General features: G+C 34.3%; 45 protein-coding genes and 2 tRNA genes (2 of these 47 only partly in view). 32 read left to right on the top strand and 15 right to left on the bottom strand.

Annotation, left to right across the window (positions count from 1 at the left end):
* On the bottom strand, positions 1-304 hold the 5' end (the start) of the coding sequence (locus tag ACFELV_RS01535; RefSeq protein WP_375326457.1) for a phosphatase PAP2 family protein. The gene continues 353 nt to the left of window position 1, outside the view; the window shows 304 of its 657 coding nt (coding positions 1-304); it begins with the start codon at positions 302-304; its stop codon lies beyond the left edge, outside the window.
* A gap of 29 nt (positions 305-333) precedes the next feature.
* Here ACFELV_RS01535 and ACFELV_RS01530 point away from each other — a divergent pair, with 29 nt between their 5' ends.
* The 4 genes from ACFELV_RS01530 to nuoF are packed head-to-tail and all read left to right on the top strand — an operon-like array spanning position 334 to position 3,672.
* On the top strand, positions 334-1,080 hold the full coding sequence (locus tag ACFELV_RS01530) for an MBL fold metallo-hydrolase (protein ID WP_375326456.1): 747 nt from the start codon (positions 334-336) through the stop codon (positions 1,078-1,080).
* Between the two features lies 1 nt (position 1,081).
* Positions 1,082-1,804 (top strand): amino acid ABC transporter ATP-binding protein, encoded by a 723-nt coding sequence (locus ACFELV_RS01525; RefSeq protein WP_375326455.1) that lies wholly within the window; start codon positions 1,082-1,084, stop codon positions 1,802-1,804.
* Positions 1,801-2,328: a TIGR02281 family clan AA aspartic protease gene (locus ACFELV_RS01520; RefSeq protein WP_375326454.1), complete on the top strand. Its 528-nt coding sequence runs from the start codon at positions 1,801-1,803 to the stop codon at positions 2,326-2,328. The genes ACFELV_RS01525 and ACFELV_RS01520 overlap by 4 nt, the downstream gene beginning before the upstream one ends.
* 54 nt (positions 2,329-2,382) lie before the next feature.
* Positions 2,383-3,672 carry an NADH-quinone oxidoreductase subunit NuoF gene (gene nuoF / locus ACFELV_RS01515; protein WP_375326453.1) on the top strand — a complete coding sequence of 430 codons (1,290 nt, stop codon included), beginning with the start codon at positions 2,383-2,385 and terminating at the stop codon, positions 3,670-3,672.
* A 5-nt stretch (positions 3,673-3,677) separates the two neighbouring features.
* Here nuoF and murA read toward each other — a convergent pair whose 3' ends face one another.
* The 3 genes from murA to cmk form a co-directional block, all read right to left on the bottom strand.
* Positions 3,678-4,952, bottom strand: a complete 1,275-nt coding sequence (murA, locus tag ACFELV_RS01510; RefSeq protein WP_375326452.1) for a UDP-N-acetylglucosamine 1-carboxyvinyltransferase — start codon at positions 4,950-4,952, stop codon at positions 3,678-3,680.
* A gap of 375 nt (positions 4,953-5,327) precedes the next feature.
* Positions 5,328-7,061 (bottom strand): 30S ribosomal protein S1, encoded by a 1,734-nt coding sequence (locus tag ACFELV_RS01505; RefSeq protein WP_375326451.1) that lies wholly within the window; start codon positions 7,059-7,061, stop codon positions 5,328-5,330.
* 84 nt (positions 7,062-7,145) lie between these two features.
* Positions 7,146-7,796: a (d)CMP kinase gene (gene cmk, locus ACFELV_RS01500; RefSeq protein WP_375327485.1), complete on the bottom strand. Its 651-nt coding sequence runs from the start codon at positions 7,794-7,796 to the stop codon at positions 7,146-7,148.
* 626 nt (positions 7,797-8,422) lie between these two features.
* Here cmk and ACFELV_RS01495 point away from each other — a divergent pair.
* Positions 8,423-8,499 (top strand) — tRNA-Val (locus ACFELV_RS01495).
* Positions 8,500-8,984: 485 nt separating this feature from the next.
* Positions 8,985-10,847 carry an AAA family ATPase gene (locus ACFELV_RS01490; RefSeq protein WP_375326450.1) on the top strand — a complete coding sequence of 621 codons (1,863 nt, stop codon included), beginning with the start codon at positions 8,985-8,987 and terminating at the stop codon, positions 10,845-10,847.
* Positions 10,848-11,023: 176 nt separating this feature from the next.
* Here the strand turns inward: ACFELV_RS01490 and ACFELV_RS01485 are convergent, their stop codons facing one another.
* Positions 11,024-11,449 carry an asparagine synthase-related protein gene (locus ACFELV_RS01485; RefSeq protein ID WP_375326449.1) on the bottom strand — a complete coding sequence of 142 codons (426 nt, stop codon included), beginning with the start codon at positions 11,447-11,449 and terminating at the stop codon, positions 11,024-11,026.
* A 455-nt stretch (positions 11,450-11,904) separates the two neighbouring features.
* Here ACFELV_RS01485 and parC point away from each other — a divergent pair, with 455 nt between their 5' ends.
* From parC to ACFELV_RS01460, 5 genes are all read left to right on the top strand, one after another.
* Positions 11,905-14,130 carry a DNA topoisomerase IV subunit A gene (gene parC, locus ACFELV_RS01480; protein ID WP_375326448.1) on the top strand — a complete coding sequence of 742 codons (2,226 nt, stop codon included), beginning with the start codon at positions 11,905-11,907 and terminating at the stop codon, positions 14,128-14,130.
* Positions 14,131-14,263: 133 nt separating this feature from the next.
* On the top strand, positions 14,264-15,190 hold the full coding sequence (cyoE, locus tag ACFELV_RS01475; protein ID WP_410521662.1) for a heme o synthase: 927 nt from the start codon (positions 14,264-14,266) through the stop codon (positions 15,188-15,190).
* Positions 15,191-15,418: 228 nt separating this feature from the next.
* On the top strand, positions 15,419-15,916 hold the full coding sequence (gene ybeY, locus ACFELV_RS01470) for an rRNA maturation RNase YbeY (RefSeq protein ID WP_375326446.1): 498 nt from the start codon (positions 15,419-15,421) through the stop codon (positions 15,914-15,916).
* 18 nt (positions 15,917-15,934) lie between these two features.
* Positions 15,935-16,852, top strand: a complete 918-nt coding sequence (locus tag ACFELV_RS01465; protein ID WP_375326445.1) for a transporter associated domain-containing protein — start codon at positions 15,935-15,937, stop codon at positions 16,850-16,852.
* A gap of 176 nt (positions 16,853-17,028) precedes the next feature.
* Positions 17,029-17,772 (top strand): outer membrane protein, encoded by a 744-nt coding sequence (locus ACFELV_RS01460; RefSeq protein WP_375326444.1) that lies wholly within the window; start codon positions 17,029-17,031, stop codon positions 17,770-17,772.
* A 182-nt stretch (positions 17,773-17,954) separates the two neighbouring features.
* Here the strand turns inward: ACFELV_RS01460 and ACFELV_RS01455 are convergent, their stop codons facing one another.
* Positions 17,955-19,787 (bottom strand): AAA family ATPase, encoded by a 1,833-nt coding sequence (locus ACFELV_RS01455; RefSeq protein WP_375326443.1) that lies wholly within the window; start codon positions 19,785-19,787, stop codon positions 17,955-17,957.
* Between the two features lie 1,084 nt (positions 19,788-20,871).
* Between ACFELV_RS01455 and ACFELV_RS01450 the strand changes: the two genes are divergently transcribed.
* Together ACFELV_RS01450 and ACFELV_RS01445 are read left to right on the top strand one after the other, a co-directional pair.
* Positions 20,872-23,064: an HD domain-containing protein gene (locus ACFELV_RS01450; RefSeq protein WP_375326442.1), complete on the top strand. Its 2,193-nt coding sequence runs from the start codon at positions 20,872-20,874 to the stop codon at positions 23,062-23,064.
* Positions 22,986-24,260 (top strand): ankyrin repeat domain-containing protein, encoded by a 1,275-nt coding sequence (locus ACFELV_RS01445; RefSeq protein WP_375326441.1) that lies wholly within the window; start codon positions 22,986-22,988, stop codon positions 24,258-24,260. Before ACFELV_RS01450 ends, ACFELV_RS01445 begins: the two co-directional genes overlap by 79 nt.
* Positions 24,261-24,306: 46 nt before the next feature.
* Here ACFELV_RS01445 and ACFELV_RS01440 read toward each other — a convergent pair whose 3' ends face one another.
* The 4 genes from ACFELV_RS01440 to ACFELV_RS01425 all read right to left on the bottom strand — a co-directional run bounded on the left by ACFELV_RS01440 (position 24,307) and on the right by ACFELV_RS01425 (position 25,743).
* Positions 24,307-24,867 (bottom strand): IS630 family transposase, encoded by a 561-nt coding sequence (locus tag ACFELV_RS01440; protein ID WP_375327484.1) that lies wholly within the window; start codon positions 24,865-24,867, stop codon positions 24,307-24,309.
* The gene (locus ACFELV_RS01435) at positions 24,809-24,973 is read right to left on the bottom strand and encodes a helix-turn-helix domain-containing protein (RefSeq protein WP_375326440.1); all 165 of its coding nucleotides are present in this window, start codon (positions 24,971-24,973) and stop codon (positions 24,809-24,811) included. Before ACFELV_RS01435 ends, ACFELV_RS01440 begins: the two co-directional genes overlap by 59 nt.
* A gap of 147 nt (positions 24,974-25,120) precedes the next feature.
* Positions 25,121-25,486: a helix-turn-helix transcriptional regulator gene (locus tag ACFELV_RS01430; protein ID WP_375326439.1), complete on the bottom strand. Its 366-nt coding sequence runs from the start codon at positions 25,484-25,486 to the stop codon at positions 25,121-25,123.
* Positions 25,483-25,743, bottom strand: a complete 261-nt coding sequence (locus ACFELV_RS01425) for a type II toxin-antitoxin system RelE family toxin (RefSeq protein ID WP_375326438.1) — start codon at positions 25,741-25,743, stop codon at positions 25,483-25,485. Before ACFELV_RS01425 ends, ACFELV_RS01430 begins: the two co-directional genes overlap by 4 nt.
* Before the next feature lie 347 nt (positions 25,744-26,090).
* Between ACFELV_RS01425 and ACFELV_RS01420 the strand changes: the two genes are divergently transcribed.
* On the top strand, positions 26,091-26,330 hold the full coding sequence (locus ACFELV_RS01420; protein WP_375326437.1) for a hypothetical protein: 240 nt from the start codon (positions 26,091-26,093) through the stop codon (positions 26,328-26,330).
* A gap of 68 nt (positions 26,331-26,398) precedes the next feature.
* On the top strand, positions 26,399-27,478 hold the full coding sequence (locus tag ACFELV_RS01415) for an IS4 family transposase (RefSeq protein ID WP_375326208.1): 1,080 nt from the start codon (positions 26,399-26,401) through the stop codon (positions 27,476-27,478).
* A gap of 10 nt (positions 27,479-27,488) precedes the next feature.
* Here ACFELV_RS01415 and ACFELV_RS01410 read toward each other — a convergent pair whose 3' ends face one another.
* The 3 genes from ACFELV_RS01410 to ACFELV_RS01400 all read right to left on the bottom strand — a co-directional run bounded on the left by ACFELV_RS01410 (position 27,489) and on the right by ACFELV_RS01400 (position 31,332).
* Positions 27,489-27,839, bottom strand: coding sequence for a hypothetical protein (locus ACFELV_RS01410; RefSeq protein WP_375326436.1), 351 nt, complete (start codon positions 27,837-27,839; stop codon positions 27,489-27,491).
* Positions 27,824-28,807 (bottom strand): hypothetical protein, encoded by a 984-nt coding sequence (locus tag ACFELV_RS01405; RefSeq protein ID WP_375326435.1) that lies wholly within the window; start codon positions 28,805-28,807, stop codon positions 27,824-27,826. The genes ACFELV_RS01410 and ACFELV_RS01405 overlap by 16 nt, the downstream gene beginning before the upstream one ends.
* Before the next feature lie 269 nt (positions 28,808-29,076).
* A complete protein-coding gene (locus tag ACFELV_RS01400; protein ID WP_375326434.1) occupies positions 29,077-31,332 on the bottom strand; it encodes an ankyrin repeat domain-containing protein in 2,256 nt (751 codons plus the stop codon).
* Positions 31,333-31,606: 274 nt separating this feature from the next.
* On the opposite strand from ACFELV_RS01400, the gene ACFELV_RS01395 reads away from it, so the two are divergent.
* The 13 genes from ACFELV_RS01395 (at position 31,607) to rpoC (ending at position 49,499) form a co-directional block, all read left to right on the top strand.
* Positions 31,607-32,263, top strand: a complete 657-nt coding sequence (locus tag ACFELV_RS01395; RefSeq protein WP_375326433.1) for an amino acid ABC transporter permease — start codon at positions 31,607-31,609, stop codon at positions 32,261-32,263.
* A 716-nt stretch (positions 32,264-32,979) separates the two neighbouring features.
* Complete coding sequence (gene rpsL / locus ACFELV_RS01390; RefSeq protein WP_375326432.1) at positions 32,980-33,366, top strand: 30S ribosomal protein S12; 387 nt, start codon at positions 32,980-32,982, stop codon at positions 33,364-33,366.
* Positions 33,367-33,386: 20 nt separating this feature from the next.
* Positions 33,387-33,875, top strand: coding sequence for a 30S ribosomal protein S7 (gene rpsG / locus ACFELV_RS01385; protein WP_375326431.1), 489 nt, complete (start codon positions 33,387-33,389; stop codon positions 33,873-33,875).
* Between the two features lie 7 nt (positions 33,876-33,882).
* The gene (gene fusA, locus ACFELV_RS01380; RefSeq protein ID WP_375326430.1) at positions 33,883-35,961 is read left to right on the top strand and encodes an elongation factor G; all 2,079 of its coding nucleotides are present in this window, start codon (positions 33,883-33,885) and stop codon (positions 35,959-35,961) included.
* Between the two features lie 177 nt (positions 35,962-36,138).
* Positions 36,139-36,214: transfer RNA gene (locus tag ACFELV_RS01375), tRNA-Trp, on the top strand.
* Positions 36,215-36,232: 18 nt separating this feature from the next.
* Complete coding sequence (secE, locus tag ACFELV_RS01370) at positions 36,233-36,433, top strand: preprotein translocase subunit SecE (protein WP_375326429.1); 201 nt, start codon at positions 36,233-36,235, stop codon at positions 36,431-36,433.
* Positions 36,434-36,439: 6 nt separating this feature from the next.
* Positions 36,440-36,988: a transcription termination/antitermination protein NusG gene (gene nusG / locus ACFELV_RS01365; protein WP_375326428.1), complete on the top strand. Its 549-nt coding sequence runs from the start codon at positions 36,440-36,442 to the stop codon at positions 36,986-36,988.
* 294 nt (positions 36,989-37,282) lie between these two features.
* A complete protein-coding gene (gene rplK, locus ACFELV_RS01360; protein ID WP_375326427.1) occupies positions 37,283-37,717 on the top strand; it encodes a 50S ribosomal protein L11 in 435 nt (144 codons plus the stop codon).
* Between the two features lie 2 nt (positions 37,718-37,719).
* Positions 37,720-38,457: a 50S ribosomal protein L1 gene (rplA, locus tag ACFELV_RS01355; protein ID WP_375326426.1), complete on the top strand. Its 738-nt coding sequence runs from the start codon at positions 37,720-37,722 to the stop codon at positions 38,455-38,457.
* Positions 38,458-38,468: 11 nt separating this feature from the next.
* The gene (rplJ, locus tag ACFELV_RS01350; RefSeq protein WP_375326425.1) at positions 38,469-38,978 is read left to right on the top strand and encodes a 50S ribosomal protein L10; all 510 of its coding nucleotides are present in this window, start codon (positions 38,469-38,471) and stop codon (positions 38,976-38,978) included.
* Between the two features lie 29 nt (positions 38,979-39,007).
* Positions 39,008-39,376 (top strand): 50S ribosomal protein L7/L12, encoded by a 369-nt coding sequence (rplL, locus tag ACFELV_RS01345; RefSeq protein WP_375326424.1) that lies wholly within the window; start codon positions 39,008-39,010, stop codon positions 39,374-39,376.
* A 1,566-nt stretch (positions 39,377-40,942) separates the two neighbouring features.
* Complete coding sequence (rpoB, locus tag ACFELV_RS01340; RefSeq protein WP_375326423.1) at positions 40,943-45,049, top strand: DNA-directed RNA polymerase subunit beta; 4,107 nt, start codon at positions 40,943-40,945, stop codon at positions 45,047-45,049.
* 325 nt (positions 45,050-45,374) lie between these two features.
* Positions 45,375-49,499 carry a DNA-directed RNA polymerase subunit beta' gene (gene rpoC / locus ACFELV_RS01335; RefSeq protein ID WP_375326422.1) on the top strand — a complete coding sequence of 1,375 codons (4,125 nt, stop codon included), beginning with the start codon at positions 45,375-45,377 and terminating at the stop codon, positions 49,497-49,499.
* A 395-nt stretch (positions 49,500-49,894) separates the two neighbouring features.
* On the opposite strand, the gene ACFELV_RS01330 is transcribed toward rpoC, so the two are convergent.
* Both ACFELV_RS01330 and ACFELV_RS01325 read right to left on the bottom strand, forming a co-directional pair.
* Complete coding sequence (locus ACFELV_RS01330; RefSeq protein ID WP_375326421.1) at positions 49,895-50,485, bottom strand: hypothetical protein; 591 nt, start codon at positions 50,483-50,485, stop codon at positions 49,895-49,897.
* A 115-nt stretch (positions 50,486-50,600) separates the two neighbouring features.
* The gene (locus ACFELV_RS01325; RefSeq protein WP_410521661.1) at positions 50,601-51,617 is read right to left on the bottom strand and encodes a polysaccharide deacetylase family protein; all 1,017 of its coding nucleotides are present in this window, start codon (positions 51,615-51,617) and stop codon (positions 50,601-50,603) included.
* Between the two features lie 226 nt (positions 51,618-51,843).
* Here ACFELV_RS01325 and ACFELV_RS01320 point away from each other — a divergent pair, with 226 nt between their 5' ends.
* The 4 genes from ACFELV_RS01320 to ACFELV_RS01305 all read left to right on the top strand — a co-directional run.
* Positions 51,844-52,788 (top strand): N-acetylmuramoyl-L-alanine amidase, encoded by a 945-nt coding sequence (locus ACFELV_RS01320; RefSeq protein ID WP_375326420.1) that lies wholly within the window; start codon positions 51,844-51,846, stop codon positions 52,786-52,788.
* A 205-nt stretch (positions 52,789-52,993) separates the two neighbouring features.
* Positions 52,994-54,382, top strand: coding sequence for a dihydrolipoyl dehydrogenase (gene lpdA / locus ACFELV_RS01315; protein WP_375326419.1), 1,389 nt, complete (start codon positions 52,994-52,996; stop codon positions 54,380-54,382).
* A gap of 675 nt (positions 54,383-55,057) precedes the next feature.
* On the top strand, positions 55,058-57,253 hold the full coding sequence (locus ACFELV_RS01310; RefSeq protein WP_375326418.1) for a hypothetical protein: 2,196 nt from the start codon (positions 55,058-55,060) through the stop codon (positions 57,251-57,253).
* Positions 57,254-57,423: 170 nt separating this feature from the next.
* On the top strand, positions 57,424-57,671 hold the beginning of the coding sequence (locus tag ACFELV_RS01305) for a phosphate acetyltransferase (protein ID WP_375326417.1). 781 nt of this gene lie beyond the right edge of the window; the window shows 248 of its 1,029 coding nt (coding positions 1-248); it begins with the start codon at positions 57,424-57,426; its stop codon lies off the right edge, out of view.

Genomic DNA, 57,671 nt, shown 5'->3' with positions numbered 1-57,671 from the left:
TAACTGAAAACTTTAATATAGCATAAGTTAAACCAAATATGGTATAAATTATTCCCAAAAGAAATAATTTATTATATATAGGCCAGAATTTTATATAGAATTGTTCAAAATCTTGAATCTTGTTTAAGGTAATACAGAAATATATACAACATATAAAATAGGCCACAGCAAAATTACTAATATTAAAACAATCAGAGATGATTTGAAGAATATAGGCTATTATGTTAAAATGATTTGTTACTTTATTAAGATATAAAAAAAGTTCTTGATTAAGACCTAGGAAGTGATATACAAATTCAAACATTTTTAACTTTGTTTAAGTAAAGAAATATCATGCTAAAAGTCACCGTTCTAGGGTGTGGTGCGTCACTTGGCGTTCCTGTAATTGGTTGTGAATGTAACATTTGTACTTCTCAATCAAACTATAATAAAAGAACTAGATCATCAATATATATTGATGATGATAATAGTCAAATTCTTATTGATTTTGGATTTGATATTAAAGACCAATTAATAAGAGAAAAAATAAAAAAAATAGATGCCGCTATCTTAACACATGATCATGCTGATCATGTGAGCGGCATTGATAATTTAAGGGTATTCCCTTTTATTCAAAACAAACCCTTAGCAGTATTCTCGGATCACGCGACTATCAGCAGAACTGAGGCACGTAATCAGTATTTATTCGCTCCTGAAAAATTAATAGCAAAACCTATAGATTTTTTTACAAAATGTACTATTAACACTATAGAAGTACAATTTTTTAGGCAAAATCACGGCTCTATAGATAGTTTAGGAATAAGGATAGGAGATTTTGTTTATTCTAGTGATGTCTCAGATTTTCCAGTAGAATCTAATGATTTTTTACAAGATATTAAAGTGTGGATACTAGATTGCATATCTTATAAGTCTAATGATCATCATGCAGGTTTAGATAAAATCTTACGATGGAATGAGCAATTTAAGCCGCAACAAATATTATTAACTAATATGAACCATTTCATTGATTATCATGAAATAATCAAAATATTACCCCCCAATATTAAGCCATTATATGATGGTTATAGATTAGTGGTGTAATATGATAAAAATTGATCAGGTTTCTAAGTGCTATAATAAAACTTATGCTCTTAAAGAAATAAATCTAGCCTTTAATACGAAAGAAACTATAGCGATCATAGGTTCCTCTGGTAGTGGTAAATCAACTTTGTTACGTATGATCAATGGTTTAGAAATACCAACAAGGGGACATATTTTTATTGATAATAAAAAATTAACTCAAAAAAATAAAAGAAAACTTTGCCTTAAAATCGGCATGGTGTTTCAATCTTTCAATCTTTTCCCTCATTTCAATGTCCAAGATAATTTAATATACGCGCCAGTAAATGTGTTAAAGGTAAAACCAAAGGCAGCACTGATAAAGGCTGAACAATTACTTGCACAATTTAACTTAAAGCACAAAATTACTGCCTTCCCTTCCAACTTATCAGGTGGGGAAAAACAAAGAGTAGCAATTTGCCGCGCCTTAATGATGGACCCAGAAGTAATGTTGTTTGATGAGCCTACTTCGGCGTTAGATCCTGAAAATATTAAAGATATTATCGAAATTATTACCTTATTGAAGCTGCAAGTAATTATGATTATAGTTACTCATCATATTAAATTTGCTAAAATGATAGCAGATAGGATAATTTTTATGGATCAAGGCCAAGTACTAGTAGACCAAGATAGTAGTAAATTTTTTGATAAGCCTGAAGCTCATAGAGCCAGATTATTCTTGGAAAACGTAGGGGACTTAATGTGAACAATAAAAATATAATTTTATTTTCTACTCAATTATTGGCTTGGTTAGGAGTGTTTTTAGTAATAATTACTGGTTATGCCTTTAGATTTGAGTTAAATTATATATCTCAAAGAGTAGTGGCAGTATTAGTCCCATCATATAGCTGGGTTAATAAACAAGGCGAAATAGTAATTAACCGTAGCGGTGATGGGCATTTTTATGTTGATGGCTTCGTTAACGGAGTAAAAATTAAATTTATGATTGATACCGGAGCCAGTGATTTAGCCCTGACAATACAGGATGCAAAAAAACTGAATTTTAACTTCTCAGAGCTGAAGTTTACCAAAACTTATTCTACCGCTAATGGATTAAGCAAAGCTGCTTATGTTGAATTAGATAATCTCCAATTAGGAGAGAGCAATTTTAGAAAGGTAGGAGCGCATGTTGGTACAGGAGGCCTGGATATCTCGTTATTAGGTATGTCTGTGTTAGACCGTTTTAAAAGTTTTAGGATAGAGAGAGATACGCTAATTTTAAGCTATTAGGCTCTGTGGATAACAATTTTAAATCAACCATCTTATTATTTACAGTGATAATTTATGTTAAAAAATAGTGATAAAGTTTTTGCTAATCTTAGTGGCCAAGAAAAATGTGATATAATTAGTAGTAAGCAACGTGGAGATTGGGAGAATACTAAGGAACTTATTAATAAAGGTAGAGAATGGATAATTGAAGAAGTAAAACAATCTGGCCTAAGAGGAAGAGGCGGGGCTGGATTTCCTACTGGTACTAAATGGTCATTCATGCCTAAAAATCATCCTAAACCTAGTTATTTAGTAGTTAATGCCGATGAATCAGAGCCTGGCACCTGTAAAGATCGCGATATTTTAAGATATGAACCGCATAAGCTGATAGAAGGGTGCGTACTTGCAAGTTTTGCTATTAATGCCCATACTTGCTATATATATATTCGTGGCGAATTTTATAATGAATCATCAAATGTACAAAGGGCGATAGATGAAGCGTATGCAGCTGGTTTTATTGGACCTAATGTCTGTGGTACGGGCTATCAGCTTGATATTTATTTGCACCGAGGAGCGGGTGCCTATATTTGTGGCGAAGAAACCGCATTACTTGAAAGTTTAGAAGGGAATAAAGGGTTTCCAAGGCTAAAACCCCCCTTTCCTGCTAGTTTTGGTTTATATGGCTGTCCTACTACGATTAATAATGTTGAATCAATTGCAGTGATTCCAACTATACTGCGACGTGGCAGTGGGTGGTTTGCCTCACTTGGCAAATCAAATAATACTGGCACTAAGATTTTTTGTATCTCAGGACATGTCAATAAACCATGTAATGTGGAAGAAGCCTTAGGCATACCTTTGAAGGAATTAATTGAGAAATATGCTGGCGGCGTACGTGGAGGATGGGATAACCTTAAAGCAATTATCCCAGGTGGGTCTTCCGTACCGTTACTTCCAAAATTATTGTGCGAAGAAGCAAGCATGGATTTTGATAGCTTGAAAGCTTTAGGATCAGGCTTGGGGACAGGCGGCATAATTGTTATGGATAATTCTACTGATATTATTTATGCGATTGCCCGCCTTAGCAAGTTTTATATGCATGAATCTTGTGGGCAATGTACTCCTTGCAGGGAAGGTACCGGCTGGATGTGGCGCATTATGATGAAACTAGTAAAAGGACAGGCAAAAATGGAAGAAATAGATCAATTATTAGACACTACCAAAATGATAGAAGGGCGTACTATTTGTGCTCTAGGGGATGCTGCAGCTTGGCCTATTCAAGGTTTAATTCGTCATTTTCGCCATGAGATTGAAGACAGGATTGGGAAGTATAATATGAGTATACTCACCGCAGGCTATAGCTGACCTGACTATAAGATATGTTTTCGGACGCGCTTTATCTCTGCTCCACAATTGATTAATTTTTGTTCTAAGGCATGATATCCCCGATCTAAGTGGTATATTTTATGGATTATAGTGTGATCTTGAGCTATGAGCCCGGCTAACACTAGAGACACTGAGGCTCTAAGATCGCTGGCCATCACTTCTGCTCCTACTAAAGTTTCTACCCCAGATATTTTTGCCTTATTTCCTTTAATAGTGATATGGGCTCCCATTCTACATAATTCAGGAACGTGCATAAAACGGTTTTCAAAAATATTTTCTGTAATTGTAGCGCAGCCGTCACATAAAGTCATTAAGCTCATGAATTGGGCTTGTAAATCAGTAGCAAAACCTGGATAAGGATTAGTTTGAATATTGACTGGGTTTATTTTCCCTACGTAAGTAATTTTGAGCCCATGATCAATAGGTAATACTTGTATACCTGCTTTCAGAAGTTTCACTACTAGATTTTTTACTATTTTGTATTCGATGCCATAAATATTTAAATCACCTTTAGTAATTGCTGCTGCTATCATATAGGTACCGGCTTCAATACGATCGGGCATAATTAAGTAACAAGCATTGTTTAAATGACTTTTACCAATAATTTTAATTTTACTACTACCGATTCCATAAATCTCAGATCCCATTTTTCTCAAACAGTAACATAAATCAACTATTTCTGGCTCCCGAGCACAATTAAATAAAGTAGTTTCTCCACTAGCTAAAGTAGCTGCCATTATAGCATTAATAGTCGCACCAACTGATATTTTATTAAAGGTAAAATTTATGCCTTTTAATCTACCTTTAACTTTAGCATTAATATAACCATGATCTACATGAATTTCTGCTCCCATAGCTTGCAGCACCTCTATATGTAGGTCAACTTGCCTAGCTCCTATAGCACATCCTCCTGGTAAGGACACCTTTGCTTCAGAAAACCTCGATAATAACGGACCCAGGACCCAAATCGAAGCTCGCATCTTACATACAATATCATAAGGAGCAGTAAAGTTATTCACTTTACTACTATCAATTTCCATACTTAAGTGGTGTTGGTGGTGCGTGATAGTGATAATACTACCCATTGCGTTAAGCAAAGTTTTCATAGTAGTAATATCTGTAAGATTTGGAATATTATTTAAGCTGAGTTTACTGGTCAGTAAAGAGGCGGCCATAATTGGCAATGCTGAATTTTTAGCACCACTAACATGAATATTCCCTTTTAGAGGAATGCCACCTTGAATTATTAGGCTGTCCATATAAAATTTCTAATTATTAACTGCCTTATTTATCATAAGGATAATTATTTCTTAACCTTCAAGGTTAATGATATATCCCGGCAGTTCTATTCGCCAAGAGATAGCCTGCGATATTTAGCTGGTGACGCTTAATTTTGCAGGATTTTTGTTGGGTTCACATATTTTTTATACTGCTTTCGCAACCTCACCTTTAAATTCAAGTAACACTAGCTAAAGAATGAAGACTATATATTACTCTAGAAACTTCAAGAATTGGATTTTATTTACCAGCGGTAGGCGCGGTGCGAAAGTAACATACTAATACGTGAGCGCCGCTAAATCATTGATAAAATGACAACACAATTCTTGAAAGCAAATCAGTATATCCCCAATAATTTATTTTTGGTGCTGATTCTTATCAAGAGCTGCCCCTAAAATATCTCCAAGGCTAGTTCCACTATCAGTAGAACCATATTCTTTAATAGCTTTTTTCCGTTCTTCTAGTTCAATAGCTTTTATCGATAAAGTAATTTTACGTAAGACCTTATCTATAGTAATAATTTTTGCTTCTACTTTATCACCAATGGTAAATTTTTCTACTGTTTGCTCATCTCTTTCGCTTGAAAGATCAGCTTTTCTAATAAAGCCTACTAATTGATTATCCAAAGCTACTTCAATCCCGTCATCTTTAAGAGCAATTACTGAACAGCTGATAATCATATTTTTTTTATAATTTTCAAATTCTTCGGATCCACTATCTTCAGTTAATTGCTTGATACCAAGTCCGATACGTTCTTTTTCAATATCTATTGATAATACTTTACAATCTATTAAATCATTCTTTTTATATGTTTTTAATAACTCAGCCCCGTTACCTTCCCAACTAATGTCACTTTCATGGATCATCCCATCAATATTATCATCAAGAGCGACAAATATTGCAAAATCAGTAATATTTCTGATCGGCGCCTCTTTAATTATACTACCAACCGGATGTTTACGAGCAAACTCAACTAACGGGTTTTCTTGACATTGTTTTATACTCAAAGAGATTCTATGTTTGTTAGTATCAACTTCTAGAATTTTAAATTGAACTTCTTGCCCTATAGTAAGCATTTTCTTAGGATGTTGATTGGTTTTCACCCAATTAATTTCGCTTGAATGCACCAGGCCTTCTATACCGTCTTTTAATTCGATAAATACTCCGTAATCAGCAATATTTGTCACTTTCCCAATCATAGTTTTTCCAACTGGAAACTCTTCTTTGATGCTTTGCCATGGATTATGATCCAGCTGCTTCATGCCAAGAGAAATCTTCTTAGTTTCTTCATGATAATCGATAACGATTACTTTCACTTTTTGACCTATCGATAATACTTCTGAGGGATGATTAATTCTACTCCACGAAATATCTGTCACATGCAGTAGCGCATCAACATTCCCTAAATCAATAAATGCCCCATAATTCGTAAGATTTTTAACTACCCCCTCTAATAGTACTCCTTTCTTAATTTTTGATAACATTTCTTCGCGTGCTTCAGATCTTGATTCTTCGAGAATAGCCCTCCTCGAGACTACTATGTTACCAAGTTTTTTATCCATTTTTAAAATTTGAAAGGGTTGTTTAATTCCCATTAGTGAAGAAATATCTTTTATAGGCCTGACATCTACTTGGCTACCTGGCAGAAACGCTACAACTCCAGATAAATCAACAGTAAAACCTCCTTTAACCCGACCAAATATTACCCCATCAACAAATTGACCTTGTGCACATGCAGTTTCTAAATGCCCCCATGCTTCTTCTCGGATCGCTTTTTCTCGGCTGAGGGTAGTTTTTCCGTTACGTCCTTCGAGTTTTTCGATATATACATCAACTATATCCCCCATCTCAGGTAAAGGTTGATTATGAGCTAAACCAAATTCTTCTATAGGCACTCTACCTTCATTTTTGAGCCCTACATCAATGATAATAATACTTTTAGTTACTCCTACTACTTGACCTTTAACTACAGTACCTTCTTTGACGTGACTGGTGCTTATGATATCCAACATTTCTTCAAACTGTTCATTAGGCTGAATATTTATTTCAGCAAGTTGGGAGACGAATTTTTTCTTAAATTTTATTTGCATATTGTTCTCTAATACTAGCCTGTGCAATCTAGTATAAAATTCTAAAGGTTAAACGTAAACTGAACTAAAACTAGGGCACTGAACCTAGTTAACGGAAATAAATTCTATTATTTTATCTACTACCTCAGTAGGAATTAAATAAGAGGTATCAATTTCTAAAGCACCTTTAGGAATCATTAAAGGGGCAGTATTACGTTCTTTGTCCATTTTATCTCTCATTTCTAACTGCGATAGAATATCACTTAACATATATTGAGTATTATTTTGATATAATTCTTGATACCTTCTCTCGGCTCGCATTTTAATATCCGCATCAATAAAAATCTTTAAATCCGCTGACGGGGCAATGATTGTCCCAATATCTCTCCCTTCCATAATGATTCTGGGAGTTGTGTTGATCAATTCCACTAAATATTTTCCTAAATTATTTCTTACTTCTGATATAGAGGCAACTTGTGAGGCGACAATACCGATATTTTCTGCGTTCAGTTCTGTACTTTCTACCATCCTGAGAGTTTGAGATAATTTAATTATTGTGTCTTTATCATTAGGATCAATCTTATTATTTATACAACTTAAAGCTAAACTTCGATATACCCTACTAGATTGAAAGTAAGTTAATTGCAACTTATCGGCCAGTAAACGGCCAATTGTGCTTTTGCCAGCAGCTGCTGGTCCATCTAGGCTTACTACAAAATTATTATTGATATTAAAAGCTTTAGATTTGAGAGCCATGGGTACACTTGATACTTTAAAAACTTGTTTTTTGGTATACTCAATTGCTTTCAAGCATTGTTTTGTCATTTGATTAAGGGCTTAGCTATGCACAATGTATTAATATGTTACTTGCGCACTCCTACTGTCAAAATAAAAGCCAATTCTTGAGATCAGATGAGCATAAGCCCCATATTGCATGCTTTCACATTCATATACTGGTTTCGCTCATTCACTGTTCTAGCTTAAAGACCATGATACAAGTCATTTCAGCACATTATATAAATTTTGTGGAGGAGCATAACAGAATATGGAAAATAGTGCAAATAGAACTTGAATTTTTTGTTATTATATATTAGGTTGTGTTGACAAAATTTTTTAGGTCCTTTTTTGGTATGTTTTTCCTGCAAATATAGGCAAATTTTTTGAAATAGGTAGGCTATTGACTTACAAAATTCACCTATATTTTCGGTAAAAATCTGCTCAAAAAGTCTACTAAAAAGTTTTGTTAACACAATTATAGGGTCTGTGCAATTAATGAAAATACTTATACCTTAAAGTGTGGTTTTTTCGGCGATAAATTTTAAGTATAATATCTTAAGTATAATACCTTAATTCTATAGATTCTTATAGTGTATATTCATTAAGGGCAGTTAGCTCAGCTGGTTAGAGCATTACGTTGACATCGTAAAGGTCGGTGGTTCGAGCCCACTACTGCCCACCAATCACCTATCAGCCTTTTGGAACCATACTGCTCTTACTCAAAATTTTATATGCTGCGTATATGCTGCTAATAGTTTAAAAAATAGTAGCTATAATTGCTCGAAAACCCTTACTGGATCTGATGTTCAGCAGGCAGGGTTATACAATCTTATTTGTTCATTTTCATCAAAGGGTAAGGTGGCATAAAATAGACTTTTTTTAGAGCTCGCTTCTGGTAGGGAATTTGCAGTCAACTCTTCGCGTTAAACCGCAGCGTACGTAAGTGTAGGTGAGGATTTTAGCCTAGATTCGACGTGCAAATTACCATCTCGAGTAGAGTGTCGAAAGAAGTCTACTGACTAAGTGAGGCTACAACAAGTTGCTGTAAACCTTATAAATTTATAGCAATAAATTCTTTGCTTAAATTACTTAGTGCTCTAATTTATTTATGCTATAATTTGCTATAGTTTAAACAACTAGAATAATCCTCAAGTATAATCAACTAATATGACAGTTAACCTTTCTGATATTAATTCAATACATCAAGCTACTACCCCCTTTCCAGCTGGTAATAAATCACCCAGAATGTTAGTAGGTACCGATGAATTTTATGATTTGGTAGTTAATAGCGATGTATTCGTTGATAAAAGCCTAATGATTATGGAAATACTACAAGATAGTGGTAAAGTGATTCTTATTACCCGTCCAAGGCGCTGGGGTAAGAGCTTGAATATGAATATGCTCCAGAAATTCTTTGAAATAGAAGTGGATGAAAATGGTAACCGTTTACCGCTCGAGCAAAGGGTTAATGATAAATTGTTTGTGGGAGGTAGAATAGATTTAGGATTAGCTAGTGGTAGAAAGAAGTTACTTAAACAACTTCAAATATCACAGTATCCAGATGTTATCTCTGAATATCAAGGCCAGTTTCCAGTTATTTCCATAAATTTCAAGGATGTTAAAGGTAGTAGTTATGAAGAAATTGAAGAGGAAATTCAAGGACAGGTTCTAAAATTATTTGCAAGTCACCGCTACCTAAAACATTGTATAACAACAAATACCACCGTGTTAGATGAGGTGCAAAAGAAAAAATTAAATCGATATTTTACAGGAGAACTTACCAAAAAAGACCTTAAAGATAGTTTAAGATTTTTAAGTGAATTACTTTTTATGCACTTTGGTCAGAAAGTTTATATACTAATCGATGAATATGATACACCGATCAATAGCTCGTATATTAAGTTTGGCTCCAGGTCAGAAGAATTCGAGCGGGTACTTGAATTATTCCGTGGCATGTTTGGTAGCGCCCTAAAAACCAACCCATATTTGGAAAAAGGCGTAATTACCGGCATCCTGCGAGTTGCTAAGGCTAATTTATTCTCAGATCTCAATAATGTTAGTGAATATACATTACTAGATGAAGATTTTTCTAAGTTTTATGGTTTTACTCAAACAGAAGTTGATGAATTACTTACAAAAGTACCAACAAGCACTGATCCAGAGAAGATTAAAAATTGGTATAATGGTTACACATTCGGCGGAGAAATAATCTATAATCCATGGTCAATAATGCAGTGTTTAGCGCATAAGGGTAAACTTGATCATTACTGGTTAGATAGCGGGGGAACGGGGCTTGTTGATAAGGCTTTATTATCAGATAAAATGCAGGAGGATCTGCAAGAATTATTGGAAGGCAGAGGAATTGTTAAGAAATTATATAAACAAATTTCTTTAGGGCAAATAGAACATAATAAAGATATACTATATAGCTTATTGGTATTTGCAGGTTACTTAAATCCTGCCCTGGCAAATGATAATCCAGAGGATTTAAGATATCATTTAACCATTCCTAATAAGGAGGTTAGAGGAATCTACGCCGAAAGAGTAATGGGCTGGGTTGCGCTCAAGTTAAATATGGATATGAGTGATTATTATGATTTTATCGCCTTATTAATTGATCAGCAAATAGATAAGTTTGGCAAAAGATTGCAAGGATATTTATTAAATTCCACCAGTTATCATGATTTAAGTAAGGAAAGGGATTATCATAATTTAATGGGAGGGCTGCTAGCACCTTTAGTCAGTAGATATATGATAGAATCTAACAGAGAATTTGGGTATGGCAGGTGTGATCACATCTTGACCCCAATAGCTCAAGGCACAGATACCGCAATTATCATTGAGTATAAAATATGTACTACTGCAGAAGAGCTAGAATCTGCTGCCAAAGCAGGGTTAAAGCAAATTATGGATAGGCAATATGATACTAAAATAAAAGAGTATAAACATGTTAAAAAGATCATTAAGATCTCGATGGCTTTTTGTGGGAAGGAAGTGGTTCTGCAGCATCAGCTTGATATAGTTACTTAACTGTACTAATAACATCATTACAACATAAGAAGAATATGAAAAATAAATTAATCGATTTAAAAGAAAAAATTTTGCCGCAAAAATAATACTTAATAGATACAGTTTTTGATTTTTTAAACAATAAAAGGAATCCTAAAGCTACAAGATATAAATCTCCTATTAATGCACCAATCTTATCAATTTACTATAAACTCCTTTAGCCATAATTCTAAGCATAATGCTCCCCAAAGCTCCCGGTTGAAGATCAACATGTTATTATCAAGCATATTGATCAGGTCTACTTTCTTTACAAAACCATGGTCAATTATTCTACCTTTAGCAAGAGTATCTATAATATAGTCACGGAGTTCTCCATTAACCCATTGGTTGAATAGGACCGGAAAGCCCATTTTATCCGTCCTGTTCATAATTTCAGGGAGCATAACCGATTGCATTGCTTTTTTAAGCAACGATTTTTGTTCTCCTTGAAATAGCTTGCTTGGAATACGTAGCATCAACTCAACTAACCTATGGTCAAGCAATGGGACTCTTGACTCAAGACCGTTTGCCATACTCACTCTATCCTCTACATGCAGCAGAGCTCGCAGAGGTTTTAATATCAAAGACAAGAATTTTTTTTAAAGAAGTTAATCTATGGTTATGAAACAAATTTTTAAAATTCTCCTGCACTTTACTGATATCACTATTTCTGAATAACCCGGAATTTCTTTGAATAAGATATCCTGATTTTGTGCAACAGCTAAATTTTTACTATCCTGCCTGTATTCTCATTGACTTTCATTCAAGAGAGGTTAGAATAATCGATAGAGTAACTGAAAAGTTACTATGGGGTTTCACAACCTTGTTTCAACAGCGGTACAACATCAACCACTAAAATGATGTGTCTCGACTTTTTATGGTCGGAGAGATGATGATGATAGTTAAGTATATAATGTTTTTAACTCCGGTAACAATAAGCAGTTATGATGAAGAATTTTAAGCATTTTGTGCGAATTGAAGATATCAAATTATTGATGATTCGCCTATAATATATTTTTCTTGATAACAGATTTTAAGAATGACAATCCCAAAAGATACTAAAATTGAACATATAGATTTTGGTAATGCCTTATCAGAGCGATATCTTGCTTATGCTCTGTCCACTATTATGTCTAGATCTCTACCAGATGTGCGCGATGGTCTAAAACCTGTCCATCGGAGGTTATTATATGCTATGCTACAATTGCGGTTAGAACCTACCGCTGCTTATAAGAAATGTGCACGAGTAGTGGGAGATGTAATTGGTAAATATCATCCGCATGGTGACGTAGCAGTATATGACACTTTAGTGCGTCTTGCCCAGAGTTTTTCTGTGCGGTATCCGCTAATTGATGGGCAAGGAAATTTCGGGTCAATCGATGGGGATAATGCAGCCGCCATGCGTTATACCGAATCAAGAATGACGGAGATTTGTACTCTCTTAATGTCGGATATAGATAAAGATACCGTTGATTTTCGTGCCACCTATGATGATTCTGATACAGAGCCAGTGATTATGCCTGCGATGTTTCCTAACTTACTAGCAAATGGTTCAGAAGGGATAGCAGTAGGTATGGCCACGAGTATTCCTCCGCATAATTTACATGAATTATGTGAGGCCTTAACTTACTTAGTAGACCACCGCGAGGTAACGATCAATGATGTTTTACAGTTTGTTAAAGGGCCAGATTTTCCTACGGGCGGTATCATTATTGATAACTTAAAGATAATTCATCAAGCCTATTCTACTGGCCGCGGTAGCTTTAGAGTAAGAGCCCGTTGGCAAAAAGAAGAATTAAGTTATGGTTTATATCAAATTGTTATTACCGAAATCCCTTATCAGATACAAAAATCTAAAGTTATTGAACAAATTGCTGCACTTTTCAAAGATAAAAAAATTCCTTTAATCAGTAATATACGAGACGAATCTACTGAAGATATAAGGTTAATCATCGAGCCTAGAGATCGGAATTGTGATCCGAATATTATTATGGAATCTCTGTTTAAGCTCACTGCTTTAGAAAATAGGATTCAGCTTAATATGAATGTTATAGATTCGAATAATATTCCTAAAGTAGCGAATATACTAGAAATATTACAAGAATTTTTATTACATCGAAAGAATATTATTACCCGGAGATCTAGATTTCTTACTAATAAAATAGAACATAGGTTAGAGATTCTGAACGGATTACGAATAGCTTATTTAAATTTAGATGAAATAATCAAAATTATCCGTGAAGAAGATGAACCTAAACAGCTAATGATTGCAAAATTTAATTTAACCGAATTGCAGGTGGAAGCAATTCTTAATACTAGATTAAGGTCATTGCGTAAATTAGAAGAACAAGAAATTATTGCTGAACAGGGGGCTTTAGAAAAAGATCTGGCAACTCTGCTAAAAATTTTACACAATGCTAATGAATTAAACAAAGTCCTCAAAAAAGAAATTCAATTTGTGCAAAATAAATTTGGCTTTAATACTAAACTAGGACAACGTCGCACTGTATTTGAAGAAGCAAATAACGAAGCTCAAATTATTGATATCTCAGCTTTGATCGCTAAGGAACCTATCACGGTAATTTGTTCAAAAATGGGGTGGATTCGTTCTTTAAAAGGGCATAATAATGATTTATCTTCTATGAAGTATAAAGAAGGTGATGAAGAAAAATTTGCCATTAACGCTTATACCACCGATAAAATTCTTATATTAAGTACTGCTGGCCGTTTCTTTACGATTTTGGCCGACAATATATTTCGAGGCAAAGGTAATGGCAAATCGATAAAATTAATAGTAGATATAGGAAATGATGAAATAAGTGATATTTTTGTATATCAGCCAAATACTAACCTGCTTATGGTCAATACCCAAGGTAAAGGGTTTATTGTTAATTCAGATGAAATAGTAGCAGCCACTAAGCTTGGTAAGCAAGTGATGCAGGTAGCTAAAACCCATATATGCCTTAACTGTGTCGCTGTAAATGGTGATTATATAGCATGCATAGGAGAAAACAGAAAATTATTAATATTTAAAGTAAGTGAAATACCTTTAATGAAAAAAGGTCAGGGGGTAGTATTGCAGAAATTTAAAGAGGCAAAACTGCTGGATGTTCAAATATTTAGTGAAGAGACGGGCTTAAGCTGGCATAATGGCGATAAAGTGAAGGTAGAAAAAAATATTTTACCATTTTTAGGGCGCCGTGGTAGCACTGGTAAAATACCTCCTAGCAGTTTTCCTAAAAATAATAAATTTTTTATACAATAATTCTATGAATAAAAGCCATGTAGCTTTGAATAGACTTCTTTCGAAATTCGTTTCTAATAGGGAATTTGAAGAAGGCTCAAAACACAAAACCGCAGCGTACTTAAATGTACGCCAGGATTTGAGCCTAGATTCATTGTCCAAATTACCATCGCCAGTAGAGTTTAGAAAGAAATCTATTGAAAGACCAGTGGTAAAATTGCACTATGACAGTTCAGTAATGGATTATATAGCCTTAATGAAGCCAAGAGTAATGGCCTTGGTAGTCTTTACCAGTTTTTCTGGATTATGGCTTGCTCCTAATACTATTCACCCATTTATCGCCTTTATTGCTATGTTGTGTATCACTCTTGGGGCAGGCAGTAGCGCCGCCATTAATATGTGGTATGATAGGGATATTGATGCAATAATGAAACGTACCCAAAATAGGCCTATAGTTATTAAAGCTATCAAACCTGAGGATGCATTAGCTTTTGGGGTAGTACTTGCTTTTTCTTCAGTGTTCTTAATGGGGCTTTGTGTTAATTTGCTATCTAGTTTCCTACTCCTAACGACTATATTATACTATATTTTTATTTATACTATATGGCTTAAACGTACTACCATCCAAAATATCGTAATTGGGGGTGCTGCTGGAGCATTACCTCCGGTAATTGGCTGGGCCGTTGTTGCGAATAATATCTCCATTGAGTCCTGTTCTTTATTTCTAATTATCCTAGCTTGGACTCCCCCTCATTCCTGGGCCTTAGCACTCTTTAGATCGGAAGATTATAAAAATTGTAACATTCCTATGATGCCGGTAATAAAAGGAGCAACTTATACTAAAAAGCAAATAGTTATTTATAGTATAATGATGTTTATTACCTCATTTTTACCTTATTTCTTAGGACTAAGTCACATAATATATCTAGTAATAGCTACCATATTAGGCATCATTTTTTTATATTATGCTTTTTCGTTATTTAAAGATCAAAATAATAGACAAGCTAAGAAATTATTCGCCTACTCAATATTTTATCTTTTTATAATTTTTCTCACATTAGATCTGAGTAGAATTTATTAAGCTATAGTATACTCAATGAAAACCAAGAATTGCGTTGTTGTCTTCAGGGTGCAAGGTAGCAACGTACTAATTGATGTGTGCTGCTTTTGCCCCTGCTACTATCTTGATTTTGATTCTATAGTCTATCAACCCTTCAGGTGCGAGCAGTATATGTTTGTATTCAAAGAATCTTCATTTTATTTTAAGGGATAGGCAGATGGTAGAAATACATATTGAAAAATTACTGCAATGAAAATTAAGGTTGAAATTATCAAGAACTATCCAAGTTGGAAACAACATAAGTTTATTACTAAGTCTTTTGTCAAAAAAGTTGTTGCTAATATAATAAATAGATATAATAATTTAAAAATAACGCAACAACTTGAAGTAGTGATTTTACTTACTGACGATAGTCAAATGCAGAATTTAAATCAACAATTTCGAGGGAAAAATAAAACTACTAATGTATTATCATTTCCTGATATAGTATTAGATTTCCGGCATCTACTTGAATTTACTCCAGATTTATATTATATGTATTTAGGGGATATAGCTTTTGGGTATGAAACAATTATAAATGAAGCTAGAAGTCAAAATAAGACCTTTAAAGATCATTTTACACATCTTTTGGTACATAGTATTTTGCATTTATTGGGCTTTGATCATCAAAATGATGAAGAAGCAGATGTTATGGAAAAATTAGAGGCAGAAATTTTAAGTGGTTTTGCAATTGATTCTCCATATTAATTAATTTTAAAGAAATATATGCCACGCTCTTCGAAAACAGAAGACTCTTCCTCCTCTCCTTCTAAAATGTTCATGATTAAAAATTTTTTTAAAATTTTTATTTCCTGGTGCTCCTGTTGGAAAACAGGCGATAATTTTTTTCATCTAGTTAAAAAACTAGATACTAACAGGAAAAAAATGTCTATAGAAGAAAAAAAAATTTTCATGAACTTATTAGATTTTGGTCATAAAACTGTAGAAGAAGTAATAATTCCTAGGTCTGATATTGAAGCAATAAAATTAACAGCAAGCTTTGACGAATTAAGTAAAATATATAGTAATAAAGTTCCTCGTACTAGGACATTGGTTTATAATGAAACTTTAGATAATATAGTCGGCTTTATTCATATCAAAGATTTATTTAAAATACTTGCTACTGGGCAACCATTGCAGTTAGAAAAAATAATTCGAAAACCTATTATTTCTACCTCTTCCATGAAATTAATAGATTTATTAGCAGAAATGCGTAAAAATTGTGTGCAAATTTCAACTGTAATTGATGAATATGGGGGAACTGATGGGATTGTGACAATTGAAGATATAATAGAAGAGATAGTTGGGCCCATAGATGATGAACACGATAAAAAATCTGACAATGATAGTTTTAGAATTGTTAATAAAGATACAATTATCTCAAATGCAAGAGTTAAAGTAGAAGCACTGGAATTAGTGCTTGGAGTTGAGTTAAAAACGCAAGAAGATGAATTTGATACAATAGGGGGACTAGTTTTATCAAAAATAGGAAATGTACCAGTAGTAGGGACCAAAATAAATATTAACGATCAGGTAGAATTAGAAGTAATAGATGCCAATCCTCGAGCCCTGAAAGAAATCAAATTAAAGTTAAAAGAAGGATCGATGGTACCTAATAATCTTCGTCTATCAGATAAAGTTTAGATTCTACTTCGGCTAATTGCTGGTTCTGTGAGCATTTCTGTAATGAGTAGATTTATCGGCATTTAATTCTTAGCGTTATCCCTTATATATTAAGTTTAATAATAGATAGTTTTCTTATTGACCTATAAAGGAATGGTTATATAATCTATGCTTTCTCCAAAGCATAGATGTTAAATATGATCAAATTATCCAGACTATTATTATTCAAGCTTTTTTTGATATTTTCTTTAATGTCTAGCTTAACCTATGCAGAATTAGGAGAAACCCTGCCAACCTTTTTCTATATAGGAGGCGAAGCTGGGATAACAGAGCCAGTAGTAAAAAAATTCCATCATAAGGAGTCTAATAGCAACTTTACATTAAAAAAAACACAAATGTATAATGCTAAAATTGGCTATAGTTATTATCCTCAAATGGCAATTGAATTTTCTGTAACTTATCAGCCTAATTATCCGCTACATTATATTTTACCAGAAATGCCTACTGCCTTAGGGCAAGCAATACCAAAAACTTCAGGTAGCACCAAAGTAGACTCTAATATATATATGTTGAATCTTAAGTATGACTTAAATAAAGTAAAAACATTAACCCCTTTCGTGATATTAGGGGGGGGAATAGCTCAAGTAAAGATTAGACCTACTGCCTCTGTATGGCAGGCATTTAATAATACGGGGTATTTTAGGATGTTAAGGCACCGAAGTAATTGCCTTGCCTGGCAGATGGGACTAGGATTTGCTAAGGAAGTGACAAATAATTTTAGTCTCACAGCTGCCGCAAAATTACAAGTAGCTCATTCTATAAGAATTAAATATGAGAGCCTCAATATTCATAGTGGAACTTTTGTCTCCGCTAAACCGATTAAAAAAACTATAGCGGTTGGGGAATTTGGTATAGGTTTTAACTACAGACTACCTATTTAATAATAAACTTCTTGCATAATCCGTTTCTACTACAAGATAAGCCCAAATAATTTTCTGCAATTAACCGCGTTAAGAGCTAGGGAGTTTGAAGCAGTGGTAAGAGCAATAAGGTCTGGACGGAAGTAGATAGAAGCTAAGAAAAAGAGTCATGGTAAGAAACTCTCATTTAACGACACTTGAGTTTAAGAAATATTATCAATTTGATACTCTAAAGCCACTTCCTTCCCATAAAAGGCCATAGAGATTTTTAGGATCTTTTGAACGTGTTTATGTTCCTTAATTTTAGTATCATACCTCTTATCATTGATCTGGGCTAAACCAGATTTAGCTGAGGATTCTAAAGCTTTTACATCCTTAGATACCTTATACTCAATGATAATTGCATTCCCATTCTTTCCTACTTGCGGGATTAAGACAATATCAGATCTGCCCTCCCCTGTTTCTCGCTCACTTTCTATCAGATAACTTCCTGCTAATGTATGTACTAAGCCAAGCATAAAGCCACTGTAAAAAACCTCTGCTCTTATCTCACCTGTCTGATGAAAACTAGTAGAGTTTAACAATAAGTTCTGAAGTTTTACTTTAAATTCTTCTATCTTGCAAACAGGTAGTAAGCTCACAAAAGAATAATAACGAGAGTGATCAATTTTTAACTGATCAGTAACCCATTGTAGCATCCTAGCATTGTATATATGCTTTACTTCTTTATTAGGCGCTGATAGTGCATAGATATTTTCGTTTGGCTCAATAGCAGTTGGATTTAAGTAACCACTAAATAGCAACAAACTAAATAGACCTTTTGGGTTATTAATGTCCGCAAAGCTGATTTGTTTGGTAATAGGTAATATAATACTTTTACCGCTAGCTAGTCGTTGCATATCTTCTTGCATTTCATTTGCTAATAATGCTTTATCAACAAGCCCGGTTCCCCCACTATCTAACCAGTAATGATCAAGCTTACCTTCGCTAGATAAACATAACATAATTGACCATGGGTTATATATTATCTCTCCTCCAAAAGTATAACCATTATACCAATTTTTAATTTCTTCAGGACTTGTCTTTGTAGGGACGAGAGTAAGTAAATCATCAACTTCTGCTTGAGTAAAGCCATAAAACTTAGCAAATTTTCTATCTAGTAAAGTATATTCGCAAACATTATTTAAATCTGAGAATAAATTCGCTTTAGCAACCCGTAAGATTCCGGTTATTACTCCTTTTTCTAAGTAATGGTTGGTTTTGAGGGCGCTACCGAATATTCCACGGAATAGTTCAAGCACCTGTTCAAATTCTTCTGGCTTATTACCAAACTTAATATATGAACTATTTATTGGTGTATCATATTCATCGATCAGTATGTAAGCCTTCTGACCAAAGTGCATAAAAAGTAATTCACTTAAAAATCTTAAACTATATTTTAAATCTTCTTTCGTCAGCTCTTCTGTAAAATATCGTTCTAGTTTTGCTTTTTGTGCATTATCTAATAATCCTATGTCTTGCGTTATGTAATGTTTTAAGTAATAATGATGAGCAAATAGCTGTATAACTTGATTGCGTATACCATTTTCAATCTCCTGATAACTACTCCCCTTAACATCCTTAAAATTTATAGAAATAACTGGAAATTGGCCTTGACGTTTCATGCTACTTGTTATACTTGCAATCTTTAGAGGTTTGAGTTTTTTGGTTTCACCAAAACCTATATTTACTTCCCCTCCAACAAATAATTTATGATTTACTCTATTTTCTTGCAGTAAAGGTACGCCTTTGTCATCTACTTCTATTTCAAAGAATTTCTTGAGCATATCCATATTCAAGCTCTTACCCCAACGTCTTGGACGGGTAATGAGAATTACATCTCCACTATCTTCCAGAAATTCTTTGATCATTAGACTTTTATCAACAAATACTTCACTATTTAGCAATAATGTTTTAAAATCATCAGTACCTACCCTCATTTTTGGCAATCTAATTTCCGCTAATGGGCTACTTGTATCAGAAAGGTTAATGGTCATTACTATGTTAGTATTTGAGAATTAAATTAATTATTGAAAGAAATTATAGCATAAATAAAGCTAATAGCACTAGTAATTAACACAAACCACTCAGTTTGGTAAGTCTTAATTACAAAACTATAGAATCATGAAAATAGCATTAACTATCAATGATAATACCCTCTTTAACCGGCACTCTATATTAGACTTCTTTTAGAGCTCGCTTCTGTAGGGAATTTGAAGAAGGCTCGGAGCGTAGGGCTGCAGCGTACTTAAATGTATATGAGGATTTGAGTCTAGATTCATTGTCCAAATTACCATCGCCAGTAAAGTTTCTAAAGAAGTCTATTCAATAGTGCTGGTTTTACCTTCAATGTTATTAAGCTCAATCTCACCGTGCATTTCTTATAGTATTCACTTAAGTTGATTTTAATTGCACAGTTAAAAAATAGATTGAGCATTAGGGAAGCTTTGTGTTAAAATTAATTAAAATTTTTATAATATAAAGATTGTATATATTGATAAAAAATCTTATTATTTTAGTAATAAAAATATATTGCGGTGGTTTAAATAGGAACAATAGCCTAAGTAAATAGACATTAGCGCAATATTGGCAGCCGAGATTTCTAGTGCGGAAAGGTGTATTTTATTATGTAGAAAATAATAAAATAGAGATTGAAAGTGATCTCACTGATTTTATTTTTCCTGGTCCCATTTACTTATATTTTCTGAAAACAAAATTTTTAAGTAGTAGGCTTTGTGAACGGTCTTGATCGAAAATATAAGTAAATATTACGGAAATAGCTCAGCTATTACAAAAAATTATTTATATTTACGGCAAAACTAAGTCACAGAAGAACCAAAAATTTTCTTCATCAGAACCAAAACATGACTTTAGATATGCCGTATCATGCTAGTCCATAAATGTCACCTCAAACTTAAAGCTAATTGTTAGATGTACATAAGTACGTGAGTGAGTACCTGGGGTCCTGATATTTTTCAATCCACTTCTTCAAATCATTTGAATATATTAAGCCTTGGCCCTCACTTAAATATTAACCGACAACGGAAGATATAACAAAAGTCCCATATAAATATTACCTTTATGCTCGCTCACAGTATGGTTAAGGTTAATGATAATAAATTACACGAGGCTCTCTCTTATATTACATATCATAGTTACGACATTGCATATGCTTTAGAAACTACTGAAATCCTTTTAACAATTTATCCCAATAATGATACAGTAATAGCAGGCTTATTGTCTACTGCTATCTCCACCACAGATTTATCTAACATTACTTTGCATCTTCAAAAAATTACCTGCCAATTTGGTACAGAAATAGCCAATATAGTAGAGGGAATCCTTAAAGCCTCAACAATTCATTACTTACCTTATAATACGAGACAAGCACAGAGATTTTTCGACTACTTACTTTCTATGCCAGAAGAAGTAGCGGTAGGAGTATTATTGGTCAGGCTGACCCATTTACTACATAACGTTAGTATATTTTCCGTAACCCCTTCACTTGAAAAATATGCTATTTCTGCTTTAGAAATAATGGAAATTTACGTACCTTTATTGTCAAGAATAGGATTAGAAGAGATTAAAATTGAGCTGCAAGAGATTTGTTTAACAATATTGCAGCCAGATATTCGTGAATATATTTTAACCCATCTATCTGCCCTTTGTGGCAAAGATATAAAAACTTTAATTAATAAAATTATTAATTCTCTTCATAATAACTTGCAGACTGAAGGTATCCAAGCCAAAATATTCGGTAGAATCAAAACTCCTTATTCTATTTGGTTAAAAATGCTACAGAAAAATATTAATATAGGGCAATTATATGATATTTTAGCATTCAGAATTATAGTAGAGAATGTGGAAGATTGTTATAAGGCCCTTGCAGTCATTCATACTCGTTATCAAAATGTTAAATGCCAATTTCAAGATTATATTCGCCAACCTAAATCTAATGGTTATCAATCTTTACATACTATAATCATTGGCCCCACTAAAAAAAATATAGAGATCCAAATCCGTACTTGCGCAATGAATGAGAAAGCTCAACATGGAGCAGCCGCACATTGGCAATATAAAAAGAAACCAACAATTATCAAAGAAAGAGTATATAATATATATCAATCTTTATACCAGGCAGCATATTTACCCATTATAAATATATTTAAAACCTCGATTAGAGAGCGAGATATAAAACAGCATATATATAAGCTTTATAAATTTGAGTTATATAAAGAATTAGGGATAGTAAGAAATATCAATAGTAGATTGTTATTTAATAATAACCTGGCTAATATCTGCCAAAATAACAGTAATACCATACTTGCATTATTGGAACCTACTAATATAAATTTAGATTTTAATCATATACTACTAAGAGCAAATGATTGCAATGTTCATCTAAACACAGATAGTATCCCCACTCAAGCTATTGCGCAACTAATGAATAAGTTAACCATACATACAGATCAAAAATTATTATTAGATACGTTACCAATAGGACTATATATATCTGATGACAGTAACATGATTTTTGCGTCCTGCCACAGTGCCCAATTAGCAATGAAAATCGAGCCGCTTAAATTTCAGGCACAATCTACTAATTCACAGACTACTCAGCCTTTGCTGATGGATCCATTAACAAAAAATAAGCAACATCACGATATAACAAAAGCTACTCTTGTTAATCAGCAGGCAAGGCATGAAAGTTCCGATCATGATGCTATAAGTAGTCTTCCACTATCAGCACTACTAACAATGATAATACGACAAACCTTGGGGAATAATAGTCAGGCATTAGATAATCATGCTATGAACCCACCAAACGAAAATGTATATACCCCCTTAATACAGGCAGTAATAAGCAACAATAAAGAACAAGTTGTAGAAATGCTCCAAGATCAGGAATTAAATCCTAATGAAAGTAGTACGTTCATTCCAGCATGTCGAACCTCTAGTGATATATGGCCAGCATTTTTGTTAGCCGTTTACATGCGAGAGGAAGTGGTTGTTCGAGCATTTCTTGCTCATCCTAAAGTAGACGTTACTCAACAAAACCCAGATTTTGAAACAGTTCTGATAGTAGCAGCCCAGACTAGCAACATCAAAGTCTTTCGATTATTAGTTAACTACTTTAAGGCTAATTGGCAATATATTTTTAAGAGTGATATAGAACAATTCAGAGAATATATTAATTGGGGGATAGTAATGATTGTAGTGCTCTTTACTACGCAATATATAATTATTTTAGTGGCGCTACCGATAGTCCTGTAATCGTTCAAACGTTACTTGAATGGAAAGATGATAAACAGGCACACTTAATCAGTGATACAGAACAGCTGCGGTTTACTATAATGGCTTTGCGGGCATTGGGAATAATATGCTATACATTAGAAGAAGAATATAACAAGCATGAAGAGAAATGGGGGTATTGCCCACATGGATTAATTGAATCATATATAGAAAATCCAGATAATTTATACCAACTGCTAGAAAAATTTCGCATAATTAGAGAGATAATCAACCTTGTGCGTTCTTCTTCTGGCACGAACAATTTAGAGTCTGACCCATATTTACAATCTTCATCTGACGTTAAGCACAGTTTATACATTAATTTTACTAATATCATTAATATCAAAGCTACGGATCAACAAGGTCACTCTCTGTTAGTAAAGGCGATATTAGATAAGGATGTAAATACAGTGAAATGTTTATTACAATTTCCTGAAATAGATATTAACCAAATTAACCCTATACCTACAATACAAGGTATTAGAGACGATGATCAACCGTTTTTATTAGCAGTGCACATGGGAAACATAGAAATTATTCAAGCATTGCTTGCTCACCCAAAAACTAATATTACGGTGACAAATCAAGATGAGAAAACAGCTCTAATATTAGCAACACAATCAAGCAACGTAGAAATATTGCAATTATTAGTTAATCACTTTAACGCTAATTGGCAAGAGATTTTTGAGAATGATATAGAACAATTCAAAGAATATGTTAATTGGCGGGATAACAATAATTGTAGTGCCCTTTCCCACGCCACACAGAATTATTTAATGGGTTATACTGATAATCCTACAATCATTGAAATATTACTTGCATGGAGAAACACCCAACAGGAGCTCTTAGTAAGTGATATTGAACAAACAGAGTTTAGGAGGAATTTTTTAGAACGAGATGAAGGATACGAATCAGTTGAAGATCTTAACTTACTAGAAGAAAATACCCTCTTGTACTTCCAAAAATTATGTACGCTTATACAAATAGCAGCTGAAAAGTGGGATATATCAAGCGCCAACTGGGCATATTACCACGTTATTAATCAAATAGCTAAAGAATTTATGTATCAAGGAAGAGATGCTAGAGAAATAGCAGAATATCCATTAATAGATACATTTTATGATGAAGGAAGAATAAAAAATATAGGAGATAGTTATGACTATCCTGCAGAGGCTTAGGTATGACTTAATCTCAATTTCATGGACTTCTAATACCATTTCCCTATTATAAATAGATATATGAACAATTACATATAGATTTTATAGTTTCTATTGCAATAGATTGAATAAATGCGATTACAGCATCTTCAAGTTTAGTTAAACAATCGTAAACTTTGTTTTTTAACACCAAATCTTTTAAATGTTGCCACAACCTCTCTACAGGATTTAACTCTGGACTATATGGTGGTAAGTACATAATCTCGATATTAGCTGGTACTGTAAGACCCTTATGCCATCCAGCTCCATCCATCACTAATATAACTTTTGTAGTGATATGTTTCGCAAATTCATTAAGAAAAACTTGCATACAGGCCTTATCAACATTCGGAATAATTAAACTAAAAGAGTCTCCATCTCTATGATTTGTAGCAGAATAAAGATAAAATGATTTAAATCCCAGCTTTGTAGGAACTGGCGTCCTACTGCCTTTTTCAAACCATCCTAAACCATGTTTTGTATTGGGCCCAAACCTAGTCTCATCAAAAAAATAAATAGGTACAATAGGATTATCTTGGTGTACTTGGTGTAGATTTTTTTTTGAATTCTTCTTTAGAAGATGTGTCAGCTTTGTAATGCCTCTTTCTACCAGTAATATGCCTAAACCCAAGTGCCCCTAGCATTCGATGTATACTAGATTTTTCTATATCTATATCAAATTTTTCTTTTATCACTATCTTTAATTTCTTAAATTTACAAAATAACCCGTAAGGGCGAGCATTGTCTATACAAAACTATGATAAGGATGCTGATTTATAATAATTCTTATCCCCATTTAGGTTCGATAATCATCCACTAGGGTGTGCTGAATAATATTTGGTTTAACTCAGCATATCCAAATCAACATTTAGAACAGTACTGAGATTTTTTAGAGTATCTATTGTACCTTGTCTTGTACCTTTTTCAATAGCTGAGATATATTGCTTAGTTTTACCGATTTTGATTGCTAGTTGCTCTTGAGAAAATTCTCGGTACTCTCTATAAACTTTAATTGGGTTCTCACCATTTATAATTCTTTGCACTAATTCTTCAGGAAAATATTCCTCATTTTTAGCTATGCCTTCAGCATATAATTCTTCATCGGTAATATGGTGCTTTTTAAAGTTTATAAGCTCCTGATACTCGCTAAAAGGTATGACCACAAAAGCAGGCTTCCCCTTATATTCTATTATATGTTTATTGCTCATTTATATATTCCTTCTCTAACATCAATATTGATTACTAGAATTTCTACCTTTCCTTTATCTATCCTGTATAGTACCCGGTAACCCCCAACCCTTAATCTATAACCATCATAACCTGTTAACTTTTTGATATTATTATTTTCCTGATATGGGTCTAATTTTAGTACCTCTAACTTTTCTAATATAATACTCTTTTTATTTGCAGAAATCTTGAGCAAATTTTTTAATGCAGTTTTAGAAAAACTTAATTTATAGGCCATAGTAAAATACAATAAGAATTATTTATAGTGTATAATATTTAATTGACTCCTGTCAACATATTGTTGACCTATCGTTATAATTTTGTTTAATATACAATAAAGCAATATTAAGTTATTCAAGGCGAAGTTGGTTTTTCTGATTATCACTCGATAGGTACGGATAATATTCAACAATGTATGGTAGTGATTTTGCATTAAACGTGGCAGAATCATCGCATCTACCTTAATACTGGTCCTAACCCACGGTTTTAGGCAGTGCTCCAACAAGTCGCTATCATTTTAGTAAACACTTAGTTAATATTAATTAGTAATTATATGTTATAAAATTTTTATGCTAGGGGGATTATATGGAGGTACAAATTGATACGGTTCCTAAATCGCAGGATGCCGCTAATACAATAACTAGGCTTACTGAATCAGGAGTACCTACCCCAGAATTAGAGGTAATACGCCAAATTTTGCTTGAAGGGCACAATTATAGCTCTCTAAAAGAGCCACACTCTTATCTCAGTCTTGCAACTTCTGAAGCATTATTAGCTTTATATAGTAAAGATCATAGTACCCCACAGATTTTACAGGAGGGTTAAAATAATAAATTGAATAAGTGACTGAGAGTCACTAATCTCCGCTGAGAAACAAGCAACAGGAGGTATTAATGGACTCTCAATCACTATACCAAATATTATACATATTTTTAGATTGGCACCCAGCACGAATTAAAACATTTGCAGAATTAATTTGTGCAGTAGTAAAAGCTAAAACTGTGAGAATCAAAGAATTAGCACTGTATGTCGCTTCTAAAGGCAATTTGCATGCCAAGATTGTTAAAGTTGAGCGTTTGCTTTTAGAACAAAATATGTGCTTTATAAGTTTAGGGAAAATTATTGTTAAATTGCTCTGTCTAACAGGTAAAATTAGCCTTGCCATAGATAGAACCAGCTGGCAATTTGGTATTAAAAATTTGAATTTTTTTGTTGCAACTATCGTTTATGGTAATATTTCAATTCCTATAGCATGGTTGTTACTTGATAAAAAAGGCAACTCTTCTACTAATGAAAGAAAGAAATTGATTGAGCAAATTTTAACAATTATACCTAAGGAAATGATAGAGCTTATCCTTGCCGATCGGGAATTTGTTGGTGAGGAATGGTTGCAATATATGGGTGGAATCCAAAAATTACCTTTTGCTATCAGGCTAAGAAAAAGTGAGAAGGTCAAGCATTTCAACGGTGGCAAGATGAAGTTGAATAAATGTTTTGCCGATATGCAAATGGGTGACACTAAAACTATAGAAAGCAAAATTTACAATGGTATGGCAATTAAAATAACTTGTTTGCAATTAGAAAGAGAGCAACTATTTATTGCTAGTAATGTGCTTATTGGTGAATGTGCTTTGCTAGCATATAAGCAGAGGTGGAGCATTGAGCGACCTTTTCTGTCTCTCAAGTCATCTGGATTTAATATTGAAGATACCCACATTACAGATCAAAAAAAGCTGGAAAAACTATTTGCAATAGTATCTTTATCCTTAGCTATTTGCGTGCTTGCTGGTGACATTAAGAACAAAATTTATCCTATAAAGATCAAAAAACATGGTCGTAAATTATACTCATTATTTACTTACGGATTTGATTGGATAAAAGATTATTTTTATAACTCGTTAAGTGATACCCCTGCTATGTTGTTTTCATTACTACGAAAACACATTATGCATGCCTTTCAACTTCAACAATAAGTGTGGGGTACTATGGCCTGAGATAAGTAATATCATTTATGGCCAATATGATATTCTGCTTATCATTTATATAAATAAAATACCCCCACTTTATATATTGATCTATCTTAGAGTAATCATAAATCTTAATATTCTCTGGTGTAGCCCTTAATAGAGGGAAGGTTTTATTATTATATAAAATATCTATTAGTTGCTCATTATCAATTATGCCTGTCTCAATTATTATACGAAAGAAATGCTTAGCGGCCTTGGTGGTCATACCTTGAAATTTAATGAGAGATAGCTGGAGATTAGCAGTTAATTCCCCTTTTTCTATTATTTTTAACAACTCTTTGTTAATATTTATTACATCTCTATCCATATTGAAAAGGTTACTCCTGATATTTTGTAATTAGATTTAATCAAGCTTCTATCTGAAAAATACCCTATTTGGGCTATTAAACTATGTTGCTTTAAGTTGCCAAATTTAACATGTTTTGCAATTGAAAATTGATTATATATTGTTTTATTATAAATAGCATTATAATTTTTGCTGCTAATATAATATTTCACAAAGTTTACTAACATAATATCGTTGTTGAGCTTTATTCCTTTAGTAGCTGAAACGGCATAATATTTTTGTCCTTGCTTCATAGGATATAAATTTTGCCCAAAAGTGAAGCTACTGTCCGTGAAAACTACAATCGATCCTTTTGTTTGGGAGGTTCCTGATAACAGCAATATTTCATATGAAAATTGTTGACTGCTATTATGTTGTATAACGGTTACTTTGGGTTGAATAGAAATTATATGATTATTATTTGCAAAAAGTTTGATTTTATAAAATGCACTAATTTCTTCACTAATTAAGGTAGGGCTCTTATACTGAGTGCCTTGGAATTGATAATCCTTATAAAGCAATTGAAATCCTATATTGTGTATGTTATTAATTCCGTATTCTACTGAAATGATCCTATTGCGTTCTTCTTGATAGCCAGTTAATTCTTGAGAAGTGCGCTCTAAAAGTTTAATTTGATTAAGTAATTTTTTATAAAATGCCGAAGATTTAGTAGCAAATTTTAATTGTTCTTTTAAGGATTCTAATTGTTTTTCTACTGCTAAGCGTAGATCCGCTCTTTCTTGTTTCATCTGTTTAGAATTTTTATCGATGTTACTGACAGTGAGAGTATATCTATATTGACCTGGCTCGATTAACCAGGCTGAGCCATATCCAGTATTAGCGACTATAATTATAAATAAGGCTATAAAAAATAAAAAAGAGTATTTTAGGTTATATATACTGGAATGATTCCTAGAATTGGAACGTAACACAAGGGGTGAACGCGTCAAATATACTATATGAGCACGCGAGTGCTCCAAAGTTTTGAGGAGCCAATTCTGCGGCTCATTCCAGTATAATTGAGTTTTATGAACTTGCCTTAGCCAGTTAAAATAGTGCCAGGAAGAAAATTTGTTCATTTATATAGCAACTAACAGTTTAATTACCATAAAATACAGTAATTTTTAAGTTAGTAAATTATTATCAGTTATAAATCGAATAATTTACATAAATTGCAATTAATAATTGCATAAATATATAAATCACTTTGTTTTCAATGCTATTCTAGATTATGTGGAGAAGTAGTGCTATCTAGGACACCAAGTGGGGCTACTGCCGCTGGACCGGAATAATTCATATTAATATCTGGTATATTATTAGGAGGAGAGTCAAGATTGACTACATCTATGATTGCGTTATCATCATCTGAATCGCTCATGTCAGCACTAGGAGTACTAATATTAGTCACAAGATTTTGGTGTGTAGCTGAATTAATAGGATCTATTATCAATTCTTTATATTTTGTTTTAACTTTATTGATTAACTCTTCTACCTTCTTCCGTTGTGGTAGTATGTTCTCCAATTTTAGCTTACATTCATTGAAATATCTGTCAATCTGTTGCACTTCTCTTAAAGCACAATGTTTAGATGGGGCTCTTTCTGTAAGCTCTAGTGTGTTTTTACAGCATTTTCCTATTATTCCTATAGACAGTATTTTATCTTTGACAGCATTATACTGCAATATATCCGCTAGCTCAGTGAGAGATACACATTGCAACAAATATTTGATCTCAGCTTTAATTTTATAATCAACTTCCTTCACACACAATTCTTCTCCTAATTGTTTAAAAAGTTTTGCTGTACGGTTCCCTCTGACTATTATATTACTAACTGCCATTAACGCCTTGTGAAATTCTTTTACATCAGCAAAATTATGAGCTATAGCTTGTAATATCTTGAAAGATTCTGTGTTATATATGAAAGAATTTATATAGTGTGATTGCGTATACTCAGAACAATCTGGAGTTTTAAAACAGTACAGCTCAAGGGGATATGTTTCATTTGCTGCTATCCACTTTTGTTGCAGTGTATTAATCGCTTCTGTGATCTTATCTAATTGTGATTTTACTTGAGGTTGTGGTGCTATTTGAGGTCGGAAACCATTAGTTAATGAATATACGTTCATTATAGTAGGGACGTTTGCTGCGCCAATAATCTCTGCTTCTGGTTGATTAACCTGATTAATATTGCTGTTATCCATATCCATAAATATTGAGGAATCATTAGGTTGTGCATTAATAGATGGGGAAATTAACTGAGCAAAACTTGTCTTACTTCCTGTGGTAATAGAAATAGTAGTAGACTTAGTGATTACTGATGTAGGAATAGAGGTAGAGGCTGCTATGTAGGGGATACATCCGATATTATAGGAATATGATAGTAAATTTTTTAGTAATACCTGGTAACAATGGCCATTATTACCAGGAGGTTCGAGAGATATCTGCGTATTAATTATCTCTCTAGCAGTATTATTTTGTGTATTGGGTAACTCGGGATTTGCCCCCTGCTTTAACAGCAGATCGATTATTTTATAATACTGCTCTTTAGCGGTCGGGAATAATGCGCAGGCAAGATTTAGAGGGGTGTTGCCTTGTTCATCTTGTGCATCTATGTTAGCTCCTTTAATTAGAAGAGAATTAATTAATTTAATATTACCCTTTTCAATGGCAATGTGTAGTTCAGTGCTAACCTTAAAAGGAGGATTATTTAGATGGGTAGCCTCCTGAATCAATAATTCAGCTAATTTATCATGCCTTCCTACAATTGCCCAAGTGATAGGGGTATAACCGCACTTATCACGCATTTTTAAATCTGGTAATACATATTGTGATAATAATAGAGCCATTTTGATATCGCCTGTTATAACGGCTATATGTAAGGGTGTTTGGTTATGGCAATTTTTACAATTGCGATCTACCCCCATAGAGATAAGAGTGTCAACAGTGTTATAATGTTTATTAGCAACGGCCAAATGTAGTGGAGTATAACCCTCATTGTTTTGTATATTGATGTTAGGCACTTTACAGCTTACATGTCTGATTAACTTATATTCTCCTACTTCTGCTAAAATATGTAATAGAGCAAACCCATCTTCATCCTTTTGATCTAAGTCCTTTTCTTCCTCTAAATAAAATTGTACAATTTGTTTTCGGCTATATTTTGCAGTTAATTGGCGGCCTGTACAACTATTAAAATCATGAATCATATTTTTTGGATTAGAATTCCTATTGATTAAAATGTGAGTTAATTGTTCTTTCTTATTAATGGTCGAAGTGCCGCTAATGAATTCATCAATTTCGCAAGAGTTACTTGAGCTTAATTCTGCATTCTCGCTCATAGCAGTAATGATGTGGTTCGAACTGTTAATTACTGGGGCGATGAGTAAGTTTTCTGGCTGATCTGCTAAGTTTTTGCTTTTCTTATGACTAGCAAGCGCTGTATGTTGGTTATCGATAACATGATGACGTTTTGACATAAGTGATGAGTAAATTAATAATTTTTTTGAATAATAGTGCCAGCCTAGAGATATAATAGGCTGTTAATTGAATGGTATTAATATTAAAATAGAGATTATAGCCAACTTATAGTAATGTAACAAATCTTTTTTCAACTTAAAAGAATTGTAGAGATTTATGCCTTAAAGGTCAGTAAAAATAGATCGACATTTGCTATAATGTATGAAGTTTTGCTAGAAAATAGCTGGAAATAAAATAATTTATAATTTCTAAAATAACCTAAAGATATATTATATGTTTGAACAAGTATTTAGTTATTACCCTTCTATCAATTTTATTATTCAAGGAACGCTAGTAACCTTAAAATATAGCCTGATTTCAGTGTTGTTAGGCCTTATTTTAGGGTTATTATTAGCGGTTTGTAAAATCAGTAAAAATAATCTCTTAAGGATGTTTGCAGACTTTTATACCTCTATTTTTCGTGGTACTCCTCTATTAATACAACTTAGTATAATTTATTTTGGCTTACCAGGGTTGATAGGAGTGAAGTTTAGTGTCTTTGCCGCTGGGATCATGGCTTTTTCCTTAAATTCAGGAGCATATGTTTCCGAAATAATAAGAGCCGGAATTAAGGCTGTTGATAAAGGACAAGTTGAGGCAGCAAAAGCATTAGGTATACCCGAAAGCCTCACTATGCGAGCGATTATATTGCCCCAAGCCTTAAGAAATATACTACCTTCGTTAGTTAATGAGTTAATTAATTTAATAAAAGAATCGGCCATTATATCAATGATCGGGGAGATGGATCTAATGCGTAGAGCACAGGTAGTATCGCTGGAGACTTATACTTATTTTACTCCTATGTTAATCGCAGGGCTATGCTATTATATCATAATAATTATTATTAGTAACTTAGCGAAAATGCTGGAAAAAAAGCTTACTATTAGTTAAAAGCAGTAAAAATTCTTTAGGTTCTGTGAATTTCTATCTAATGGCCGATTTTTGTTGTTATGTTCGTCCTCGAATCCTCATCTACACCCTAGTGCGCTGCGGTTCTGTGAGCGAAAATGCCTATAAATCTACTCATTACATAGAAATGTTCACAGAACCTAGCCGCTATTGAGAGTAAGGCCTAGTGGAAAGGAAATGAAATAATGCTCCGTTATCCTTATATTGATAATAATTACTATTGGTATAGTCCAGCAATATGTTTTATTGCATTAACATTACTAAAAACCCTTTGCTTTTATAAAAAAATTAGTTATAGTTCCACAAATATTACATAATAGCTTGGATATAAATTTGTAGTTACAGTAACATAGTTACAACGCATAAATTCAAGCTACAAGGTGGAAATTTAGATGACACAGAGGAAATTTTTGAAAATCACTATAGTATTTGCTATAAAATCTTTGCCATTCTGATGAAATATTTCTATAAATAATTCCTATAAAATAAATGACCATGTCTATATTTATCTCAAAGTGATATATAGTCAATAAAATAAAGATTATAGATGATTAATAATTAAATAAGTAAAAATGTATACTAAGAAATTTCTCTAGTAAGGCATTTTGCTTTTTTAGTAGGACCATTTGTTTGCCGGAATAATCTATTTTTACAAACGAATTTAAGTTATTTCAGTATAAAAATTTTTGGAGTATTAGATGCCAACAAATAATCAGTTAGTGCGTTTGGGGAGAAAGTCAAAGACACGCAAAACAAAATCGCCCGCTCTGGATGCTAATCCATTTCTAAAAGGGGTTTGTGTTATAGTGAAGACTGTGACTCCTAAAAAACCTAATTCTGCTCTTCGTAAGATGGCAAGGGTGCGTTTGAGTAATGGTGAGTATGTTAATGCTTATATACCAGGTGAGGGGCATAATTTACAAGAACACTCTACGGTGTTAGTAAGAGGGGGGAGGGTGCCTGACCTTCCTGGGGTCAAATATCATATAGTTCGGGGAGCTTACGATACGCAAGGTGTAAAAAATCGTAAGCAAGGGCGTTCACGTTATGGTACTTCAGCGAAACAACAAGCTGTAAAAAAATAATTTGAAATTAGAGAGATAAGATGTCACGTCGTCATGCCGCAGAGAAAAGGATTATCCTGCCTGATATGAAATATAATAGCCCTTTAGTTGCTAGGTTTGTTAATAATATTATGAGGAAAGGGAAAAAAGCTTTGGCAGAAAAAATATTATATTCTGCCTTTAAAAAAATAGAAAAAAAACATAGAGTTGACCCTTTTGAAACTTTTAATAATGCTCTGAATAATGTCAAACCTTACCTTGAAGTTACTTCTGTACGTGTAGGAGGTGCTAATTATCAAGTGCCTTCCCCTGTGGATGAAAGAAGAGGATATGCATTAGCCATACGTTGGATTATTATTGCTGCAAATAAGCGCTCAGAAAAAACTATAATTGATAAATTAGCAGAAGAGCTGTTTGAGGCGGCAAATAATAGGGGAGTAGCAATTAAGAAGCGAGAAGATACTCATAAAATGGCGGAAGCTAACAAAGCATTTGCGCATTTTAGTCCTAAAAAACCGCAACCAAGGTAATATAAATATGTCGACAATAGAACAACTTTCTCTTGCGAATACTCGCAACATTGGTATTTGTGCTCATATTGATGCTGGAAAGACTACCACCACAGAGCGTATTCTTTATTATACTGGTAAGTCACATAAAATAGGAGAAGTGCATGATGGCGGTGCTACCATGGATTGGATGGAGCAAGAGCAGGAACGTGGTATTACTATTACCTCTGCTGCTACTACGTGTTATTGGAAAGGTAAGAGAATTAATATTATTGATACTCCTGGACATGTGGATTTCACGATAGAAGTAGAGAGATCGCTGCGTGTGCTTGATGGGGCAATTGCCGTATTTGATGGGGTGGCCGGGGTTGAGCCCCAATCCGAGACTGTTTGGCGACAAGCTGATAAATATAAAGTTCCTAGAATGTGTTTTGTAAATAAAATGGACAGAATGGGAGCAAATTTTTATCGCTGCGTAGACATGATTAAGGATCACCTTGGAGCCAATCCTTTAGTAACTCAGCTACCTGTTGGTATTGAAGAAAATTTTAAGGGGGTGATTGATCTAGTACAAATGAAAGCGATTCTTTGGAAAGATGAATCGTTGGGGGCTGAATATTCCTACGAAGAAATTCCTAAGGATATGGTAGAGATTGCGGAAAAATACCATGCAATGTTACTTGATATGGTTGCAGAACTAGATGATCAGCTAATGGAGCAATATTTGTCAGGAGAAAAGGTTTCTGCAGAACAAGTAAAATTAGTTATTAGGAAGGGAGTAATAGATAGAGTTTTTGTGCCGGTATTATGTGGTAGTGCCTTTAAAAACAAAGGAGTACAACCTTTATTAGATGCAGTCATTGATTATTTACCTTCTCCTCTGGATATTGGTACAGTTAAAGGTATAGAGCTTGATACTGATACAGAAAAGGAGTTTCAAATTTCTCTTTCTGAACCTTTGTCTGCCTTAGCGTTTAAGGTTATGACAGATCCTTTTGTAGGCTCCCTTACATTTGTTAGAATTTATTCTGGTAGAATCACCTCTGGTATTACGGTAATAAATACCGTAAAGGGTCAAAAAGAGCGAGTAGGTAGGATGCTTCTTATGCATGCTAACGAAAGAGAGGATATTAAGGAAGCAGTAGCGGGAGATATTGTTGCATTAGCGGGGCTTAAAAATACTACTACTGGTGATACTTTATGTGCCCCAGAGAAACAAGTTGTTTTGGAAAGAATGGAATTTCCTGAGCCAGTTATTGAATTAGCGGTTGAACCAAAATCAACAGCAGATCAAGAAAAAATGGGCCTAGCTTTATCTAGGTTAGCTGCAGAAGATCCTTCTTTTAGAGTAACTTCTGACCAAGAAACTGGTCAGACAGTAATTAAGGGTATGGGAGAGTTGCATCTAGAGATAATCGTTGATCGTATGAGGCGGGAATTTAAGGTTGAAGCAAATGTGGGAGCGCCGCAAGTGGCGTACCGAGAAACAATCACTAAAGCTTGTGAAGTAGATTATACTCATAAAAAACAATCTGGTGGTGCTGGGCAATTTGCGCGTGTTAAAATAATATTTGAGCCGCAAGAACCTGCGACAGGGTTTATTTTTGAAAGTAAAATTGTTGGAGGAGCAGTCCCTAAAGAATTTATTCCTGGGGTAGAACAAGGCTTAAATAATATACGAGACACAGGAGTAGTAGCAGGTTACCCTATGATTGATTTTAAGGCCACTTTAATAGATGGGGCTTTTCATGATGTAGATTCAAGTGTGCTAGCATTTGAGATTGCAGCAAAGGCTGCTTTTAGAGAAGGTATGCCAAAAGGAAGCCCAAAGTTATTAGAACCGATTATGAAAGTGGAAGTGATTACTCCAAATGAATATATGGGGGATATTATTGGTGATTTAAATAGCCGTAGAGGACAAATGCAGAGCATGGATCCCAGAGGTAATGCCCAAGTCATTATTGCTAATGTCCCTTTGGCTGAGATGTTTGGTTATGTCAATACTCTGAGATCTTTATCGCAAGGAAGGTCACAGTATAGTATGACTTTTTCTCATTATGATCAAGTGCCTCAACAAGTAGCAGAAGGGATTAAAAATAAAAAGTAAATAATAGCAAATGTTTTAGTATCTTATTATTGTGATTTTTGTCTTTTTATATAAGATATATTGCTGTTGCGAAAAATAAGGAAATGTCTAATATTAATAATCGCTCTGGTCGTGTAATAATATCCAGAGATAGTATTTTTCTTAAAAAATAATTTGATTTTTTGAGCAAAATATGATAGGAGTGTAGCTCAATTGGTAGAGCGTCGGTCTCCAAAACCGAAGGTTGCGGGTTCGATTCCTGTCGCTCCTGCCACTATAAGAGTTTGTATGAATGTTAAAAGAAAATAAATTGTATAAATTTTATGAGCAAGTAAAACAAGAAGCGCATAAAATTATTTGGCTTAATAAGAAAGAATTGGTCACTTCAACTGTTATAGTAGTAGTAGCTGTATTTATTTTTAGTCTAATTTGTCTAGTGTTAGATTACAGCATCCATGCTATCATGCAAATTTTACTTAATATTGGGAAGTAAGAATAAATGTTAGGAAAAATTGTTGGAGCGCAGTGGTACGTTATCCATACCTTATCAGGGTCAGAAAAGGGCGTAAAGCAAATGATTCTTGATCAAATTACTAAGCAAAATATGGCCGAGTATTTTGAAGAGATCCTTGTTCCAGTAATTGAAGTCCCGGAAGTGAAACGTGGCAAAAACGTTAAGACTGAAAAAAAATTTATGCCCGGGTATATTTTAATTAAAATGATAATGACCGATGACTCCTGGCATCTAGTAAAAAATGTAGCTAAAGTAACTGGTTTTTTAGGTAGTAAAAGTACGCCACAGCCGCTTAGTGAAAAAGAAGTACAAAATATTTTTAGTAAGTTGGAATCTGAAACCAAAGATGCTAGAATTTCAAAGTTATATGAGATTGGAGAGGTTGTAGTAGTTACTGAAGGTCCCTTTGAGACTTTCACAGGTGTAGTAGAAGAAATAGACTATGAGAAAAGTCGTTTGAGAGTGGCGATATCCATTTTTGGTAAAGCAACTCTTATAGAGCTGAGTTTTACTCAGGTTAAAAAGAATACCTAATTTTTGATTGAAGATATATTATTTGGTTATCTAGCATAGCGTTTTAGTGGTTAGAATAAAGTTGTACTTGAGGTGTACTTAATTATTTGGTAAGCATCCGGGGCCATAATAAAACGAGATAAGCAAGGCTTGAAAGATAAGTAAATGATAAAGTATTTTATGAAAGTATGGGGCAATAGAAATTTAAATTAAAATGACAAAACAGTGCTATAAGCAAGAAAATATATAGAACAAAGTAAGTGCTTTGATAGAATTTAATATTATAGAATGAAATAGAGTAAGGATAAGATTATAATGGCAAAAAAAATAACTGCATATATTAAGCTCACTGTTCCTGCAGGTAAGGCTAACCCTTCTCCTCCTATTGGTCCTGCTCTTGGTCAGAAGAAACTTAATATTATGGAATTTTGCAAAGCTTTTAACGCTGCTACTCAAGCTATTGAAGTTGGTACTCCTATTCCAGTAGTGATCACGGCTTATGAAGATAATAGTTTTACTTTTATCACAAAAACTTCTCCTGCATCTTATTATTTAAAGCAATTTGCTAAAATCTCTAAAGGTTCTAGTGCTACTAAAAAGGATGCTTTAGCGGGAACAGTGAAGATGTCAGATTGTGTTGAGATCGCAAAAATTAAAATAGCTGATCTAAATGCCGATGATTTAATGGCAGGTGCAAAAAGCATTCGTGGCACTGCTGAATCTATGGGTATTGAGGTAATAGAGGATTAATTATGAAAGCAAAGGAAATAACATCCAAGAATGAAGTAAAAAGTTCTGATGGAAAGAAAATGTGTGATGCAAGAAAAAAGGTGGCTCAAGTGGGGGTGGTGAGTTTACTGGAAGGTATAGAAGTATTGAAAACGGCTGCTTATACTAAGTTTGATTCTACTTTGGAAGTAATAATGAAGTTGGGGGTGGATCCCAAACACTCAGATCAAATGGTGCGTGGTGTTGTATCACTGCCTGCGGGTACTGGCAAAGTGACTAGAGTGGCAGTGTTTTGTAAAGATGAGAGAATAGAAGAGGCAAAAGAAGCAGGAGCAGATATTGTTGGCTCCCTAGAAATGATCGATGATATTAAAGCGGGAAAGATTAATTTCGATGTCTGTATTGCGACCCCAGATATGATGGCAATAATAGGAACGGTAGCAAGAATTTTAGGGCCAAAAGGTTTAATGCCAAACCCTAAGCTTGGTACGGTGGCTACCGATATTGTGACAGCAATTAAAAAGGTAAAAAGTGGTTACGTGGAGTTTAGAGTAGAAAAAGGAGGTATTATCCATGCTGGAGCTGGTAAGCTATCATTTACTACTCAGAATTTACTTAATAATGTTTCGGCTTTTATTTCTGCGGTGATTAAAGCAAAACCTTCTGGTGCTAAAGGCAATTATTTAAGAGCAATATATCTATCCTCGACTATGGGGCCATCGGTTAAAGTAGATATAGGAACTATATCGTCAACACTATAAGGAGAGTTAAAGTGTTAAGAGCAGAGAAGCATGAATTTATTAAAGATTTTGAAGAAGTATATAAAAGCTCAGGTTCAGTTATAATTACTCATTACCATGGGCTTACTGTAAGTCAAATAACTGCATTACGTAAGTCTCTTAAAGCGAGAGGTGTTGGGTTCAGGATAGTCAAAAATACTTTATCCAAGATAGCAGCTTCAAAGGCAGGTGTTATCGAGATGAATACTTTGCTGACTGGTCCTACAGCGGTAGCATATTCTAAAGATTCTATTGATGCTGCAAAAGGGGTAGTAGAATTTGCAAAAACTAATGAAGCTCTAAAAATAGTCGGTGGTTTAGTAAATAATACAATACTAGATGGAAATGCTATACGTCAATTGGCTAAACTACCGTCATTAAATGAGCTGAGAGGTAAAATTATTGGTGTGCTACAAGCACCTGCAACTAAAATTGTTAGTGTGTTACAAGCTCCTGCATCTGGGCTTGCTAGAATTTTGCAAGCTTATATAGATAAAAATTAATTAAAAAGTTTTAAAAGGAAGAAAATTATATGGTAGACTTAGAAAAGATTGTAGAGCAATTATCAACTCTTACAATAATACAAGCTTCTGAACTTTCCAAGATGCTGGAAGAAAAATGGGGGGTGTCCGCTGCTGTTCCTACGGCAGTAGCAGCCGCTCCAGGGGTAGTGGAAGCCAAAGTTGAAAAAACAGAGTTTGAAGTTGTGTTAACAAGTATTGGGGATAAAAAAATTGAAGTTATTAAAGTAACGCGCGAGCTTACTGGGCTTGGTTTAAAAGAAGCTAAAGAAATAGTTGATGCTGCACCGAAAACTATTAAATCTGGGGTTAATAAGGAAGAGGCAGAAAATTTCAAAGCGAAACTAGAAGCAGCTGGTGCAAAGGTGGAGTTAAAATAATTACATAATTTAAGCTATTATACCTGTAAGATTTGAACATGGATTATGTGCTTATTGTTATTGCGTTGGTACTGGTATGTAATTATATTGTAACTAGGTAAGTTGCTTAGATGTACTAATTTGATCTCAAGAACCATCATTTTATTTGTTGGATGCGTGCGTGGAAGTAACATATTAGTGCATGAGCACGCGACTCCTTGATAAAATGACAAAACAATGCTTGAACGCAATGGAGTATATTAATCTCATTTATCAAAGAAATAGGACTAAAGGAAAAGTACAACTTATAAGAAATGTTGGGAGTTTATAACAATTTGAAGGTTGAGTAAGCAATTTTCAAGTTTTTATGGTATTGTTATTCCGTTAGAGTTGCGACCAAGAATAGTGCAAAATGTTAGACTTCATTCGAAACCTGTTTCTGGTAGGGAATTTGACGGAGATGAGGAGCACAAAACCGCAGTGTACTTAGGTGTTATATTCTTCGGCTTTCAAGAGTTGTTTTTTCATTTGATCGGGGTTTTAGCTATGCTCACGTACTTAAGTGTACGTTCCGCGCGCTGGCCCCTTTAAAATAAAATCCAACTCTTGAAATCCATTGAATATATGTGAAGATTTGAGTGCTGAGTCACTGTTCAAATGATCAGGAGCAGTAGAATAGATTCATCGTCCAAATTACCATCTCGAGTAGCGTTTCGAAAGAAGTGTAATGACAAAACAATTCTTGGAAGCAACTGAGTATACTCTAATTCAAGTCAGTAAAACTACTATAGTCAAAGCAGAGTATGAAATGCATTGATATATTATCATAATTTTGGCTTTTGAAAAGTGTAAGTTATGTTAAGGAGTAGATGCTTGAGCATAGGTAGAAATTAAGTGCAAATTATTCTGGATAAAATGAAACATAGTTCAATCAAGTTATGTAAGTATATTTGTTAGCCTTGTGGCCTTTAGTATTGTTTGTTGCTATTAACAAGAGATGGTAGAAATCTTTGAGCAGGTTTCTACCGAAATCATAGTTGAATTTTGTGCAAATAGTGAATTCATGTTAAAAAGTCTACCTGTATTTGTAGTATAAATATGGCAAAATATAGGTGCTGAAATTTTGGCGACAAAGACTAGGTTCTTTGAACATGACTATGCAATGAGTAAATTGATAGGTATTTTTACTCGCAGAACCGTAGCGCCTAGGGTGCATGTGAGGATTCGAGAACGAAAATAACAACAAAAATCGACTATTAGATAGACATATTCAAAGAACCTAAAGTAAGATTACGGTCTTGCTTCTGACTGTTGTCTCTAAGGGTGACTAAATATATTATAATATATTATAGTATATTTGGGTTGATTGAATAAGGACAATTTAATAATAAGTTAAGCTACTGGGCCGTCTTAAACCTAAATTACTTTTATTTTAAGCAAATTATTGGTGAGATTAATAAGTTTTTTAGCTTGTGGAAAAATTTTAATTAATTGCCGTAAGGAAGAACTAAAATCCTGGAATTTTAGTTAGGTATACAGTGTCTACAGCCTCTTTGAAATAAATATATAAATTAATTGAGAGATTATATGGTATCGCAATCCCTATCAATTAACAAGCGTATAAGAAAAAATTTTGGTCATATTAATTTGGTCGCTTCTATACCAAATTTAATTGAGGTACAAAAAAATTCTTATGAAAAGGGGTTTTTACAATTTGGAATAAAATATATTGATCGTGAAAATAAAGGATTGCAGTCAGTATTAAGTTCTATTTTTCCGATTCATGACCCTGCTAATATAGCCTATTTAGAATTTGCTAAGTATGAATTCGATAATCCTAAATATGATGTTGAAGAATGTACTCAAAGAGGACTTAGTTATGCAGCGCCCCTTAAAGTGACATTACGTTTAAGTATTTGGGATCTTGATGAAGATACTGGCGCTAAAGAAATTAAGGGAATAAAAGAACAAGAAGTCTATATAGGGGATATTCCTCTGATGACAAAGAATGGCACCTTTATTATTAATGGTACAGAAAGAGTAGTAGTATCACAAATGCATAGGTCGCCAGGGGTATTTTTCTACCATGATGATGGTAAAATTCATTCTTCTGGCAAATTTTTATACTCTGCCAGGGTTATACCTTACAGAGGTTCATGGTTAGATTTTGAATTTGATGCGAAGGATATAATTTATTTTAGAATAGATAGAAAAAGAAAATTATATATTACCACTCTTCTTAGAGCGATCGGAATGACTACTAGTGAAATTATTAAATTTTACTATGATACCGTAACATGTTTTGTTAAAAATGACAACTGGGCAACTAAATTTATACCTGAATCTATTACAGCCCATAGGCTAATTAATGATTTAATAGACGCAGATACTGGCAAGGTCATACTTGCGGCTGGCCAAAAAATTACTCCTCGTTTAGCAAAAAAATATGCTAAAGATGGAGTGCAGAATGTTTTAGTAGAACCTGAATATTTAGTGGGTAAATACCTATCACAAGAACTGATCAATCCAAATAATAACGAAATATTGGCAGGAATTGGAGATGTAATAACAGTAGATATGTTAGAAGCTATTATAAGCCTTAACATTCCTGCTATTAACGTACTAGCTATTAATCCTCAATCAGGACCATATATCAGGAATACTTTGTTTGCTGATAAAAATCAAGATCATGAGTCCGCTTTGGTTGATATATTTAGAGTCTTAAGACCAGGAGAGCCTGCAAATGTTGAAGCTGCTAAAGCCTTATTTAATAGTTTATTCTTTGAGCCTGAACGGTATGATCTATCAGCAGTTGGTCGGATAAAGATTAATTCAAGATTAGAGCTTAATATTCCAGATACTACCACTACTCTTACTATCCAAGATATTAAACATATTCTAAAAGTTTTGGTAGAGCTTAAGGATGGTAAAGGTTCAATAGATGATATTGATCACTTAGGTAATAGACGAGTAAGATCAGTTGGAGAGCTAATTGAAAATCAGTTTAGGATTGGGCTTGTTCGCATGGAGAAATCAGTCCTAGAAAGAATGTCAGTTGTTGATCTTGACGCAGTCATGCCGCATGACTTAGTAAATTCTAAAGTTTTAGTATCAGTAGTAAAAGAGTTTTTTAGCACTTCCCAATTATCGCAATTTATGGATCAAACGAATCCATTGTCGGAAATAACACATAAAAGAAGATTATCAGCTTTAGGGCCTGGCGGGTTAAGTAGAGATAGAGCAGGTTTTGAAGTGCGAGATGTGCATCCTACTCATTATGGTCGTATTTGTCCAATTGAAACCCCCGAAGGCCAAAATATTGGTTTAATTAATTCCATGGCTACTTATGCTAGGGTCAATAAACATGGGTTTATTGAAAGTCCTTATAGAAAAGTAATAAATGGTACCATAACAGATGAAGTGGTGTTCTTATCGGCTATTGAAGAAGGGAAGTATAAAATTGCGCAGGCGAATGCCTCTACAGATGATCAAGGTCTATTAAAAGAAGAATTAGTAAATTGTAGAATAGAAGGTGGAAATTTTGTTATGGTTCCTCCTAGTGAAGTAGATTACGTAGATGTAACCCCAATGCAAGTTGTATCTGTTGCAGCATCTCTGATTCCATTTTTAGAGAATGATGATGCTAATAGAGCATTAATGGGGTCAAATATGCAACGTCAAGCTGTACCTCTTATTAAGAGTGAAGCTCCGTTAGTTGGTACTGGAATTGAAGGGATTGTAGCGCAAGATTCCGGCGCGTCTGTTGTGGCATTACATGATGGTATAGTTGAACAAGTTGACTCAACTCGGATAGTGGTGCGGACCAATGAGCAGAAAACAGATGGCTCCCCTGGAGTGGATATTTATAATTTGCTAAAATTCCAAAGGTCTAACCATAACACTTGTATTAATCAAAAGCCATTAATTAAGGTTGGCGACCCTGTAAAAAAAGGTGAAGTGATTGCAGATGGTCCTAGTACTGATAACGGTGAAATAGCGCTAGGTAGAAATGTGCTTGTCGCGTTTTTGCCATGGAATGGTTATAATTTTGAGGACTCAATTTTAATATCTGAACGTATAGTAAAGGATGATGTATATACCTCGATTCACATTGAAGAATTTGAAATAATTGCTCGAGATACTAGACTTGGCCCAGAAGAAATTACTAGAGATATTCCAAATGTTAGTGATGAAAGTTTACGGCACCTTGATGAAGTAGGGATAGTATATGTTGGAGCAGAAGTAAAACCAGGTGATATATTAGTAGGCAAGGTTACTCCTAAAAGTGAATCTCCTATGACTCCAGAAGAAAAATTACTTAGAGCAATTTTTGGTGAAAAAGCTGCGGAAGTTAGAGATTCATCTTTACATGTGCCGCCAGGTGTTAACGGTACTGTAGTGGAAGTACGAGTTTTTTCACGTAGGGGAGTAGAAAAAGATGAGAGAGCTATCGCAATTGAGAAACAGCAAATTGAAAAATTATCAAAAGATAAAGATGATGAGCTTCATATAATAGAACATTTTGTTTTTATGCAATTAGAGAAGTTGTTAGAAGGGCAAATAGTTGTAAATGGTCCTAAATCTATCAGAGCAGGGCAATTGATTACCAATAAAGTGCTGGAAAGTTTAAGTAAAGGCCAATATTGGCAGTTAATTGTTGAAGATGCCAACGTTATGATTAAAATTGAACAAATTAAGCGCCATTATGATGAAAAGAAAGACACACTTAATAAGCGTTTTACTAGTAAAGTAGAAAAATTGCAAAGTGGTGATGATTTACCTCAAGGTGCGCTTAAGGTGGTAAAGGTATTTATTGCGACTAAGCATAAGCTACAGCCGGGGGATAAGATGGCTGGGAGACATGGTAATAAAGGAGTTATTTCACGTATTATGCCAGTTGAGGATATGCCATTTTTAGAGGATGGTACGGTGGTAGATATTATTCTTAACCCGCTTGGTTTACCTTCACGTATGAATGTCGGACAGATTCTAGAAACTCATCTTGGTTGGGCCTCAGTAAAGCTTGGAGAAAGAATCGCACTTATGATAGAGGAATATCATAATAAGAACATTGATATAAAGGAGGTAAAAGCTTTTATTTCGAGGGTTTATGGACATAACTCAATGAAACAAAGTGTAGAGACGATGTCTAACGAAGAGATTATAGATGTATGCTTGAATATAAATAAAGGTGTATATTTTGCCACTCCTGTCTTTGATGGGGCAAAAGTAGAAGATGTAAAAGAGATGTTAAAGCTCGCTGAGCAAGACCCATCAGGCCAAATCCGATTAATTGATGGAAGAACAGGTGAATATTTTGACCGTAATGTTACAGTAGGATATAAATATTTATTAAAATTACACCACCTAGTTGATGATAAAATACATGCTCGTTCTATTGGTCCTTATAGTTTAGTAACCCAACAGCCGTTAGGAGGTAAGTCTCATTTCGGAGGCCAAAGGTTTGGGGAGATGGAATGTTGGGCTTTGCAAGCTTATGGAGCGGCGTATACTTTACAAGAAATGTTGACAGTCAAGTCAGATGATGTAGTAGGTAGAATTAAAATTTATGAATCTATTGTTCGGGGGGATAATAATTTTGAATCTGGGATCCCAGAGTCTTTTAACGTTATGATAAAAGAGTTTAGGTCATTATGTTTAAATGTCAAGCTAGAAGATACAACTTCAAGTTAAAATACCACAGACAATCTAATAAAGTTATGGTAAATATAATAGATTTCTTTGACTGATTTCGAAACTCGCTTTTAATCAAGAAATTGCAAGTAATTCGGAGCACAAAACCGCAGCGTACTTATGTACGTGAGCATCTGAGAACTTGAACAACGACGATGCCAATTCTTGAAGTTCACCGAGTATATATACTCCTCGTACTCGAAGAGTTGGATTTGAGGTCAACTTTCTAGCTCTAATGATCAAAGAGTGTAAGGGAGAACAGAAGTTAATAATTTAATTAAAATCGCAAATAGCCTAATATAAAATTTTTTAAGGAAGAATCTTTATGACGGGAATAATAAATTTTTACGGGCAATTAAGTAGTACTCAGCAATTTGATCAAATCAGAATTAATATTGCTAGTCCTGATCAGGTACGTTCATGGTCTTTTGGTGAAGTGGCAAAACCTGAAACAATTAATTATCGTACATTTAAACCAGAGAGAAGAGGGCTATTTTGTGCTACGATTTTTGGGCCAGTTAAGGATTATGAATGCCTGTGTGGTAAATATAAGCGGATGAAATATCGAGGTATTACATGTGAAAAATGTGGAGTTGAAGTTACTACTTCTAGGGTAAGAAGAGAAAGGATGGGGCATATTGAATTAGCTGCTCCGGTAGCGCATATATGGTTTTTAAAATCCTTGCCGTCAAGAATTAGTACGTTGCTAGATATGATTATGAAAGATCTAGAAAAAGTTTTGTATTTCGAAAATTATGTGGTAGTAGATCCTGGCTTATCTGCTTTACAAAAAGGGGATCTTCTATCCGAGGATGCGCTGCAAAGAGCTCAAGATGAATATGGGGAAGATAATTTTACCGCTTCGATAGGAGCAGAAGTAGTACAACAAATGTTAGCAGAACTGGATTTAGTAGATCTGAAAAAAAGTTTGCAAGAAGATTTATTAAATACTACTTCAGAAGTCAAAAAGAAAAAAATTGTTAAAAGATTAAAATTGGTTGAGGATTTTCTAGAATCTGAAAATAAACCTGAATGGATGATTATGAACGTCCTACCAGTGATTCCTCCGGAAATCAGGCCTTTAGTCATGCTTGATGGAGGAAGATTTGCCGCTTCAGATCTTAATGAGCTTTATAGGAGAGTGATTAATAGGAATAATCGATTAAAAAGATTATTGGAATTAAAGGCTCCAGATATTATCGTTAGAAACGAAAAAAGAATGTTGCAAGAATCAGTTGATGCATTATTTGATAATGGTCGTCGTGGTAAAGTAGTAAAAAATACTAATAAACGTCCATTTAAATCTCTTAGTGATATGTTGAAAGGAAAGCAGGGCAGGTTCCGTCAGAATTTGCTTGGTAAGAGGGTGGATTATTCGGGTCGCTCTGTTATTGTGGTAGGGCCAGATCTAAAATTACATCAATGTGGTTTGCCAAAGAAGATGGCCTTAGAATTATTTAAGCCATTTATTTATTCGAAACTTGAATTATATGGGATTGCTACCACTATAAAAGCAGCCAAGAAAATGGTAGAGTCAGAAAAACCAGAAGTATGGGATATCTTAGAAGAAGTAATTCATGAACATCCTGTTCTTCTGAATAGAGCTCCTACTCTGCATCGTTTAGGGATTCAAGCATTTGAACCATTATTAATTGAAGGAAAAGCTATTCAATTGCATCCATTAGTCTGTGCTGCATTCAATGCTGATTTTGATGGTGACCAGATGGCGGTGCATATTCCTCTTTCAATTGAAGCCCAGCTTGAGGCACGAGTTTTGATGATGTCCACTAATAACATTTTAAGTCCTGCAAATGGGCGGCCAATTATTGTGCCGGATAAAGACATAGTACTCGGACTTTATTATCTAACCATGGCTTTTGATAATGAACCTGGAGAGGGAATGAAGTTTGCTAATATGGCCGAAATTGAGCATGCTTTGCACCACAAGGTAATCACTATCCACTCAAAAATTAAATTTCGTCGTAATATATTAAATGTAGAAGGGCAAGTTGTGCCTGCTATGGTTGATACTACTCTTGGTAGATTAATTATGGGGCAACTATTACCTGATAATTATAATGTTGGTTTTAAAGTGGTAAATAAAGCCATGACCAAAAAAGATATATCTGGGGTAATTGATCTGGTATATCGTCATTGTGGGCAAAAAGCTACTGTGATTTTTGCAGACCAATTAATGAAGCTAGGATTTAAATTTGCTTGCTCTTCTGGTATTTCTTTCGGCATGGATGATATGGTCGCTCCAAAATCCAAAAATTATCATATTAATTCCACCTTGGCCGAGGTAAAAGAATTTGAACAACAATATGCGGATGGCTTAATTACTTACGGCGAAAAATATAATAAAGTTATTGATTCTTGGTCTAGATGTACGGATAAAGTGGCAAATGATATGATGAAAGAAATTGCCACCACGCCAGTTAGTGATAAGCCTAACCATCAGAAAGTAAATGCCATATATATGATGGCGACTTCCGGAGCGCGTGGTTCAGCTGCTCAGATTAAACAACTAGCGGGTATGCGGGGTTTAATGGCTAAGCCATCGGGTGAAATTATTGAAACTCCTATTATTTCTAACTTCCGAGAAGGACTTACGGTACTTGAGTATTTTAATTCAACTCATGGTGCACGTAAAGGGCTTGCTGATACTGCGTTAAAAACTGCTAATTCAGGGTACTTAACTAGAAGATTAGTGGACGTTGCCCAGGATTGTATAATCACTGATGAAGATTGTGCTACTACTAAAGGTATAGAAGTAAGAAGTATCATGGATGGTGGAGAAGTAATTGTTTCGCTTGCTGAACAAATTTTAGGTAGAACGGTTGCAATAGAAGTATATCATCCATTAACTAATCAATTATTATTATCTGCGGGGGAGTTAATTAACGAAACTAAGTTAGAAGAAATAGAATCCTCAGGTCTAGATGCAGTCCTGGTCAGATCTGTGTTAACTTGTGAAATTGCAGATGGGATATGTGTAAAATGTTATGGTCGCGATCTAGCTACTGGTTCCTTAGTGTCAGTAGGTGAAGCAATTGGGGTTATTGCCGCGCAGTCAATTGGTGAGCCTGGTACTCAGCTCACTATGAGAACATTCCATATTGGAGGAGCAGCAACCAAAGGGGTGGAAATATCATCGATCGAAGCGTCGCATGATGCAAAAATTAAAATATTAGGACGAAATGTGGTTGTTGATTCCGCAGGACGCAAGATTGTAATGGGGAGATCTTGTGAATTATTGTTATTGGATAATAATGGGAATGAAAAAGCAAGGCATAAAGTGCCATATGGGGCAAGGTTAATAGCTGATGACGCTGATAAGGTTAGTAAAGCAGAAAAATTAGTTGAATGGGACCCTTATACTATTCCTATTATTACAGAAAAATCTGGTAAAGTCTTATTTAAGGATATGGTAGAAGGAGTCTCGTTACGGGATGTGACTGATGAAGCTACTGGTATTTCTAGTAAGGTTATAATTGAATCGAAACAATATTCTCGAGGGGCAGAATTAAGGCCACGGATTCAGCTAGTGGATGAAAATAATAATACTATAATGTTATCTAATGGTTTAGAGGCTAGGTATTATATACCTGTTAATGCTATTTTAAGCGTTGAAGATGGTGCCCAAGTGTCAGTAGGAGATATTTTAGCGCGTATTCCTAGAGAATCTACTAAAACTAAAGATATTACTGGTGGCCTCCCAAGAGTTGCTGAATTGGTAGAAGCCAGACGCCCTAAAGATCACGCTGTTATTGCAGAGATAGAGGGAAGAGTTGAATTTGGGAAAGATTATAAGTCAAAAAGACGTATCGTTATTCATCCGAGTGATGGCTCTATGCCAATTGAATATATGGTGCCCAAAGGTAAACATGTGGTTGTTAATGAGGGGGACTTTGTAAAAAAAGGAGATATGTTAATTGATGGTAACCCAGTGCTGCAAGATATTTTAAAAGTAATGGGAGTAGAGGCCTTGACAAGCTATATGGTTGGAGAGATTCAGGCAGTGTATCGTCTGCAAGGAGTAAAAATCGATGATAAACATATTGAAGTAATCATTCGTCAGATGTTACAAAAGGTAGAAGTAACAAATTCTGGGGATACTACCTTAATGGTTGATGAAAAGATTGACCATAGGGAATTTGCTGAAATTAATGCTAAAGCTATTAGTAATGGCTTAAGGCCAGCTGAGGCTCAACCAATTTTGCAAGGTATTACTAAAGCGTCTCTGCAGACTAGATCTTTTATTTCAGCTGCTTCTTTCCAGGAAACAACGAGAGTTTTAACAGAGTCGGCTATAGCAGGGAGAGTTGACAAGTTACGTGGTCTTAAAGAAAATGTAATAGTAGGTAGGTTAGTACCAGCAGGAACAGGTTTTTATATGAATAGAATGCGTAAATTAGCTGCAAAATTGGATCAAGAAGAAACTAATTGAAATATAGCTCACAAGAGATTTAGTGGGTAATATCGCCACAGTGCTTTAGTGAAGGATATACTTGAATTTCAATCTAGGGTTGCCTTCAACCTTGTGGGTAATACCATTTCCGAAAACTAAATTAGCACTAGGAGTATGGGGGCCCGCTACCTGCTCGTACAGGCGTATCACACTACTGGACAAAAATAGAAAATGGTTAAAAAAACATATTATTTTAAGTACAAAATGTTATTTTTGAGATAATAATTGCTAAAAACGAGCTTTAGCAGATAACAATTTTTGTACTTTTTCAACCATCTTCTATTTTTGTCCAGTAGTGTGACAGAAATATACGTGAGGAGCAGAAGATCATGCAGTACGACGAACGTAGATAATTTAGTTTTTCGGAAATGGTATTATGTGGCTTCTCCGGCAAGTTCTATTGCCAGCATACTAGGAGAAAGGTCATAATGATATAAATTTGCATATTCTGACTTAGGCAGTAAGTTTTTGTTTAACCCAGGTGCAAGTCGGAGGCTAAGTTTTTGGCAAGGGAACCCCATAATATCTCCAAATGTTCTAGCCACACTATTACTATTACCTGAGTGTAGGTCATCGTCATTTCCACCAAATAATTGGTAAGAGATCACACGTTGATCCAAAATTTTTGCTGCTTCCAGTGCTGCATCCCAACGTTGTATGATATTATCCTCAGCTGCTGTTATTAAGGTTTTTGCTTCTTGGGCTTCTTTATATAGGCCATAAAATCCTGGTCTAGAGAAGATAGTATTAGATGTTGCTGAGTGCAATATGACTTTCAAAGGATCACCAAAACCAAAACTTATTGGCTTATAATGACCAGAATTTTGATCAACTGCCCCACCATGTAATTCATATTCAACTTGACCCTGCTCGTTATAAAGGACAAAAAATTGATGAGTTGCAGCTCCTATTATCGAAAATTCCCTTAATTCTATCTTAGCTAAAGATTCTTGATTTGATTGCATAACTACCTTCGTAAGGAAACTAATATTTGTTTATCAGTAACTTTTATAGTATATTTCTATAAAAATTTCCTGCACCACCTAAGCCTGTATTTTATTGCTTTACCAGTTGCTAAAACTATTTTCTTGTGTGTGATTCAGGAGCATTGTGTTTGTCTATTATTGGAGAAAACGCATTTTCAATTGGTAGCAAGTTTAAACGGTCTATTATTGACATAATAATTTTAATACCTTCTGGTTCATTGCTATTCCCATGTACTAATATAAAAGCTCCTGGGGTAATTTGTTCTCCTTTTGCTAGCCAACAATTGCTACCTAAGGTAATCAGCCCAAAACTTCGTAACTTCTCAAGGAGGGTTTTATCGGAGATAAGACCTGGAAAACGAAAAAATGGCGTAGGAACTATATTGTATTGTAATAATATCTTCTCAGTCTCAAGTATTTCATCTTCAAAGCTGTCTTTATTGAAAAGTAAAAAATTATTCTCAATTGGTAAATCTCTATAATAGGGATGACTAAATGAATGGTTAACCCAAGTTATTTGCAGTTTTCCTTTATGATGTTGTTCTTTAAGCCATAAAAATTCTTCGGTATGCTTGACTATCCATAAACCAGACACACATAAGCTTATGGGGATAGTTTTGTGTAATTTGTCAGATAACTTAATTAATTTTAAGAAAAATTCTCTTTCAAATTGCTTAGAAGAAGGGCACATATCAATTGTTAAAAAATGCTCTTGTAATCTATCACTTTGAGTAGCACCACAATTATTGTATCGTTCACAAGATGCATTAGTGTATTTATTTAACGCTTGTAAATAAGGAGTATCATTAAGTTGTTGAATATTAAAATACCTAGATCCTCCTTGTTGTTCTATATTTTGAGGGTAACGGTAAGATAAGCTGGTAGCAGAAGCAACACATGTTTTTAGTGAATAAGGATCTACAAGCACAAAAAACAATTGATTGCCAGTATAATATGTACGTATAGCTATCTTGATTTTTCCTGCTGACGTATAAACTGGAATAAAAATTTTTTTATAATCTTGTATCTCTATTTTGTTTTCTGTGGTGGCATAGGACTTAGCGATACCTAAGCAACCACACAAAGCTATCATAGTCATTACATATCTGATATATTTTAAGGGCATTTGTTATAATGTGTTTTTTTAAGGGTAATGATACTATAAAAGATAGTATGAGTTCAAGAGTAAATTAATTGACTATAAAATAAAAGATACCTTACTAAAGTTGACGAATATTAATAAATTCTCTATAACTAAGTAAAGATATTAACTAATAGAAGTTTAATTTTTACTTTTTGAATTTTTTTATAATAACTGATAATCATAGGAGGAAGTAATGTCACCTAAATCAACATCTACAAACTCAATCCCTATAGATCAAGCGTACCCGGGCGCCTTTAAGCCCGGCACTGGTATTAATGTTTCACCTTCTACTATTCATGGAGTGATAAATAGTTATAAAATAGATCCTTTCCCCGCTTCAGAGCAAAACCGCAATCATTATGATAGTCGGGGAGGAGCCCAGATAAAATATCTCATTATGCATTATACCGTGGACGATTTTGCTTTATCGGTGGATAAATTTACTGCTAATGTGGATACAGGTCGTACTAGTGCACACTTTATTATTACTGAGGAATCAGAAGAGGTCAAAGGCGGTCAATTACTGCAGGTAGTACCAGATGATATGAGAGCTTGGCACTCAGGAGTTAGTCGCTGGCAACAGGATAAAAATTTAAATGCAATATCTTTAGGTATTGAGCATGTCAATAAAGGATTTACTGAAGGAGAAGAGCATGCTCAAATAGCTCAAAATAGACAATACTATCCTTTTGATGAAGAGCAGATCCATACTTCTGGGATAATAAGCAAGGCTATAGTCAGTCAATATAATATATTGCCTCAACATGTCTTGGGGCATGAAGATATTACTCCAGGACGTAAATTTGACCCAGGACCCTTGTTTCCCTGGGCTAAGTTTTATCAGAGTTATGGGGTAGGTGCCTGGTTGGATGATGATGAAATGAATAAGGATGTGATCATCCAGAAATATCATCCTATAAGACCTTATCCTACCTGCCCGGATCAGAATATTTTATTGCAAATGTTAATAGCATATGGGTATTGTCTTACAAGTACTACTGCTTCAGACGTTATAAAAGCTTTTAAAGCCCACTTTTCAGCTAACCAATGTCCTGAGTTATATGATGATGTGATTAGGCAAGAAGAAATGTTTTGGGCTTGGGCGCTAGAAGCAAAATACTGCGCTGTTAGAGGTTGAAAATCAACTAAAAACTAACGCCTATATCCTATCAAAGGAGCTAGCTTATTTTTACATTTTAGTATATTTTAAAAAAAATTAGGCTCTACTTATCTATTAAACAAATCTGATATTAGCATTTAATAGGTAATGTAGAGCCTTATTCATTACGCAGATATGATAAGATTTTCATAAAATTATTATAATAACTTAAAGGGATATATTAATGGAAAATTATGATTTAGCAGTCATTGGAGGGGGGCCAGGAGGATATGTTGCCGCAATTAGAGCAGCTCAATTAAATAAAAAAGTAGTGTTAATTGAAAAAGAACATTTAGGGGGTGTTTGTTTGAACTGGGGATGTATACCGACCAAAGCTTTACTAAAATCGGCAGAACTATTTCAAAAAATAAAACATGCTCATGATTATGGGATAGAAGTACAAGAGCCAAAATTTGATTTAAAAAAAATGGTCAAGCGTTCTAGGTATATCTCTTTGCAATTGACTACTGGTATTAAGTTTTTATTAAAGAAAAATAAAGTGACAGTCATTGAAGGGAGTGCTACTTTAGAAACAAATAAAATATTAAATATTACTAATAATGGGAAAAAGCTTTCTATTAAAGCTGCTAATATAATAATTGCTACTGGGGCAAGAACTCGCACCTTAGAAGGATTTAAACCTGATGGTAAGCAAATTATTACTTCCAAAGAAGCTTTGCTCCTTGATGAACTACCTAAATCATTGATTATAGTTGGTTCAGGAGCGATAGGAGTAGAGTTTGCATCATTTTATAACAGCCTTGGGGTGCAGGTTACTTTAATTGAAGCACAAAATAGAATCCTACAATCTGAAGATGTAGAAATTTCTTTATTAGCCCAAAAAATCTTTGAAACGAAGGGAATCCAAATTCATACTAATGCAAAATTATTGAGTTGTACTAAAAATACCGATCATGTCGCTCTTGAAGTAAATATAGGTGGCACTTCTAAAAAATTAAATTCAGAAATTGTACTTATGGCAATTGGTATAGTAGGTAATACCGAAAATCTTAATTTAGAGCGAACCAAAATTAAAATAGAAAAAGGGCATATTGTCACTAACCAGTTTATGCAAACTGATGAAGCAGCAATTTATGCAATAGGAGATGTAACAAAATCTCCATGGCTTGCGCATAAAGCTAGTCATGAGGGGATTATTGCCGCTGAAACTATGGCGGGACTAAAAGCTCACCCTATTAATAAAAATAATATAGCTGGCTGTACTTATTCTTTTCCTCAAATTGCTAGTGTCGGGCTTACCGAAGAAGGTGCTAAAAAAGCAGGTTATCAGATAAAGGTTGGTAGATTTCCAACTAGTGCTAATGGCAAAGCATTAGTGGATGGTTATCATGAAGGTATCATTAAAACAATTTTTGATGGTAAAACTGGAGAATTGCTAGGCGCCCATTTAATCGGTGATGAAGTGACAGAGCTAATTCAAGGTTATGTAATCGCCAAGAGTATGGAGGGTACAGAAATTGATTTAATCAATACTATTTTTCCTCACCCCACTTTATCAGAAATGATGAGCGAGGCAGTTATGCAGGCATATGGACGAGCCATTCATATATAAGACTGCAATATTTAGTAGGTGATACAATAAAGTTGGTAGGACTTATGCTGACATATCACCTATAAGCCTTTCGCAGGCTCTACCATAAAATTTAAATATCATCAACTAAAATACGAAGGCTATAAGTCAAATTATACAGCTTTTATTTTATTATATCTTACATTTTTTAATCTTAAAAACCTTATTGGCATGTTGCTGATCTATTGCTTAATATTTAATTAATTTTTTAACGAAAAATTAATTGCTAAATATCATATTGTTCATATAATCCCCCTTGTTTTATCAGTTCGGCTTTAAGAGTGGTAGCTCTAAAATAATGGTATTTAGAGTAACTAAAGGTATGGTTATGGTTTCTTTGTAGCTTGGTTATTTAATAGACCTCTTGCATAACCTAAAGATAATTGAGGAATTTTTAGGAAAAACGAAGTCGAGTACCGCAGCGTACTTAAATTGTACGTGAGGAACGGAGACGAGTTTTGACAACAAAATTACCAATTAGATTAGGTTATGCAAGAGGTCTATTAAACCAGCACCATTTGATTACACCAGCATTATATAGACTTAATAAAGGTGTAAGGCCCATAAGCGCAAATCTCTGCCGAGTATAGTAGAACTAAAATAACTAAAACCTTAGTAGCTTGCTGCATCTAATTTCATCATAACGGAGAAGGGTAAATGACCATGTTTAACAGACGAGTAACTGGCATGCAAGGAGAAGTTAACATAAAGAAGCCTTTTGATCTCTCTCTAAAACTTGGCTCAGGTTTTGTCCAGCAACAGGTAGCAGATAGTCTTAATCAAGTCAGGGAAGCACTGAACATATTTGGAGTAGACTTATCAACATCAGTTAAACAAAAATGTATACTTAAAAAGGTCTCAGATAGTGAATTAACTAGAAAATATATCATGGGTTATCAGAATACTACAGTCTCTGGTGACTATAGCTTTTCAACAATCGATGAAAATACCAACACTATAAACTGTACTATAAGAATTAATAATAACATCACTAATCCTCAATCTTTACATGAGATGATAGTGCATGAGGTAGGACATGCTGCGGTTAGACAAGCAACGGAAGGTATCCCCCTACTCGTAACGTTCACTGAAGGAATCCCACAATATATGGTAATTTATAAATCCCCTGAATCCATACAGAGTTATTGTCAAGAGCTTAAGCAGGAGGTTATAAACAATACGCTATCTTTGGATTGGGATAAGATGTTAACGTTTAACAAAGTATATACCTTAGGTAGCATTTTGACAAAATTTTTTGAGGATAATAATCCCACCTTAATAGGGGGGTATGTAATATGTGTTAGAGATAGCAAACAAGCCTTTCAACGTTGTGTTGATAATCTGGATAACTGTAGTCGCAATAATTCTCCCCTATGCTATAATACTTACACAATATGTCGTAACCATAAGATCGAATATAAAATATGTAATGAAGTTTATCAACAATGTATGAAACCTCATGATGACCACTGTACTGCTATATATAAGGTATGTATAGAGCTAATGAATAAACAATGCTTGGAACCGGCGCGGAAGTTTTATAATAATGGAGAGGGGTTTAAAAAGTTCATATATAATAATGGTCAAACTAAGACCTTCTCTCAATCCCAAAACCCAGATCGCCCCCTACGTGATGAGCCGTACAATATCAAGTTTAAGGAAAGGAGTGCTTATAAACATCCACAATCATACACTAAATATGTACCTATTGACAATAAAATATCCAAATCTATTACTAAGCCATATACCAAGAAAATCTCTGTTACTAGCTCCAATATTCAGCCGCCTTCTGCTATTAAGGAACCTTTGACCACCAAATCTCCTATTAAGACAATGAGTGCTAAGGATGCAAATCCTAATCCTGTTACGGTAATTTGCAAGAGTGTAACAAAAGATTGTGAGTTTTCTGATTATCCTTTGCAAGACCCTAATATAGGGGTGCCATTGATAATAGCAAAGGAAGGGGATATTACGAAGCGTGTATGTGATAAAGATGCAAATATGGCTCCGTGGCTTAATGGGGTGAAAAAGCAATTCGGCTTCCAGAAGCCACCTCTCCCTAAGACTCTACTTCAAGGTATAGAGGAAAGGTGTCCTCCCATCAAGAACTCGGACTTCATTTTTGACCCCAAACTTGATGATCAATTGCTACAGATGAAGTATGGGGTAATACCTAATAAGGGCAGGCCTGCTATTTTAAATCACCAGGGAAATGATGATATTACTGCATCTTACCACTCTTGGCCTGATTTACCTCCGCTTCTATCGAAGCCTACAGTAGCGTCAACACCCGCAGCTGCAGATACTGCGATGCTTACTATATTATTACCTATATTATTACCATTAGGGCTATTATTAATAGTAGGTTGGGTTGGGTATGTTATATGTAGCAGATACAGCACTAAGCAGAAACCAATTGAGCTTGTTATAGAAAAGTCAGGGAATATAACGCAGATGAAGGATGAGAAGCAAGTTGCTACAAACCCTTATAAACAAAATAGCAAAATATATAGTAGGGTTAATAATAATATAATAGATGAAGAGTCAAACAGTAATGGCATAACGGATCTAACTGGGAGGGAACAAAAGCAAGTAGGTAATGGTATTAAGAATATCCTAAATGATGTAACTGATAATATGAGTACAAATCATAATGCAAGAGATACTCAAGATAAAAAAATAACACTGCAAGCTCTCCTGGAGGCCGCAGGGCTCAACGCGCAAGGGGCGCAGAGTAACCCGGATCATCAAGATAATCAGGATTCACGCAGGGAATACAACCATGTAGCAGACGTTACTGATGACACGTCTTCCTTAGGAGAGGTGCCGGCACATGGATATGATGCGTCCTAAACAACTAAAGTGATAATTTTGTTATTAAATATTATATTTTTCTACATAAAGCTCATAATAATAGTATGTAACTGTTAAAGCTAGATGATACTATTAATATAGGTATAAATTATTAGTGAAGAGATATATAATAAAAAAACAACTAGACGTGTACAAAAAGAGAGGGTGGAATGCGCGAAGAAGAACCTACTAATGAAATATTTTTAGATAATATTATATCTAAAAAATTGGCTCACTCTCAGTCAATAAATCACCAGCACAATACTCCTGAATTTAAAAAAGCCTCTAAGAATTTTATAAAATTATTAAAGAGGTCTAAGCAATTCAAACCTATAAAAACGGCAGTAGTGCACCCGACTGATAAGGAATCGTTGCTTGGGGCGATTAGAGCTGCGCAGCTGGAGGTGATTATACCAAT

The organism is Candidatus Tisiphia endosymbiont of Nemotelus uliginosus, assembly GCF_964264835.1.
Lineage (GTDB): Bacteria > Pseudomonadota > Alphaproteobacteria > Rickettsiales > Rickettsiaceae > Tisiphia.
The sequence above is the reverse complement of the archived record's forward strand: the minus strand, read 5'-3'. Positions and strand labels throughout refer to the sequence as shown.

Excerpts from the sequence above, each read along its gene's own strand:
- ACFELV_RS01425 (WP_375326438.1), bottom strand. The coding sequence starts at position 25,743 with ATGGCCTATAAATTAAGTTTTTCTAAAACTGCATTAAAAAATTTGCTC.
- ACFELV_RS01310 (WP_375326418.1), top strand. The coding sequence starts at position 55,058 with ATGACCATGTTTAACAGACGAGTAACTGGCATGCAAGGAGAAGTTAAC.
- fusA (WP_375326430.1), top strand. The coding sequence starts at position 33,883 with ATGTCGACAATAGAACAACTTTCTCTTGCGAATACTCGCAACATTGGT.
- ACFELV_RS01415 (WP_375326208.1), top strand. The coding sequence starts at position 26,399 with ATGGACTCTCAATCACTATACCAAATATTATACATATTTTTAGATTGG.
- cmk (WP_375327485.1), bottom strand. The coding sequence starts at position 7,796 with ATGGCTCTCAAATCTAAAGCTTTTAATATCAATAATAATTTTGTAGTA.
- ACFELV_RS01465 (WP_375326445.1), top strand. The coding sequence starts at position 15,935 with ATGCCACGCTCTTCGAAAACAGAAGACTCTTCCTCCTCTCCTTCTAAA.
- rplA (WP_375326426.1), top strand. The coding sequence starts at position 37,720 with ATGAAAGCAAAGGAAATAACATCCAAGAATGAAGTAAAAAGTTCTGAT.
- murA (WP_375326452.1), bottom strand. The coding sequence starts at position 4,952 with ATGGACAGCCTAATAATTCAAGGTGGCATTCCTCTAAAAGGGAATATT.
- rpoB (WP_375326423.1), top strand. The coding sequence starts at position 40,943 with ATGGTATCGCAATCCCTATCAATTAACAAGCGTATAAGAAAAAATTTT.
- ACFELV_RS01420 (WP_375326437.1), top strand. The coding sequence starts at position 26,091 with ATGGAGGTACAAATTGATACGGTTCCTAAATCGCAGGATGCCGCTAAT.
- ACFELV_RS01395 (WP_375326433.1), top strand. The coding sequence starts at position 31,607 with ATGTTTGAACAAGTATTTAGTTATTACCCTTCTATCAATTTTATTATT.
- parC (WP_375326448.1), top strand. The coding sequence starts at position 11,905 with ATGACAATCCCAAAAGATACTAAAATTGAACATATAGATTTTGGTAAT.
- nusG (WP_375326428.1), top strand. The coding sequence starts at position 36,440 with ATGTTAGGAAAAATTGTTGGAGCGCAGTGGTACGTTATCCATACCTTA.
- ACFELV_RS01460 (WP_375326444.1), top strand. The coding sequence starts at position 17,029 with ATGATCAAATTATCCAGACTATTATTATTCAAGCTTTTTTTGATATTT.
- rplK (WP_375326427.1), top strand. The coding sequence starts at position 37,283 with ATGGCAAAAAAAATAACTGCATATATTAAGCTCACTGTTCCTGCAGGT.
- ybeY (WP_375326446.1), top strand. The coding sequence starts at position 15,419 with ATGAAAATTAAGGTTGAAATTATCAAGAACTATCCAAGTTGGAAACAA.
- rpoC (WP_375326422.1), top strand. The coding sequence starts at position 45,375 with ATGACGGGAATAATAAATTTTTACGGGCAATTAAGTAGTACTCAGCAA.
- nuoF (WP_375326453.1), top strand. The coding sequence starts at position 2,383 with ATGTTAAAAAATAGTGATAAAGTTTTTGCTAATCTTAGTGGCCAAGAA.
- ACFELV_RS01450 (WP_375326442.1), top strand. The coding sequence starts at position 20,872 with ATGCTCGCTCACAGTATGGTTAAGGTTAATGATAATAAATTACACGAG.
- ACFELV_RS01505 (WP_375326451.1), bottom strand. The coding sequence starts at position 7,061 with ATGCAAATAAAATTTAAGAAAAAATTCGTCTCCCAACTTGCTGAAATA.
- ACFELV_RS01330 (WP_375326421.1), bottom strand. The coding sequence starts at position 50,485 with ATGCAATCAAATCAAGAATCTTTAGCTAAGATAGAATTAAGGGAATTT.
- secE (WP_375326429.1), top strand. The coding sequence starts at position 36,233 with ATGTTAAAAGAAAATAAATTGTATAAATTTTATGAGCAAGTAAAACAA.
- ACFELV_RS01490 (WP_375326450.1), top strand. The coding sequence starts at position 8,985 with ATGACAGTTAACCTTTCTGATATTAATTCAATACATCAAGCTACTACC.
- rpsL (WP_375326432.1), top strand. The coding sequence starts at position 32,980 with ATGCCAACAAATAATCAGTTAGTGCGTTTGGGGAGAAAGTCAAAGACA.
- ACFELV_RS01430 (WP_375326439.1), bottom strand. The coding sequence starts at position 25,486 with ATGAGCAATAAACATATAATAGAATATAAGGGGAAGCCTGCTTTTGTG.
- ACFELV_RS01400 (WP_375326434.1), bottom strand. The coding sequence starts at position 31,332 with ATGTCAAAACGTCATCATGTTATCGATAACCAACATACAGCGCTTGCT.
- ACFELV_RS01410 (WP_375326436.1), bottom strand. The coding sequence starts at position 27,839 with ATGGATAGAGATGTAATAAATATTAACAAAGAGTTGTTAAAAATAATA.
- ACFELV_RS01525 (WP_375326455.1), top strand. The coding sequence starts at position 1,082 with ATGATAAAAATTGATCAGGTTTCTAAGTGCTATAATAAAACTTATGCT.
- rplL (WP_375326424.1), top strand. The coding sequence starts at position 39,008 with ATGGTAGACTTAGAAAAGATTGTAGAGCAATTATCAACTCTTACAATA.
- rpsG (WP_375326431.1), top strand. The coding sequence starts at position 33,387 with ATGTCACGTCGTCATGCCGCAGAGAAAAGGATTATCCTGCCTGATATG.
- ACFELV_RS01530 (WP_375326456.1), top strand. The coding sequence starts at position 334 with ATGCTAAAAGTCACCGTTCTAGGGTGTGGTGCGTCACTTGGCGTTCCT.
- ACFELV_RS01455 (WP_375326443.1), bottom strand. The coding sequence starts at position 19,787 with ATGACCATTAACCTTTCTGATACAAGTAGCCCATTAGCGGAAATTAGA.
- ACFELV_RS01320 (WP_375326420.1), top strand. The coding sequence starts at position 51,844 with ATGTCACCTAAATCAACATCTACAAACTCAATCCCTATAGATCAAGCG.
- lpdA (WP_375326419.1), top strand. The coding sequence starts at position 52,994 with ATGGAAAATTATGATTTAGCAGTCATTGGAGGGGGGCCAGGAGGATAT.